A 50,859-nucleotide genomic window follows, 5' to 3' on the forward strand; every position below is an offset into this window, starting at 1 on the left:
AGATGGCACAGATTTTTGCTAGTTCTTCGTAACCCAATCCCCAACGATAGCTAAAGTCTTGGGGGGACATGAACATTTGATTGTGCAGTTCTAGTAACTGCTGATGTTGAGCTTCAGACATGATTGCCCTGAAGCCCTTCCAAGGATGAATTATCTAAAGGTTCGATATCATCCTCAAAAGCGAAGTCGCAGATGCAAATTTGACGAGAGGGACTGCGCTCATCTAAAAGAACCAAGTAATGTAAGCCAGTGGCTATGCAACTGGCTTGTTGAGTGTAGATTACTCCGATGACGCGGCCAAAGTCACCCTTGGGTACTTGAAACCATCGCACCCATTCACCGAGATGAAATCTCTGCTGAGGGAATTCGCTGGGAATAACCTCTGGTAAGGCAACTGGTGGTATTTGGGAAAACAGATCGGGCATAGTAATCTATTTGGTGCAAATTGAGCAACAACGGTAAAAATCAAGAAGAATTCTGATAAATAATATTAAAGTTTTCCCTTGCCACAGTGGCAATAAAAACTTGCCATTTGGCAAGTAACTATTTGGCAGGATTTCTGCGTCGCTTTTGGTGATACACATCCCGTAGCTTTTGCAGGTACTCTGGTTCAGTTTGGATTGCTATCCAGATGTGGTGTGCCAATGCTAGGCGCTGTTTATGTTTCTCACTTGGTATCCTCTGGTCAACGCCTTGGGAAAACCAATGATTAACGGTTGTTAACGAACAGTCACAGATAAAAGCCAGTTCTTCTCGTGACACATCCCAATGTCTCAGAAACTCGTCGAGTTCCATTGGATAATCTTTTAAGGGTTGTAGGTATGAATTCAATACATCCCAGTGTCTCTGAGTTGGAATTTTTAGAGCAATACCCATAACCATCCTGATTGCCAAATGGCAACTGATTAAGGCAATCATACTCCATTTAACATTCATTGCAGAGAATTTTTCATTAGCCCAACAGATTGCCTAGAGCGTGTTTTCAAACTCGTTGTATCCTAAAAAAATAGCGGATCACTGTATTGTCATACGGAAATTTTTAGTTGCTAGTGAGACGCTCATATACTTCTGAAACTAGCCAATCTGACACCATCTTCTGAAAATCACGGTCATTCATGTAACGTGCAAAAATTGCCTCGTTTTGATCTACCCGCTCAACAAACAGAGAATCTAACATTTGATTGAAAAGCAAGGCGAATTTGTCAGCAGAGTTTACCCGTGCTGCCTGTTGTAATTCTTCGTAATTAGCAGCAGTCTCCACAAGTTGATCAAAAAACAATTGATCGGCTTGATTAAAATCAGTACCAAAACGATTGTTGATAATGTCGATTAGCTGTGATAGTTTGACTGTATTTCCACGGACAATGCCTGTGCTGACATCCTTTGGGCCATCTAGGGGACGGGCATTACCTTTGCTTAACTCTATTGAGCCTTCACTAATTTTCTGGAGACGGTAATACTCTAGCTGGATTTCGCTATCAAAATCGTACTGTACTTCATTCGGACGGCGTGGCAGTTTGGATGATAAGTGACGCAAAAAAATGTAGAGGCGTTCTAAATCAGAGTCTTGGTAGGGAATTATCTGGCTCAAAAAAGCGTAAAGGTTACGAAAGGCTGTCAGCTTTTTGCGCCAAATTTTAGCTGCTTCTGGTTGAGCTTTATCCAAAACGCAAAAGCGGTCAACGGCTGGGTCAAGTGCTGCATTCATCGCTTGATGGTCAGATATGCTTTGACGCTGTTTCGGTTTAAAGTAAATTTCACAAAAGCGTTCAACTTCGTCATGGAAATAGATTCCTAAAGCGTCTAGTTCGCTCTGAAGTTGGTAAAGTTTTTGAGGATCTGCTTCTGCTCCTAACTCTGCGCCTTCGTAAAACTGCTGAAATGCTTGGCGAATTTCTTCGCGATCATTAATAAAGTCCAAGACAAATGTATCTTCTTTGAGTAGGTGAATGCGGTTGAGGCGAGAAAGGGTCTGTACTGCTTGAATACCCGCTAATCGCCTGTCAATATACATGGTGTGTAGCAAGGGTTGGTCAAAGCCTGTTTGATATTTTTCAGCTACAAGTAAAACCTGATACTCACTGGTAGCAAATCTTTCTGGCAATTCTTTCTCCCGAATACCGTTATTCATCTCCTGTTCACTGTAAGTTTTATCTTGAATCTTGTCGTCTGTAACTAAACCTGAAAAGGCTACCAGCGTTTTGATGCGATACCCTTTTTCCTGGATGTATTTGTCGAAACTCTGTTTGTAGCGCACTGCATCTATACGGGAGCTAGTTACTACCATTGCTTTGGCTTGACCACCGATTTTGTGCCGGGTAAAGGTGTTGAAGTGTTCCACCATTACTTCTGTCTTCTGGGCAATATTATGCGGGTGTAGGCGCATGAAGCGAGCCAGGGAGCGAGCAGCATTTTTCCGTTCTACGTTGGGGTCGTTTTTACCGGCTTTGATGAGGTTGAAGTAGACTTTATAGGTTGTGTAATTACGCAGGACATCTATGATAAAGCCTTCTTCTATTGCTTGACGCATGGTGTAGCGATGGAAAGGCTCTCCTCGATGACCAAAGAATTTTAGGGTTTCATGTTTTGGTGTGGCGGTAAATGCAAAGAAACTCAGGTTGGACTGATGAGAACGTTTGACTAAATTACGGAAAAGTTCTTCTAGATTTTCTAGTCCTTCTTCCTGAGCGCGGTTACGTGCTTCTGCTTGCAATCCCTCGCCCCCAAGTACACCTTTTAACTCAGTGACTGTTTCGCCTGATTGGGAACTGTGTGCTTCATCAATGATAACGGCACAGCGACGGGTAGGCAGGATACCACTACTTTGCTCGTTACGTTCCTCTGCTAGTTTGATTAACTGGCGAGTCACAAAGGGAAATTTTTGTAGGGTGGTGATGATGATGGGAACTGCATTTTCCAGTGCCTGTGCCAACTGCCGAGAATTATCGTCGATTTTTTCGACAACGCCTTGACGATGTTCAAATTGATAAATTGCGTCTTGTAATTGCTGGTCAAGTACGCGACGATCGCTAATTACAATTACACTATCGAAAACGCGACGGTTTTGATCATTGTATAAAGAGGCAAGCCGATGAGTAAGCCAACCAATGGTGTTACTTTTCCCACTACCTGCCGAATGTTCAATTAGATAGTTTTGTCCTACGCCTTCAATCCTTGCCGCATCTACCAGTAAACGCACAGCTTCAAGTTGATGATAGCGGGGAAATATCATGGTTTCTTTTTTAAACCTGCGACCATCATCGTCTCGCTTTTCTTCTGTTTGGAGATGCAGAAATCGGCACAAGATATCAAGTAGACTGTCGCGTTGTAAGACTTCTTCCCAGAGGTAAGCAGTCCGGTAATTACGTCTCTGGGGGTCTGGTGGATTACCTGCACCGCCATCGTATCCTTTGTTAAAAGGCAAAAAGTGGGTAGCGTCTCCTGCTAGGCGTGTAGTCATCCATACTTCTTCAGTATCTACGGCGAAATGTACTAAAGTGCGGCGTTTAAACTCGAAGATAGTTTCCCTGGAATCACGGTCTTGGCAGTATTGCTGTTTGGCATTTTCCACTGTTTGTCCTGTGAGTGGATTCTTTAGCTCTAGGGTGACAAGTGGGATACCATTGAGACTAAGAGTGATGTCAAGGGATCGCTTTTTGTCTCGTTCACTGTATTGCAGTTGTCGAGTGATACCAACGCAGTTAGCAGCATAGCGGGTTTCTAAGTCTGAGTTTAGTCCGTGGGCAGCTTTGAAATAGGCAATACGCAGAGTTCGACCATAGCATTTGAACCCATGACGCAGAGTGTGTAGTGACCCGTAGGTGTCCATCCATTTACACAGGTCTGTCAGCACTTGCTCACTGGTTTTTTCTTTGTGGAGTGCTTCTAGTTTTTTCCACTCCTTGGGTTGAGTTTGCTGGATAAATGCGATCACTATCTGGGGAAATAGGGCGCGAGTGCGATCAAATTTATCTGTAATTTTCACATAGCCATGACTGAGAAGGTGATTTTCAATGACATTCTCAAATGCAGTTTCACCATATCTAACTATGTTCATTTGCGCCTATTTTGAGGATTTATTTTATTTATTGGCTTATATTTGGCAGTTTTTTTAGCAATTTTTTCTAGTCTTTTTATATGCTTTTCTAATACTTGAATCAATACAAAACAAAAAGGTTCTAACCTACCTTGATTCTGAGATTTTAGCTTTCTAAGTCTAATGCGAGCATCTTTAATAGGAAGATCATTTTTTAAGCCAAGAGTACCTTGAATTCTTCCACGACGCTCTTTTCTAAGGTCTATAGAATTAAGTCCCAGCTTTTCAATAGTAGTCTTTGCTGCTGTGTCCCCATCATTATGTTTAATATTTCCTTGGAAATCAAATACAAAACGAGTTTCGCAGGATGGATCTAAAGGGGAAACAAATAAATTTTGCTCCCCTTTGTTGTAATTAGGCCAATTTCTTTTTTTGTGACCACCATACGGTAGCTCATTTTCATAATTTGGCCCTGGATAGGAGGCAACCATGTTAATATATATAACTGTTTCCTCAGCAGTGCAATAGTCCTGTGCTTTCACATGATCAATATGACAACACCACACATGATATTTTGTTCCATTGTTTTCGATGTCTTGATAGCTCTCAATACGCATACCACTATAGGCACATAACCAACCTTGTTCTTCTACTAAAGATTCAGTTACAACTTTTGTAACATTTTTATCTTGACGCATTAAATCATAGCCAAAGTTATTATCTTTTGCATATCGTATACGCCACTCAGTTAACTCATGGGGTTCATTCTTCTTCTGAATCCATCTCATTTTCTAAATCCACCTCTTCTGCTAAAGCTTCAAGATTATTAATACTTGCTTCCAGACGACTTGCCTCATCGTCATATCCTTTCATCATGGTTATTAGCTCTTCCAATCTGTTACGAGCTAGTTCAAGTTCACCTTCTTCTAGAGCATATTCTACAAGGTTGATTTGAGCTTGTGTAGTTGCATTACGTGATGCAGTTCCCATTAATTGCTCAAGAATTCGATTTGAAGTTAAACCAAATCCTTGAAGTCTCTTTTGAAGTACAACAATTCCGTTATTTTCTTTTGTAATTAAGGTTAAACCTGGTGGCTTAACTTCGCCTATAATTAGCGGTGAATGGGTTGTAGCAATAAACTGACAATTAGGAAATGTTTGGGTTAGCTGTTCTACAATTGTTCGTTGCCATTGCGGGTGTAAGTGCAAGTCAATTTCATCAATTAAAACAACAGCTTTCCCATTCTCTAGTGGATCTTCTAAGTTGGGATTTGCTTGACAAAGCCTTCTTGCTAGGTCTAGTACCAATGCTAATAAACCACGCTCACCGTCTGAAAGTTGTTTAACATCAATAGTTTCTCCATTTTTGTCTAGAAGTAATGTAGTCTTGGGTTTAGCAACTGCACGTAAATTAGTACACCAGTCTAAAAATCTTGTAACAACATTTGCCATTACTTCAAGGCGTTGCTGTGCAAATTTTGCCTCCTCATCCAAAAGAGCCTCCTGCACTAACCACCAATCTGCAAATTCACGGAGACGTAACATTCTATGAGTTAATGCCTCAGCAAAAGCCGCAGACTGATTACCTTCACTACTTTTCTCATTTATTACTTTTTCAATAGGTACAGAACGGCGTGTAGAAAAATAAACTACCAGTGGTTGTTCATCAGCATTTTTCAAAGGGTAGAGAATATTCTCACTATCTGGCTTAAACTCAACTTTATGGCTTTTACCCCTGGTAACATTACAGATAAAAGGAATGTCAAAAGCTTGAAATTTAAGGTCAATAGCAAGTTGATCGCGCCCCATCATAATGTCATCAACTTCAAAGTTGAGGCGTTTATCTTGACAGGCAGTAAAGTTGGGTAACACTCTTGACAGTGCAATCCGCAAGGCATCAAGTACACTAGATTTGCCTACACCGTTGATACCGACGAGTAGATTCATACCTGGTTGGAACTCAAACGTTGCTTGCTCGAAAGAACGAAAATCAGTAAGTGTCAGAGACTTAAGTTGCATTTTAGACTACTGTTACAGTAAACTGTCCAGTAATTGCTGCTATAATTTGTGCAGCAAAATGCTGAAGCTAATAGGTTATAGCTCATGTTTGTATAAGGTATCAATTTTATTATCTCTTTCTTCAAAAATTGATACATTTAGTGAGGTGAAAATAAAAATTTACTTACTAATATGACTAAGTACATTATCCAGTCATTTTAATTTGTCCGGTGACTGCTGCTGTAATCAGTGCGGTGCGACGCTCGTGCAGTAGTTCAATTGTGCTTGTAGCTACAGAACATAATCGCTCTAACTTTGAAGTTGCTTCTTTAAGGTATTCAATAATAGCTTTTCGTTCTTCTGGAGGAGGTACTACAATTGGCAGTTCCTTAATATTTGTTGTTGAAATTGAAGCAAGATTAGTGCTTTGTTTTGACCGAGATTCAAAGTAGGCTTTTGCATAGTGTGAGCCGATTACAGTAGTTAACCAATCAGGTTCAATATTATGACATCGCACCGCAAAAACATGATTTTGATGTAAACAAGGATCAATAGAACCATCCCAAACAGCACCACGTCCTAGCTTGTCAGCATCACCACCTTCATTCATTAAAACATCACCTTTTTCGAGTTTGAATGAGGATATTTCTTCTGGTAAAACTTCAATTTGAGCTATGTCTGATAAATCGAGATACCCATCTTGAACGTTAGCAACACGAAAATATGGTACGAGAACTGTTTCACGATTCCCAAAATTACGCCCCTTGGTTACTCCTGTTCTCACATCACCTAAAAACTTGAGATTGATTACTTCCCAATGCTCAGGTATATACTTGAAAAACTCAAAACTCGAATTTTGTAAAGAGACATCAGGATTTAGCCCACGAGTTACAGCATGAGTAATTAGGGCGCGGCGCTTTTCTGTCAGTAAATCAAGCAAACGCTCTCTAGCTGAGATGAGTGTATCTATTTTGGCAATTTCACTATCCAGGTAATTTGCGATCATACATTGTTCAAAGTAAGGTGGAAGCCAAAGTTCAAAATCTCGCAAATCATCTGCTCCCAACTCTTGGAAAGTTGTACCTGTAGCTAACTGTGACAGTTCTTCTTTCCTTGCCAAAAACTGATAGTAAAAATAATTAGTATTGATATTATGAGACTTTTGAACAAGCGTTTTGCAACCTTGATTTGTACAAAGTTGAACACCAGCCAAAGCTAAATTACCAACAGGTGCGCGAGTGGTTAATATAATACTGCCAATAGGTGCAAGTTTAGTGCCAGAGTTACTATAGCCCTCTTGTGTTATTTTTCGTCTTGTATTTAATATAGTTTTTGCTTCTAAAGCACCAATATCTTCAGGTGTAGCCCAAAAAATATCACCATCCCAATAGGATTGCTCAGAACTCGATGGTGTTGCTCCATTCTGTACTGAGAAAATATGCTTGGTTGGTTTTATTATCCAGCCTGAAATTAAGTGACGAGGTGCATATACGGTCACACTATTACCTCATGCAGCAAACGCATAAACTCTTCCTCCATTCGCTTAATTTCAGCATCAATTTCAGCTAAAGATCGCGGAGGAGTGTACTTGAAAAAATGCCGATTAAAATTAATCTCATAAGCACTGCGAATTTTATCACCGTCTGCCCACGCATCATTTACATGCGGCTCAACCTCACGGTGAAAATAGCCCACAATTTCATCAGTCAAAGGCACATTTTCAAAATCCCGTAGTTGCGTATCTGACTCATACATCCGCTCTACCTTGCCTTTAGCATCCCGGAACCAACCCCAAACACGCGCATTAGGTTCATCAGTAGCTTTACGTTGCTTGAGAATAACCCCGTCGGCTTCTGGATTACGCTCTGTAAAAACATCCCGAAACAGCTTGTTTTCTATCTTTTTCCACTTATTACCACGTTGCTTAATTAAAGCATTCATCAGCTTGTCAAACTCATTCCAATTAGGACGGGGTTCTCTTCCTAATTCTCTATCTATCGCTTGCACATCATCTAATAAGTGAGGCACAGCATCTAAAAATCGGCTTTTGCGTTCTACATCCATTTGGTAGAGCAAACGTAGCGGTCTTTCAATGGGAACGCGATTATAGCCAAAGTCTTCATTATCAAAAATCTTACTTGTTTCACTTTCTACAAACTCACCATAGTCCCGCACCACTGCGGCGATATCTTCTTCACCCATATAACGGCGTTTGTCACCTAAACTACGGCGCATAGGCTGCCAGCGAGTGCGAGAGTCTATTAATTGAATCTTTCCTTTACGGTGTCGTTGTTTGCGATTACTAACAATCCAAACATAAGTACTAATACCAGTGTTATAAAACATTTGCTCTGGCAGAGCTATAATCGCTTCCAACCAGTCATTTTGAATCACCCACTTGCGAATTTCACTTTCACCGCTACCCGCACCACCAGTAAACAAAGGTGAACCATTGAAAACAATTGCCAAACGTGAGCCATTTTTCTCAGCTTCCGGCTGATATGGCTCAAACTTACTAATCATGTGCTGTAAAAATAGCAACGAGCCATCATTAACTCGCGGCATACCTGCGCCAAACCTGCCAGTGAAACCTAACTTTTCGTGTTCGCGTTGCACCTCTTTTTGTTGCCTTTTCCAGTCCACACCAAACGGGGGATTAGCAAGGAAATAATCAAATTTATCACCATAATATTGATCGTTAATCAGCGAATCACCGTAACGAATGTCACTGTTTTCATTACTTTTTAGCAACAAATCTGAGGCAGCCATAGCATAAGCACGGGGGTTAAAATCTTGCCCAAATACCCACAATTTTGCAGTTGAATGGTGTTCGCGTAAATAATTCTGTGCCTCAGCCAGCATTCCACCAGTACCACAGGTAGGGTCAAGCATTTTGCGAATGATCCCCGGTTTAGTCAAAATATCGTCATCGGGAGCAAACAAAATATCTACCATCAAACGGATCACTTCTCGCGGCGTAAAGTGATCGCCAGCTGTTTCATTCGCTGCTTCATTAAATCTGCGGATTAAATCTTCAAACAGCGATCCCATGTCGATGTTATCCAAGTCATCAGGATGCAGGTCAACATCACAAAATTTAGAAACAACAAGGTAGAGAATATTTGCTTCACGCATTTTCTCAATTTCAGCAGTAAACTCAAATCGCTCGAAAATATCGTAAACGTTTTTTGAGAAGCCTTTAATGTAGCTGATGAGATGTTGATCTATATTGTCAGGATCACCTTTAAGCTGCTCAAAATCAAGTTGCGAGCGATTATGAAAACGTTGCCCGGCTACCTTGTTCAGCATTGCATCTAGGGCATCATCCTTAAATGTATCTTTCCTCTTGTAATATTCCTTTAGTACCTGGGGTTTAGTTGGCGCAAGTACACAATCAAAGCGACGCAGCACCGTCATTGGTAACATTACACGCTCGTACTGCGGTGGGCGGTAAGGCCCCCGTAATAAGTCAGCAATTTGCCAAATGAAGTTGGAGAGTTGGTGATGGTCTGCCATGTGTCTCTATATCGATCTGCTTATTATATCTACATTTCGGGGCGCAGAAAGATAGTTTTACAGCAAACCTGGGAGTTTTAGGAAGTATGACTATTCTTCAGGAGAGCAGGAGAGCGATCGCTAAAAACCAAATTTGTGTTTTTTCATCTCTTTTTTCTTCGATATAGTTTTTCACTGCGTTAGTTTTCTGAATTACGGTTCTGTTCTAAGCGACTTGCGATGAGATGTAGTCAAGCAGTTTCTTCATAAAAATTAATCTTGTCTCACGGAAAGCTTATGCTTCCAATTTAGACTTTCGGAAATATTATGCTTCCAATTTTTCAATCAGGGGTGCGATCGCCTTACGGGGAAATAGAGGTTACAGCACTGCTTGTCACTTAAAGGATAAGGTGACCGTTTTGAAAGCAAAAAGTGGCCGCAGAACAGAACCTAAAGCGGAAGGGTATTTGAAAGGATTGAGTGCGATCGCTTGTAAAGTATGGCAACGGGAAAATAAGCATTCCGGCTTGATTGGGGCGGCCACTTTATCCTTTAAGTGACAACTGCGGTCACTTTATCCTTTAAGTTACACGTATCGTGCCGTAAGTATTTTTACTCTGTGACAGTTAGTAAAGGACTTTACGAAGCAGTAAAGAACTTTACGAACCAGTAAAGAACTTTATTGTTTGTGTACAAACCTACAGCTGATAAGAAGCCGTTAAAGCTACTGCCAAAGCATCCGCAGCATCATCCGGCTTAGGAATTTCATCTAAATCCAACTCCCGCGCCACCGCTTCTTGCACTTCTGACTTATCAGCATTGCCATAGCCTGTTAAAGCTTGTTTAATTTGAGCCGGAGTAAACTCTACATAAGGAAGACGACGCTGCCCCAACACTAAAATGACTATACCCCGCGCCTGTGCAACCAGGATAGTACTTGACATACGATAGAAGAAGAGTTTCTCGATCGCCACTAAATCTGGTTGAAATTCCTCGATCAGGGTGTGTAAATCATCAAACAAGGTACATAAGCGCTGTCCCATTTCTACATCTGCTGACGTTTTAATTACTCCAAAATCCAGCATATTTACTGTAGTCTCTTGCACCTTTTTGAGATTTTGTGTGTAGCTAATTGCCCCAAATCCTAAAATTGCCAGTCCTGGATCTAATCCTAAAATTCGTTTTTCCATTAAATTCACTTTTACCAAGCCAGGGTATTGTTTAATTAGAAATCCTGGCAATCTTCACGACTTGCTCTTAGTCTAATAGGATTGATAAATATAATAGTTTCACGCCTGGTCTTTTAAACCAAGCGGTGTAAATTTTCTGTTAATTATTGTTTGTAGCACTGCTCCAAATCAGGTATGTCAATTGGTTTTCTCAGACAAGCCCTCAACGCCCTGCAAAAGCAGTCGCGCTCTCGTACTTATCGGGTTAACCAGTGGTTCAAATGGTTATCCCCTGGACTATCAGTAAAACGTTGGTTGTTAATTAGTGTTGGAGGTGTACTGCTGGCGAGTTTGGGGTTAGCCATTTGGATTAAGCTAACCCCAATTTTTTGGATGATTGAGTTGGTTAGAGGTTTCTTGGGAGTCATCACCAACCTCTTACCGAACTATATCAGTGGGCCTTTGGTACTGCTTGGCGGTTTGCTATTAGTGCTTTGGGGGCAAACTCGCACAGTAGGCTCAATTACTAAGGTACTAAGAGCAGAAGGCGGAGAGGAACTCATTGATGTCTTGCTAGCCCATCGTCGATTGTACCGAGGCCCAAAAATAGTGGTAATTGGTGGTGGTACGGGACTTTCTACGTTGTTGAGAGGACTGAAAACCTACAGCGCTAATATTACTGCAATTGTTACTGTCGCCGATGATGGTGGATCTTCTGGGCGTTTGCGTCAAGAGTTTGGAGTGCTACCACCAGGGGATATTCGCAATTGTTTGGCTGCACTAGCAGATGAAGAAAAGTTATTAACAGAATTGTTTCAATACCGTTTTCGGGCTGGGGATGGGTTAACTGGCCACAGTTTTGGCAATTTGTTTTTAACGGCAATGAGTGATATTACTGGAGATTTAGAACAAGCAGTTGCAGCTAGTTCTAAAGTTCTAGCGGTGCGAGGACAAGTACTACCAGCAACTCTCAGTGATGTTCGCCTCTGGGCAGAATTAGCCGATGGTCGTCGGATTGAGGGGGAGTCTAGTATTCCCAAAGCTGGCGGTAAAATTGTCAAAATTGGCTGCATTCCGGCTAATCCTCCGGCGGTACCAGCAGCTATTAAGGCAATTAAAGAAGCTGACTATATCATTATTGGCCCAGGTAGCCTTTATACAAGCCTAATTCCTAATTTATTAGTACCAGAAATTGCCGATGCGATCGCTCAATCAGATGCCCCCCGTATTTATATCTGCAATATAATGACTCAACCAGGAGAAACTGAAGGCTACACTGTTGCCGATCACATCAGAGCAATTGATGCTGCTTGCGGACAAAGACGACTATTCGATGCTGTATTAATACACAAAAAATCTCCTTCGGAGCAATCACTTATCCGCTACGCCCAACAAAACTCCCATCCCGTTTTCCTCGATAGAGAAGCCGTAACTCAATTAGGGCGACGGATTGTTCCAGCTAATGTTTTGTATGAAGATGAAACAGGTTTTGTACGTCACAATCCGCAGAAACTAGCACAAGTGTTATTGCGGTGGTACGGTAGAAGTCAGTCCCTTCGGGGAATTCAAAATTCAAAATTCAAAATTCAAAATTAAGGAAGATGAAAATTTGTCATTTGTCATTTGTCATTTGTTTAGACTAATTCAGTAATACCCAATACCTCAATCATGAAAATTTTTCTTGCAGATACAGAAGCGACGCTGCGCTTAGGTATTACTCTTGGCGAATCCCTGACATCGGGGAGTGTAATTTTACTAGAAGGTGATTTAGGCACTGGTAAAACTACTTTAGTTCAAGGCATTGGTAAAGGTTTAGGAATTGCTGAACCCATTGTCAGTCCCACTTTCACGCTGATTAATGAGTACACTGAAGGACGCTTTCCTCTTTACCATCTGGATTTATATCGCTTGGAACCGCAAGAAGTCGCAACTCTAAATTTAGAAAGTTACTGGGAAGGTGTTGAAGTGATACCAGGAATTGTGGCAGTTGAATGGGCGGAACGATTGCCCTACAAACCAGATAGTTATCTCAGCGTGAGTTTGACTTATGGACATGAAGGCACTCGTCAAGTCGAACTCACATCATTCAATTGTGCCATTAGCAAAGTCATTGCCGCAATTTAAGCTCATCCCCCGCCTAAAGTACGAGGGATTTCAGTTTTTTGACCCAACACTCAAAAATTCCTGCAAATAATCGAGAGAGAACTTTACACTAGTCCTATCTGCCACTACCACGTTCGCCACCGTCAGTTCCTAACATTGCGATCTCAACCAAAACAAAAATATTTAATCAGCTTTTTTTCAATAGAAAACTGGTAGCCAGCTTTGCTGACACTTGCTCCTATAAATTTAGAAAAGTTGGCAACACACTGGCTTTCTTTAAAAGAGAGAGTATTTTTTCCTTCACTCCCTTAAATCCAGGCGGGGTTATTTTATCCGAATAGTATTGAACCTAAAGTGATTCTTAACTAAACAGGATATATGAATCAAGCAAGTGTAAATAAACTGTTGTTGGGGTCAATGAGAGTTTTGAGAGAACTTAGTCAGCTTCGATTGAACCCGATTAGTTGTCTACTGTAGTTCAAAAAAGGAATCTAAATTATTTAGCAGCGAACGCTAGTAGAAAAAGTTAAGGAATTATAAATTTATGTATAATTTTAACTTTCCTCACACTTAGTATTCCCAAGTTAAGTTCACAATCTATACAAAAAAATAAAGTATTTTATAAATTTACAAAATTAGTTCTAATAATTTTAATTAGCAATAAATTATTATATTCACATCTGTAATTAGCACCGATCTCAATAAAATATTTAACTAAAATATCTCGTATTTATACATATTTTATCTAGAAAGACAAGACACGAAAAAAGCAAACCATCTAAAGATACAGGGTTTTATCTGTGGACTAAACTTTTTGTTACACCTATCACTTCAGAATCAAGTAAAAATGCTTAATCTACGACTAAACGCCGTAGAATTAAGCATTTTTGCAATCGGTAGAGTCTTTTGTCAAACAAGTGGGGGTCATGACGAAGTACAGTTCATATTTGGTTCCATCTGCTGCTGTTGAGCCATCACCCCATAATGGCAAGTTCAAGACATTGACATTGTAGCGGTTAATTATATCGGTCAATGCTGCGTTTAGTTTATCCGCCTTCACATAACGACGATTGACAAACGAAAGCTCTCTCTACTCCTTGCATATGTCGTGCTGCTTGTGTTGGCCCTAAGTTAACGTCAGTTCGACAAGCCCTTTTTTGACCTCTCCCCCAACCCCTCTCCCTGTCGGATAGGGGAGCCAAAACCCTTTAGTATTAAGTAAAAATATCAGCAGTGTAGTCTAACAATTCAATTCCCCAAACTTAGGACTCCACCACCCTTTTTGTGTGCTGAAATAAGCCACATCTTTATGTTTGGTATCCTTACGAAATTGGGCATTAGAACATCGCAACATTGTCTTACTCTGCCCCTCTTTGATATAACTGTACTCCTCTAGAGGTTTTTTACATACTGGGCAGGGATATGCCGTCGTTTTGACAGGAGGCTTTTGTTGATTTTCAGTTTGGACTGTTTTAGCTTGTGGTGGCTGCCAAGTTTTGTTAAAGTCGCTCCAAAATAGCACGACATTTTCACAACCTTTTGTGCATTTGAGGAAATATTTCTTTTTGACCTTACTGCTCGGAATTTTGGCGAGAAAATTTTTGCATTCAGGGCATCGAGTCTTGGAAGTTTCATATTTGCGCTCAGTTATTACATTAGCTTTACCTATTGAGGAACTTGGAACTATAGTTTTAGCTTTGGAGAGTGCTGGTATAAAGTAATGCTGATTCCAACTAGTTAAATAATGCTGCCAAGAATTCTTTCCTTCAGAAATGGCATCAAGGGCATCTTCCATTTTCGCTGTGAATTCTGCCTCTAGTAAATCCGGCAGTGCTTTGAGCAAAAATGCATCAACTTCTAACCCTAACGCTGTCGGTTGCAGATGGTCTTTTTTCAACTCAACATAATTTCGTTTTTTTAAGGTAGCAACAGTAGGAGCATAAGTACTTGGGCGACCAATTCCTTTACGTTCCATCAATTGCACTAATTTTGGTTCGCTATAACGGGGTGGTGGCTGCGTCTGCTTCTTTTCATGTCCAGCATTCTCTAGTTTCAATGCTTGTCTCTGTTGTAGTGAAGGTAAAACACTATCCTTGCTGAGATTGTTCCAGTACCGAGCATAACCATAAAATTCAATCACTTGTCCTCTAGCTGACCACAGTAGGGAACCAGACTGAGTAATCACCAAAGTTTTACGCAATTGAGCAGCACGACACTGAGAAGCAATTGACCGTTTCCAAATCATCACATACAGATTAAACTCATCATCAGGAAGTTCTAAACGCAACTGAACTGAGGGACGAAATACATCGGTTGGACGAATCGCTTCATGTGCTTCTTGAGCCGATTTGCTACTGCGATGCTTGGCGACTTGCTGCGGTACATTCGGCGGATCGTTTTGCTCTAACCATTTACGGGCGCTGGCACAAAATTCTGGACTCAGCATTACTGAGTCTGTTCGCATATATGTGATAAGCCCTGCCTCATAGAGCTTTTGGGCAACAACCATAGTTTTGTCGGGAGCAAACCTCAGCTTTGAACCGGCTGCTTGCTGAAGGCTGGAAGTTGTAAATGGTGGAGGTGGCTGGCGATTAACGATTTTTCCTTCAAAATGAATCACCTGATGAGGATGTCGCTGTGCTTCTTCAACTAAACGTGTCGCCTCTGCTTCGGAAAGAACACGTTTGGATTCTGGTGTTTCTGGACTATTACCTACCTTCGCGTCATCATGAGTTTCAGTTTCTTGTTCTGCTGCATCTTTTGCAGAATCGACCGTCCCTTTGTAAAAAGCCCGAAATCCTTCCGCATAATCTACCCAGACACTCCAGTAATCTTGGGGGACAAAAGTCAGAATTTCGTTTTCTCGCTGACAAATCAGGTGCAATGTCGCGCTTTGAACTCTGCCAACACTCTTAGCACCGTTATTCAATGCCCAAACTAAAGGACTACCTTTATAACCTACCAACTTATCTAGGCAATCTCGGCACAACCCAGCACCGATTAAATTTTGGTCTAGCTTTCTGGGATTAGCGATCGCACTCTGCACCGCCGATGCTGTAATCTCAGTATAAATTACTCGTTTTGGTTCCCTTAAACCCAGCGTTTCTTTAAGATGCCAAGCGATCGTTTCGCCTTCCCGATCTGGGTCAGTTGCTAAGACAACTTCATCAACCTGCTTCACCGCAGACTTGAGCTTCTGGATTGTTTCTTTCGCTCGTTGGTCACGCGGGACGTAATTGCACCGAACATTACTACCATCCATGACGAAGCCCAAGGAATCGTCCCCTTCATTGCTGAGTTCTCGGATATGACCACAACTTGCGAGAACTTTCCAATCTGAACCCAGAATTTGACTGAGTTTTTTAACTTTTCCGGGAGACTCGACCACAAGCAGGCGTTTGATCATAGCAACTGCGTTCTAGATTCTGAGCAATAAACTGGCAATTGCTTTTGAGTGATGGCTGCGCCAACGCCAAAGGCGATCGCCTATTCTCGTGATATGGATTTTCTAAAATACTGTACCAAAAAGCTTGGAAAATTGCTCAACTCAGTTTAGAGGTAATTATCTTAACACGATACCTGTATTGTGCGATCGCTCCTGGAATTGGCTCAAATACTATGATGTTAGCCTCAATAAACTAGTTAAACAGCAGAAAATCTGTATATCCCGCAAGGTGTGCCGGCTACCCTTCGGTAACGCCTAAAAGCGAATCGACGACCAAAACTTTCTAATAAAGAGGACACAAAAAAATGCTACTCTGTGTTTCTTGTACTTTCCAGAGAAAGATAGAAGTTACAATCAAAGTCATGAAGCCAATGCCTATAGGACTAAATGACTATGCGAATTAAGGAAATTTCTGTCAGTGGCTTATTTGGAATTTTTGACCATGTGATTCCATTGAATATAGATGAACGAATCACCATCATTCATGGACCAAATGGTTTTGGAAAAACAGCAATGTTAAGAATTTTGAATAATTTGTTTAACTCTCGATACGCAGAATTGAGAACTATCCCGTTTAGAAAATTTAGAGTTCAATTTGATGATCGTACTAGTGTTGAAATAATCAAAGATTACGAGAATGTAAGAGACTCAAAAACTAAAAATATTGTTTTCAACTTTTATAAACCTGATTCAATACCAGCTTCTTTTTCTTTAAAGCGAGTAAATATTCGTTCTGATAGAAACATTTTCATTAGTCCTGCTTCCGAGGATGTAATACCAGACAAAGAATATATATATCCTCTAAGATTAATGAATCTTTCCTATGGAAGAACTTTTTCTTTAGAAAAATATGAAGAATATCTAGAGGAATTAGATAGTTTATCGTCCTCAAATTTGAAGTTACAAGAAGAGCCTGATTGGCTAAAACAATTAAAAAGCAATATTCATATTCGGCTCATTGAATCACAACGCTTACTTAATTTTGTTCCTAACCGTTCTAGACAGTCTACTGAAACACCTTCAATGTTGTCAACTGTGTCTGCCTATTCTGATGAACTTGCTAAACTGATGCAAGATAAATTTAAGGAATACGGTACAACATCTCAATCTCTTGACAGGACTTTTCCAGTTAGGGTAGTTAAGCAACAGCCATCCACAGATTTAACAGATGAACAACTTCGTCATCAACTAAACGAACTTGAAGCGACTCGCTCTCGTCTGATAGAAGTAGGGCTTTTGGATAAAGATGAAGATACTGAATTTCAAATCCAGCCTCAAGATATAGATGAAAGTACCAAAAATGCTTTGTCAGTATATGTTCAAGATGTGGAAAATAAGCTAAATGTTTTTGCTGAAATTGCAAGTAAAATTGATTTACTAAGGAAAATTATTAATAATAAGTTTGCATATTCATACAAAGAGATAAACTTTAGTAAAGAAAAGGGATTCGTTGTCACAACAAGTTATGACTCACCATTATCTAATTCAAATACTCTTTTACCAACAGATTTATCATCTGGCGAACAACATGAGTTAGTTCTTCTCTATGAACTACTATTTAAAGTCCAACCTAACTCTCTAGTTTTAATTGATGAGCCTGAATTATCTCTTCATGTAGGTTGGCAAGTTCAGTTTTTAAAGGACTTGCAAGACATTACACAGCTTGCAGATTTAAATATACTAATGGCTACTCATTCACCAGATATCATTCAAGATCGCTGGGATTTGACGGTTGAATTGAAAGGGCCACAAAAGTGAGAGATTTTCTAACAGTTGACCGTGTTGCTAACCAAATACGATTACGAAGAAGCACATATACTGGAACTTTTTTATTAGTGGAAGGAAGTTCTGATAAAACTTTCTATAAGCGATTTGTTGACCAATTAGTTTGTGAGTTAGTCGAAACATCGGGAAAACCCTCTAGTAAGCAGCGTGCTATTGAAATTTTAAAAATTTTGGAGCAATCAAATTTTCAGGGAGTTTTAGCGATTGTTGATGCAGATTTTGACCGCCTTGAAACTTTATTAAACACCAGTCATAATCTGCTTTGCACTGATAGCCATGACCTTGAAACAATGCTGATTAACTCACCAGCATTTAACAAAGTACTTGCTGAATTTGGTTCTGAAGAGAAAATTGCTCAGTTTAATCGAGACGTAAAGTTAGTATTAGTTGAAAATGGGATGTCGGTAGGTTATTTGCTTTGGATCTCTAAATATGATGAATTAAATCTAACCTTTGAGGGTATTACATTTAGCAAGTTCATTGATGAGCAAACTCTGCAAATTGATGAACTCAAGCTGATTCAGGAGATTAAGAATAAATCCCAAGCTTTCTCTTTGGACGAAAAAAATTTGCAAAAACGGCTAAAAAGTCTGAAAAGCAAGAATCACGATCCTTGGCAAATCTGCTGTGGTCATCATTTGGTAGAAATTCTATCCTTTGGCTTACGCAAAGCACTTGGCTCTAACAAAGCTGCTGATGTTGAACCGAACAGTCTTGAGCGTAGTTTGCGGCTTGCTTATGAAGAAATCTACTTTCACCAGACACAACTCTACTTGGACATTCGTATATGGGAAAGTAGGAATCAGCCATTTAGAGTTTTGCGGAATGACACAACCGAGATTTTCCGAGATAAATAAGTAATTGTTAATTTATTTCTGAGCAGTACAACAGGGCAATAAAGGCTTGTTTACAACATCTTTTATGTCTACTGAATTCAACAAATCTTCCCAATATTTCTGAACTTCAGGATCGTTAGGACGCTGGCGGCGTAAATTAGCTAAAGTTCTTAGAGAATCTTCCCAAAATCCGGCTGTGGCGAATAAAACTGCCCGATCTAAGTCTGTGTTTGGTTGATTTAGCTGAAGAGACAAGTTTTCATCTTGCGATCGCACAATTGTACCTTCTACATAAGAGTCTTTGTCGCGGTTATTAGGATCGCAAATCATCGAAAAAGTCCAATTATATTCTTTACCTATTTGTAGAGATGGCCGATCGACAGGTACGTTTACACTAACAATACCATTCTGCCCAACAGGTTTGAAAGTTCCTTTATATAACGGGTCAATGCTATCACCATCCCGCAAAACAAATTCTAGTGCTTGCACTGTTGTCGAGGTTTGAGGAACGTAGAAAAAGAATGTCGGACGTTCTGCTGTGGTTCGTTGAGCTTCTTTATCTGTTGGTGTCAAGGGAATAAGATATTGTCCAGTTTGAAAGCAACTTCCCCGTGTTCCTGCTGACCTTACCCTACCAGGTCTACCTGGGACAAAGGCGATACGATTTCTACTGCTACCGCGTTGAATATAACCTGTAACATTTCTAATTGCAGCAGTAGCATATCTATCTCCAGGACGTAGCCGCTCTGCTTGCTGAAAATTCAATAAAGCTTTTCTATAGTTTCTCCGTTTGGTTTCGTTATAACCAAGCTGCATATATTGGGTGTAAGCAGATTTTGCTTGTGCCAGTTGGTAAACTGATGTTGCCAAAACCTGAGTCGTGCTTACAGGCTCGAAGGGCAGAAATGCTAAAGCAGCAAGCAGATAACTTGCGCAAAATTTATATTTCATGATGTTTATGTTTACTTGTAGTACATTATTTGGGTATATATAATACAATAGCCCAAGCTTTACAGTGGCAAGACTTTATGTGTGCTACTTTCAGGGAAGGCTGAGGTAATATTGTAATTTTTTTACAACAAAATTCCCGACTTTTTGAAGAAGTCGGGAATATGAACCTTTGGATTTTCAGTAGTCTAAAGTTAATAGACTATTAGCTTTTGCCTATTCCTTAATAGACATCTGGTGAAATTAAAGATGCGCTATCCAGAACCCTTGTAGAGACGTAGCACTGCTACTTCTCTACATTATTTCTCACTCATATTTTTAATGAGGTACAGCCAATTGTTCATCGGCTACCTGAACATGGTCGGTAACAATTTTGCGGAATACATCACCTTCAATTGTTTCTTGTTCTGCTAGCAAATCTACTAAACGCTCCAAAACTACGCGGTTTTCTTCCAACAGTTCTTTGGCCTTAATGTAGGAATTGCTAACAATTTCGCGCACTTGTGAATCAATTTTGGCAGCAATTTCCTCAGAATAGTCTGATTTATTCATCCAGTCGCGTCCTAGAAACACCTCTCCACTCTGATTTTCCAAGGACAATGGGCCTAATTCTGACATCCCGAAGCGTGTCACCATCTGCCGCGCCATTCCTGTGACGTGTTGCAGGTCATTGCTTGCACCTGTGGTCACTTCTGGCTTCCCAAAAACAATTTCCTCGGCGGCGCGACCACCCAAAGTAGCAGTAATCCGGGATTTGAGTTGGGAACGAGAAATTAATCCCTGTTCTTCGTTGGGAGTAAACCAAGTTAATCCCAGTGCTTGTCCCCGTGGAATCAATGTAACTTTCTGTACCGGGTCATGGTCTTTGAGCAATGTGCCTACTAAAGCGTGTCCAACTTCATGATAGGCAATCAAGCGCTTGCTCTTGCTGTCTACTAAGGCGGTACCTTCCATACCTGCAACAACTCGGTCTACAGCAGCATCAATTTCTAAAAGAGTGACGGCTTCTTTACGTCTTCTAGCGGTGAGAATAGCAGCTTCGTTGAGTAAGTTAGCTAAATCTGCGCCAGTAAAACCAGGGGTGCGGCGAGCGATCGCTTCTAATGATACGCTAGGATCAATTTTCTTATTCCGGGCGTGGACTTGCAAAATTTCTAGTCGCCCTTTGAGATCGGGTGGATCGACCATCACTTGTCTATCAAAGCGTCCCGGTCTGAGTAATGCTGTATCTAAAACATCTGGGCGGTTAGTAGCAGCAATAATAATGATGCCTGTATTACCTTCAAAACCATCCATTTCGGTGAGCAGTTGGTTGAGGGTTTGTTCGCGCTCGTCGTTACCGCCACCGATCCCAGCACCCCGTTGTCTACCTACTGCGTCAATTTCATCGATAAATATTAGACAAGGGGCATTATCTTTGGCTTTCTTGAAGAGGTCGCGCACGCGAGATGCACCCACGCCAACGAACATTTCCACAAATTCTGAACCGGAAATACTGAAGAATGGTACACCGGCTTCACCTGCGATCGCTTTTGCTAGTAAAGTTTTACCAGTACCAGGAGGGCCAATTAACAGCACTCCTTTGGGAATCCGTGCGCCTACAGCAGTAAATCTTTCTGGCTGTTTCAGGAAAGTCACCACTTCTTCGAGTTCTTCTTTCGCTTCTTCAACCCCGGCGACATCTTCAAATTTCACTCCAGTTTTTGCCTCCATTTGGAAGCGAGCTTTGGATTTACCGAAATTCATTGCTTGGCTAGAAGCATTAGTAGAGCGCCGGAGGAACAATAGCATTAAAGCCACCAGTGGCAAAATCCACATCAAATTAATCAACAGTCCAACAGCAGCTCGACTGTTAGCAGAGGAAACTTCGCCAAAATCAACATTCTTGTCTTTGAGAATGTTGACTAACTCTGTGTTTTGTGCCAAAAGTCTCACCTGTTGCGGTGGTGTATTATCTTTTTGTCCCTTGAGATAAACCTTTGCTAGCTGTTCGGTTTCGTCAAGCTCTACTTTCTCGACTTCTCCCGCCTTCACTTTCTTGATCAAGTCACCATAATTTAGAGAAGCGGTTTCTGCCTTTTGTGCCATGACAGGAGTACTTCCGAAAATTCCTGGCAACATAATCAAACTAGCAGCAATTGCACCAACCCAAGCAACGCGCTTTGAGGACTGCCTTTTTATCAATGCTTTTTTTCCCGAATTTGTCATAATAATTACCCTTTGTCTGCTGGCACAAGTTAAGCGCTGGTTTTATGCCTATTCTTCTATCAAAAATTGTAATAACTGGAAATTACACTTTTCTTATCTAGTCTAACTTCCACACAAAAGCATTCCCAAGTTTCTTCAGGCTATTACATAAAGTTGAGCGATCGCTATCTAGATTTATGCAGTTGTTAAGACTAGACATTGGGTACAAGAGGCAAAGGTGCGCAGATAGGGGAAAACTTCCTCCTACTTTTCCCCTGCTCCCCTACTTCCTCAATCTCCAGTAGATATTAATTTGACACATTTCGGCACAAATCGCTAAGATAAACATAGTCATAACGATTCCGCTTTTAAGAAATCTGGTGATAGTAGCTAGTTAATAGTTTGTGGGTTAATTATGGTGAAAATTATTGGCATTGGTGGTAGTTTAAGACCCAACTCTTATACCCAGCTTGCTTTAGAAGTTGCAGCGCAAAGGGTTGAAGCTGTAGGCGCAGAGGTAGAAATTCTCGATTTACGGCAGTTGCAGCTACCATTTTGCACTGGCGCAAAGGAGTATCCAGAGTATCCAGATGTTCAGCGCTTGCAAAATACAGTTAGTCAGGCTGATGGATTAATTTTAGCGACACCTGAGTATCATGGTGGCGTTAGTGGTGTCCTGAAAAATGCCTTAGATTTGATGAGTTTTGACCAACTGTCTGATAAAGTCACAGGATTGATTAGTGTTTTGGGTGGTCAGTCTAATAGCAATGCCCTAAATGACTTACGGTTAATTGTACGATGGGTACATGGTTGGGTGATTCCCGAACAAATTGCGATCGGACAAGCTTGGGGTGCTTTTAGTCCCGAAGGAAAATTAGTAGATGAAAAGCTCTCTCAAAGATTCGATCAATTTGCTCAGAGTTTAGTTGATAACACTCGCAAATTACAGGGCGTAAATTAGTTGTAGGATGGGCAAAGCTTTGCCCACCCTATTAAACTCAAACTTTACTTAATGATGGTGGTGGTGATGATGGTGATCCCCAGCTAGTTGGGGATTAACTGCTAAAGGTTGCTCTGACAACAACTCTGCTATATGAGTATCAGCCCATTGCGCCGCCATTGCCAAAAATTCTGGATGGTCGTTGACGCAAGCCATTTGCACGTAGTTCGTGCCAGGATGCTGTTTCTCTAAAGCATGGATGATATGGTGTACATCCAATAGAGTTTCGTGGTTTTCTGTGGCAAAGCCAATTGGCATAAAAATTACCACTTTCGCACCCAATTGGATCAGGTTATTTGCAGCTTGCTCTGCATTTGGCTGTGTCCAATCAATTAAGGGTGTGTCATGATTGAGCCAACCCACGGAGATTAAGGGATAGCGGTTAATCAACTTTTCCCGAACCAAGTCGTACATTGCTTCACTTTCGGCAATCCCAGAAGTAAAGCCTTTAGCTTTGTGGGGACAGCCGTGATTCATTAAGACAATACCGATTTGAGAAGGTAGATAAGCTCCGGCTAACTCAGCAATTTTCTCCTCAACCAGATGAGCCATCAAATCGATATAAGCTGGTTCGTTGAAGAAAGAAGGAATGTAGCGCTGTGCTTTAACCCAATGTTCTTCACCATCAGCCAACTCAACCAGAGCGTTGTTAACTTGCTCGATCGCAATCCCACTAGTAAAAATAGAATCAACAACCAGCAGTGGGTAAATCAGCAGCTTCTCGAAACCTTGGTTTTTGATTTCTGCCAAAACTTGATTGGGTAGAAAAGGAGCGCAAAAGTTGAAAGCCTTGAAAACTTGAACCTTCTCGCCCCATTTTTCTTGTAAATTCTTCTCAATCCCAGCACGCTGCTGTTCAAAGATGGCATTGTGTGGGGAGATAAAATCGTGATGTGTGTGTCCCCACTCATGGCGGTCAAATAGCGCCAAAAGCTTTGCCAGAGGCGGATAAATCCAGGTTGGCACTGGTGCAAATTTTGCTGTAAGTAGATTTAAAGCCTGTTCGTTATAGTTGGCGAAATCTTCGTAGCTTTCGACTTCGCCGTAGCCCATAAGCAATACGGCTACACGGTCTTTACCTGATAGATGCTCGTGGGTGTGTTGTACTTTTTCCGGCGTGGCAACCACAATTAATTCCTCAATATAACCAGAGTGCAGAGAAATATAAAGTTAGAGAACAGTTTGCACATTTTCCCTACTTATAACTTATTATCCCATCCAGGGGGATAGGATAGGTGGGAAAATCAAAATAATACATCAAAAGACATATAAAACTTATGTAGGGCATTGGGCATTGGGCATTGAACCAATGCGGTATCTGCTATCGTGCTGGAATAGCGAAAGTGCTTAAGATGCCAAAAAGCCACGTTTTCAGTGAAATTAATTTGGTGTAGCTTTTTGCTAAATACGTCTATCAAGATTTAAATCTTCAACAATGCCCAGCATCAAGTTAAGAGTTTCAAAATATTCCCTTAAAGACGCAAAGCTTAACACACTTTTATATAGATTAGGTTCAAATATATTATTTTCTACTGCTTCTTCAATGGCTACGTATATCATGTCATCAACAAAAGAAATATAAATATTTCTATTGGTTTTCTTGCGAAAATTAACTATTTTATCCATTAAACTAGTAGATAAAATATAACGGGCTTCTATTTGATCGTCCCCATAAACAATAAAGAATTTAGCAAATTCTGGATCTTCTAATTTAATTTCATCTTTGTTAGCAATATTAATAGTATTAATATTAGCCTTAATGAATTTTGGCTGAACGATTGTAACAGTCCGCAGATTTGTTTGAAATTTAGCTTGAAAAAATAATCCTTTAAAAACTACACTTGCACGAGTGAAGTTATTTCTAAAAACCTCAGCTTCAAATTTTTTATATTCAATGTTTTTACCTTGCAAAATACTGCCAAGTATATATGGAATTATTTTTAATAACCTTACAAGTAAGAAAAATGTATAAGATATAAATGGTGGAATAATAGTAAGATGATACAAGGCATACCAAGTTGAGTAAGTTGTGTCTTCTTGCAAAATTGTAATTGATGGAATATCTAGAGGATTTGTCCGAGAGTGCTTCAACTCTGATTCTGCGCGAATATTAGAAAAGTGGATATCAATACCATTGATTTTGCCATAAATATAATCATCTTGTATAATATTGTTTGATTTTACAATTCCTTGAAACAATTGGCTGTGGTTGAAGCTATCTGTAATATTTTTGATATCTATAGGTGAAGAATGATTTATATACCTTAATGTTTCTTTTTCATGAATAAAAGTGAATAATTTTTCAGGCATTTTTGATTTATAGGGGCTAAAAAATGTTTCAAATGCTGCACCATAAAAAATTATCCAAGCCCAAAAAAGTAACAAAAAGACTAATAAATAACAGAAAAAGAAAATGATAAATCCAAATGGTATTAATATTATTAATTCAGATCCAACCTTAAAAGACAAACTAGTTTCGCTAGAAACTTTAATAAAAGGAGATATAAATGTAAAAAACCTAATTAGTATAATTGCAAGAGATAAAAAAACTAGATGAGCAGTAACAATAGATAATAAAACTTGTTTTCTATAAGTTTCAAGTGTTTTTAATTCACTCAATAGATTTTTCTGACAAAATACTTTGAATTCTTTTAATGTTTTTGGCGTAAACTTTTCAAGAGCTGGTTCGGGTTCTTCTGGCAAGGTTTCGCTTGGTGTTTGTAGCTTAAGTTCTGATTCGGTAGGGTTTTGTGAAGTCGCAGACACATCAATAATATTATCTGTAAATAAAAGTCGCCTTGCCCATTTTCGTGTTGGTTCGTGTTCATTAATCAGGAGTTGCTGACAAAGAGCGATCGCCTGATTAATTTGCCCATTTTCGTGTTGGTTCGTGTTCATTAATCAGGAGTTGCTGACAAAGAGCGATCGCCTGATTAATTTGCCCATTTTCCTGATATGCTTTTATCAGTAATTTGTGTGCTTTTAAATATTCTTTCGTGGTCGGAGAAGCGGCTTGCCAGAAAATTTTAAATGCTCTAATTGCTTCTTTATAGCGTTTTTTAGTAAGAGCTTCATACCCAGTGTTTATAAGTTCAGTCGCTTGTGCAGGGGTGAGTGAACTTTTAGGTGAATTTAGTGATGATTTTTGTTTTGTAGGTTTAGCTTCTGAAAATACTTCGGCAAGATAGTATTGTGCTAATATCTGAGTTGTTTTATGTTTACTGTTGCTCAATTCTTGGCATAATTTAATTGCTTGATCAAAGTGACTATTATAGAGGTATGCGTCTAAAAGCAATACTCGTGCATATAAATATTCTTTTGTATTGGTTTCTGTATTATCTTGGAAAAAAAATTCCAATCCCTGAAGCGCTAAATTGTATTTTTTATATTGTAATAGTTTAGCTATTCCATTTAATAATTCCTGATTTTGTGCAGAATTAAATTTTGGCATTTTTTTTTAAATTACTTATGGTTTATTTCAATATTTACATTGTTTTTTGCTTGTAGATTAGCTTGAAACTGCAATTTTAGTTTATACTTCATCCACGAAGCTATAATATTTGTTGGAAACATTTCTACGGCGTTATTATATTCAGTTACGGCAGAGTTATAGAATCTTCTGGCGGCGGAAAGTTGTTCTTCTACTTCACTTAAGGAATATTGTAATTGGATAAAATGGTCGTTTGTTTTTAATTCGGGATATGCTTCAACTATTACTATAATTTTACTTAACATTATCGAAATTTGGTCTTCTACAGCAACTCGGCTATTGTCGCTTAAGTTTTTTGAAGTTGCTCTACTTCTGAGCCTACTAATTTCTATCAATGTTTTTTGCTCAAATTGCATATATATTTGAGCTAAGGTAACAAGTCTAGGTATCAAGTCGCTTCTTTTTTGCAGAATTACATCAATAGTAGAAAATGCATTATGAACTTGATTCTTTTTCTTAATTAAACTATTATATAGAATAATAAAAATACTTAAAACTAAAATTAAAAAGCTAATTATAAAAATAAACATTTGACTGATTAGATTAATCTAACATTATTTATAATTCAAATTAATAGTTTTTTAGAATAGTATTCTTTCGGAAAAATATGTAAAGAGGCTATAATTTCCTCAGTAAAAGCAAGGTAATATATATAAACTCCTTGATTTTTGAAAAAAACTCTGTACATCGTAAGACTCAAAAAATCAAAAATAGTGTTATAGATGAGTATAATTATTTGCCCTGGAATTCATGAGCCAGAGTTAACTGAAAGCTTTAGAGTAGAATTGTTAGATGTAGTTGGTAATAGCGCGATCGCACCTAATCCCCCAAATATCCTGGTTTATCCGGGTAAAGATTTTTTAGTTTTATCAGCATTTCATATTTTGCAGTTTTTGCGCGTTAGCCTAGCTCACCGCAGGTATGGCTTGACCGACTCTATAAAATCACCAATTATATTTATTAGCTTTAGTGCTGGGGTAGTTGGGGCAATAGGGGCAGCACATTTGTGGCAACTCTTGGGTGGTCGTGTGAAAGCGTTTATTGCTATAGATGGATGGGGAGTACCACTACAGGGAAATTTCCCGATTCATCGGATAAGTCATGATTATTTCACTCATTGGAGTTCATGTTTACTTGGTAGTGGGCAAAATAACTTTTATGCAGAACCAGGAGTCGATCATTTGTCCATCTGGAAATCTCCCCAAACTGTACAAGGCTGCTGGGTAGATTCATCCATCGAGATTATTCCACCCAAAGGTCGTCTGACAGCAGCTGAATTTTTGCTTATGCTGTTAAAGCACTATGAAGCAAATTAATCCGGACAACAGAATTAGGAGTTAGGAGTTAGGAGTTAGGAGTTTGGTGTTAGGAGTTTGGAGTTTGAAGTTAGGAGTTAAGAGTTTGGAGTTTGGAGTTTGGAATCAACATTTATTCTCCCCTCTGTCTAATGCCCAATGCCCCATACCCCATGCCCCATGCCCCATGCCCCATGCCTCATACCCCATGCCCCATGCCCCATCTACCCAAAGTATCTAATGTTTCCAACTGAACCAGCTGCTGTTAATAACGGGTTTAGCGCACTGCTAAAAAACCGTGGTTTTATGCTCCTGTGGATTGGGCAACTTCTGTCCCAATTAGCAGATAAGGTCTTCTTCGTTTTGCTGATTGCTCTGCTGGAGAACTACCCACCGCTTCCTGGGTTGGCACAAAACTCAATGTACTCAACCTTGATGCTGTCCTTTACAATCCCAGCAATTTTGTTCGGCTCTGCTGGTGGTATCTTTGTTGACCGATTGCCAAAAAAGCTGATAATGGTCGGCTCAGATGTCGTGCGGGGAATATTAACGCTGTGTCTTCCCTTGTTACCACGACAATTCCTGATTTTGTTAATCCTGACTTTTGCTATTTCCACGGTGACGCAGTTTTTTGCACCAGCCGAGCAAGCAGCAATTCCCTTGTTAGTGAAGCGAGAAAATTTGTTGGCAGCTAATGCGCTGTTTAGCAGCACGATGATGGGAGCTTTAATTGTTGGTTTTGCCATTGGAGAGCCGATTTTGAGTTTGTCGAAAAGCTGGATGGGAGAAGAATACGGTCAAGAGCTTGTGGTTGGTGGATTATATATATTATCGGCTGCAATTATGCAGCCAATTAAGTTTAAAGAAGACAAACCTCACCGGGAACATCGGGCATCAAATCACCCTTGGGCTGAATTCACTGAGAGCCTGCGCTATCTCAGGAAAAACCCTTTGATCTTGAACGCTATGCTGCAACTGACAACCTTATATTGTGTGTTTGCAGCCTTAACAGTGCTGACGATTCGATTAGCTGAGGAGTTTGGTCTAAAAGAAAAACAGTTTGGCTTTTTCTTGGCAGCAGCAGGCGTGGGTATGGTCTTTGGTGCGGCAATTTTAGGTCACTGGGGTGATAAATTGCATCGCAAGCCTCTACCTTTAATTGGATTTTTGATGATCGCACTAGTTTTAGGAGTGTTCACTTTTACGCACAACTTGTTGCTGGCGCTAGGACTCTGTGCATTTTTGGGTATAGGTGCTGCTTTAATTGGTGTCCCCATGCAAACTTTAATTCAACAGCAAACACCACCGACCATGCACGGTAAAGTATTTGGCTTTCAAAATCATGCCGTCAACATCGCTCTGGCATTACCTCTGGCGATTACTGGCCCATTAACTGATGCTCTGGGCTTGCGATTTATACTAGTAGGAATGAGTATTGTTGTCGTGGTTGTCGGTGTTTGGGCTTGGAAAAATACCCGCAATGTCTTGCAAGACGTAATTTAATTAATGTAGGCTAATAATCTAGCTTTATATCTAATATATAAAATTCTCAGAATTTAATTGGACTTTTCCATTAAAATGAAATCTTAACTACAGAATTCAGCATTAACTTTAGCTATAGTCTGAGGTTTGACCGTGCGATCGCTTTCCCCAATTAGTCTCCCACAAATCGAGAATCACAAACAGTCTCGTGCTTCTAGTCCGCCAGTCGTGCCCAAACGTGCATCTGGCGGTTTTGCTCTGCTTGACAGCCTTCATCGCCACGGCGTTGATTATATTTTTGGTTATCCTGGTGGGGCAATTCTCCCAATTTACGATGACCTATATAAGGTGGAAGCAACTGGTGCTATGAAGCACATTCTCGTGAGACACGAGCAAGGCGCAGCCCACGCTGCTGATGGTTATGCCCGTGCTACAGGCAAAGTAGGAGTATGCTTTGGTACTTCTGGCCCAGGAGCAACTAACTTGGTGACAGGCATCGCCACCGCCTACATGGATTCAATCCCGATGATTGTAGTCACGGGACAGGTAGCACGTCCGTCGATTGGTACAGATGCGTTTCAAGAAACTGATATTTACGGAATTACCCTCCCAATCGTCAAGCACTCGTATGTGGTGCGCGATCCCAAAGATATGGCGCGAATTGTCGCCGAAGCATTCCACATCGCTAGCACTGGGCGTCCGGGGCCAGTTTTGATTGATGTCCCCAAAGATGTAGCTCTAGAAGAATTTGACTATGTACCTGTAAAACCAGGTTCAGTCAAGTTACGCGGTTATCGTCCCACGGTGAAGGGAAATCCCCGACAAATTCATGCCGCAATTCAGTTGATTACTGAAAGTCGCCGTCCGCTATTGTATGTGGGTGGTGGTGCGATCGCAGCTGGCGCTCATGAAGAAATCAAACAACTAGCTGAATTATTCGATATCCCTGTCACCACAACTTTAATGGGGATCGGTGCCTTTGACGAACATCATCCCCTCGCTTTGGGAATGTTGGGGATGCACGGCACTGCTTACGCTAACTTCGCTGTTAGTGATTGTGACTTGCTGATTTGCGTCGGCGCTAGATTTGACGATCGCGTTACAGGTAAGTTAGACGAATTCGCTTCCCGCGCCAAAGTAATTCACATCGACATCGATCCAGCAGAAGTCGGCAAAAACCGCATTCCCGAAGTGCCCATCGTCGGCGATGTACGGAACGTGTTGATAGACTTGTTGCGTCGCTGCAAAGAAGCAGGGATTAAGGCTACACCAAATCAAAACCAAGAGTGGCTAAATCTAGTTAACCGTTGGCGCGATGAGTATCCTCTCATAGTGCCGCAGCATCCCGACAGCATTTCACCCCAAGAAGTAATTGTAGAAGTCAATAGTCAAGCACCCCACGCTTTCTACACCACAGATGTCGGACAGCATCAAATGTGGGCAGCACAATTCCTGAAGAATGGCCCAAGGCGCTGGATTTCTAGCGCTGGTTTGGGAACTATGGGTTTTGGCTTACCTGCGGCAATTGGCGCGAAAGTGGCGTTTCCTGATGAAGAAGTCATCTGTATTAGCGGTGATGCTAGTTTCCAAATGTGTTTGCAGGAACTAGGAACAGCAGCACAGTATGGAATAAATGTCAAGACAATAATTATCAACAACGGCTGGCAAGGGATGGTGCGCCAGTGGCAGCAAGCCTTCTATGGTGAACGTTACTCATGCTCCGACATGGAAATAGGAATGCCAGACGTAGAGTTATTGGGAAAAGCTTATGGCATTAAAGGCATGATAATCAGCGATCGCAGTCAATTAAAAGATGCGATCGCCGAAATGCTGGCACACAAAGGGCCAGTAATCTTAAATGTCCACGTCACCAGAGACGAAAACTGCTATCCAATGGTAGCCCCTGGTAAGAGCAACGCTCAAATGGTCGGCTTGCAGAAGCAACTGCCCAAAGCCGCAGCCGAGCCAGTGTATTGTAGCCATTGCAATGCCAAAAATGCTCCTACGCACAACTTCTGTGCTGAGTGTGGCACAAAGCTGTAACGGTTTTTGATAATTTCGACTAGAGAGGTAGGGGAGCAAGGATGAAGGGGAGCAGGATGCAGAAATTTCCCTAATTCCTGCCCCCTTTTCTCTTACGTAGGCATCCCTTAATCTTCCTGATGAGGTTGAGGTAAAAAGATATTTCCTAAATAATTCACTAAATCGCTTTGACTGTTGGAATCTAACAGCACCTCAGCTAATTCTTCTAATTGAGTAATCGATAATGTGCAAATCTGCTGTTATATTTCTGTTTTAATTGCAGCAAAGCGTTCTGAAAACTACTTATCAAACTTAGGTTTTATTAAAAATTCATATACTTTTTGCTTTAGTTAGTTAAATATGCGAGTAAGAGTTGATTTTAGATAAATCAGTTTTTTTTAAATTTCAGTAACATTCCTCTTTTATTAAAAAGTTAAATATAAATACAATATTAAAAGTTGTGCTGGCTTAGTTGATTAAAAAACGTCAATTATTCCAGGTGTATCTATTTGCTAACTTTTTTCAGACAGATTCAGTAGTCTTAAAATAACTGCTCTCTTTCTTTTATAAAAGAGAGTTGAGCTTCCTATTGATTAAGAAAAGTAGATTGTTGTTAGCGAATTAATGTACTAAGCATTAATAGTCTGTTCATTTGAAATCGCTGTGTTCAAGTTTATTGGACAACAGCGTTATGACTATATGGAAAAATTGCAGTTTTATTTCTAACTGAGAACAAACACAACTTCTTTAAGCTCTGAATACTTCTGAACGCATATAATCAATTCCAATCCCTATGCAACAATATATTTCTCATTTGCTCGTACTGGTATTAGGAACAAGTTCAACTTTCCTTGTTACTCCATCTCAAGCTCAAACTCCGGTAAAAACCAACAATCAAAATCTTAAGAATGTTACTTCCATATCTTCAAGTTCACCTTCAGCTACCCAATTAAGTGATTTTACCAATTCTACTAATAGCAAACCATCTCTTCTTTCTGAGGTAACTAATAACTCTTCTGCTACTAATACCAATATAACAGCAAATAAACCTCGTCCACGGGTTCCTATATTCAGCAGAATTTTTCCTACACCTTCGATGCAGCAATAATTAGCGATTAAATATTTAGTTTACTTGCTTAGGTCGATCAAAATTTGCATTCATACATTTTGACCTCTCTCCTTTAAGGAGAGAGGCTTTGAGCGTTACTCCCTAATGCTTTTAGGGAAGGGTTGTTTTTGTTAGCTATATATTGGACTCAACTGAGAACCACTATATATATCAGGCATACTCTGATTTGCTTTATGCTTGCAGCTGACAGAGTATTAAGCCAAACCATTGATTTGGATCTCTCCATACATGAAGAGGTAATAAACCTTGTGCAGTTAGTTGCTGTTTGATAAGATCAAGGTCAAATTTGCGGGAAATTTCGGTGAGGATAGTCTCACCTTGTGCAAAATTAACCTTAAGATTAAGAGCGCGTAATTCTACAATTTGCGATCGCAAGCTGCGTAAATGCATTTCTATTTGATGCTCGCTTTCATTGTAAAATGCTCGGTGTTCAAACTGGGTGGTGTCAAAGTTACCCTCAAACCGCTGATTTAAATGTTCCAGCATATTGAGGTTAAATGCAGCTGTTACTCCCTGGCTGTCGTTATAAGCTGGTTCCAAAATCTGTTTTGGCTTTCGTAAATCTATCCCCAATAAAAAATACTCACCTACTTGTAGAGCATTGGTAATTTGAGAAAAGAACACATCACACTCATCAGGGGTAAGATTACCTAAGCTGCTACCAATAAAACAAATCATCCGACTCGGTAATTGCGTTGGTAGGAGTTTTGCAAGGGCTAATTCATAGGTTCCCGCTAGTGCATAAACTTGGAGTAAGGGATAATCTTTTAATAACTGCTTGGCACTATTTTCCAACATACCTGCACTCACATCAATTGGTAGGTAATGCAGAGGATAGCCTAGTTGCTGATAGGCATCTAGTAAAATGCGGGTTTTACTAGAACTACCACTGCCAAGTTCTACCAATTCACAAACGCCAGTTATCTTGGCAATTTCACCAGCATACTGTTGTAAAATCGTTGTTTCTGTGCGTGTAAGATAATATTCTGGTAAATCGCAGATTTGCTCAAACAGATCGGAACCACGGTCATCATAAAAGTAACAAGGGGGTAGAGATTTAGGTGTTTGAGTTAATCCCTTCACTACATCACTCCCAACACTAGGTGCAACTATTTGAGTTGCTCCTACCAAACGTTCTATCTCCAAGCGTTTTTCAACGCTGCTTTGAGAAGTAACCTTGCTGTTAATAGCTTTAGATATCGACATGAAACCTCCGTTTGCTTGGCGTAATAGGTTACTTTGATAGCAGACCTTTACTCCAATCAGTGAAACACATAGCCATAGTTAATAAAATCATGCTTGAGCAATATAGCTCAAGCTTTCAAGCTATTTTTCAGCATTTTCCATTAAAATAGTAGCAAGTAAGTGCCTAAGTGCTATGTTCTCGCAGCGATAAAGATTTGATATAGGCAATATACCCCAAGTACCAGCAAATAGCAGATCGAGTCAACCCCTTCGGGGAATTCAAAATTCAAAATTCAAAATTCAAAATTATTATCCCCATAAATAAATTTAGGGGCTTGTACCATGAGTCTGTTTTGGTCAGAATGAAGTTGACTAAATAATGTGGCTTTGTCATATCTAGGACTTACGCATTGACAGAAAATCCTAAATGATAGATATGCCTTTCAAGGCTTTTAGCTAGATTTTTCAATTATCTTTTTGCGATCGCAATTAACAAAGGATGCTTTGTAAAAGCCTGAAACAACCTATTTACGTTAATACACAAGATGATTCATTTGTACAGTGCGTAACTCCTAATATCCTAAAATAGCGCAAAAGTTTTCGAGCGATATTCATCGTAGACTGGAGCAATAGCCTTTTTCACACTAAATTCACTCAATTTGAATCTCATAGTCTGCTCCCACACTAATGATGCTATTTTCTGGGCAAGCAATCCAATTACCTAGAAATATATGAATATTCCAACTTCTCTTAACACAATTATTAGGCAACAGCCTTACCCCTTTTTATTCGCCATCATCAGCGGTTCTCACTTATATGGCTTTCCCTCACCCGATTCTGATTATGACTTGCGTGGTGTGCATATTTTACCAGTTCAAGAAGTAGTGGGATTACAGACTAGAAATGAAACTATTGAAATTTCAGAAGTTCGCGAATCTTTAGAAATTGATCTAGTAACTCATGATGTCAAAAAATTCTTTTTGATGCTACTTAAAAAGAATGGTTATGTATTAGAACAATTGTATTCTCCTTTAATATTAATAACCTCACCTGAACATGAGGAATTGAAAATCATTGCTAAAAATTATATTACCCGTCATCATAGCTACCATTATTTTGGTTTTGCCGCAACACAATGGAAACTTTTTGAGAAAGAACATACACATCGAATTAAACCATTACTTTATGTTTACCGAGTTCTATTAACTGGTATCTATCTAATGCAAACAGGAGTAGTTGAGTCTAATTTAGTTAAGCTAAATGAGGTTTTTAATTTACCCTATATTTCTGATTTGATCTCCCAAAAATTAACAGATACAGAAAAATCTATTTTGTCAGGTATTAATGTAGCTTTTTATCAAAGAGAATATGAACGTCTGCATAATAAGTTACAAGATGCATATCAATCTAGCTCATTACCAGAAGCACCTTCAGCTAATGCAGATTTGGATAATTTGTTAATACGCCTGAGAACAAAGAGCTATAACTTATAAGCTTTTAACTCCTCATTACTAGCCTTTTTAAACAAGATAAATTTAGAAATTGAAAATTCGGCGTGATTTATAGATAACGGTATTAATTTATTTATATGCACGTTGTTAAAATTATGATTGATGAATTGACTAATATTATTTTTTAGAAAACATTTTTGTTGAAAATATGCTGTAAAGACAAGATAAATGATCCTCTAAAAAATGAAGTTAAGAGTTAAAAACTCCTAACTTCTAACTTTTTTACCACTTCAAATTCCAAGCAGCAAAAGCTAAAGCACCCCAACCTGCAAGAAAGGCTGTGCCGCCTAGTGGTGCGATCGCTCCCAAGGATTTAATACCGGTTAAGCTAAGGGCGTACAAGCTACCTGAGAAAATAGCAATGCCAATAATAAATAGCCATCCACTGGCTACGAGTGTGGGTTGAGGCGACTCGGTACGACTAATTAGTATTGCTACTAGAAAAAGTGCCAGAGCATGATACATTTGGTAACGAGCGCCAGTTTCAAAAATTTCTAGCGATCGCTCACTAATCTTTTCCCGCAGGGCATGGGAAGCAAAAGCACCAGCAGCAACCGACAAACCGCCTAAAATGGCAGCTACGCTCAAAAAAATCTGCGTCATGAGACCTAGCCGTAAGTTTGTAAAGTAGTCATTGGTCATTGGTCATTAGTCATTAGTAATTGGTCATTAGTGAATAACAAATAACAAATGACAAAGGACGAAGGACAAAGGACAAATGACTAATGACAATTAGACATCAAAATGATATGATACAGCCCCTTCTTCGTTCACCTTAAAATTTGCATTGAATTCTTTAGCTTTTTCATCTAAATATTGTCTGGCGTGGGCTGCGGGTAATTGTGACTGGATGGCAAAGCCTAAAACAGTTACGCGCCCGTGATTTTCTTGTAGCATCTCATAAAAAATCGATTGCAGGCGATCGCTAACTTGTTGATTAATTGCCTTTTTCTCCTGCCGACTTTGACGGTACAATCCCAATGCTAACCACGTGCCCAGTGTTAGGGTAGGGACACCAAAAATTAGACCACCAACAGCAGCATTATTATCTTCATAAGTAGCATTCGGTGCGTTAAACTCATACTCACCCGCCGGTATTGAGATGGCTTTAGGTGTAGCGAATTTTTCTAGTGCCGCTGTTGCTGATAGAGTTACAAACATGAATCCGAGTGTCAGTAGCCAACCGGCAGCTAATTTTTCAGCAGTTTTCATAGTTTCACTTCAGATTTACACTTTGCTTGCGATTTTAACCTGACTTTCATAAAGGTTCCAATATCTCAATTAACCTGACTTTTCACGTTATGTGGAAAAGTCTACCAAAAATCCCCTTACCGCGTCAGTAAAGGGGAAAATTCAAAATCTCTCTCCTAAAAGGAGAGATAAATAGAAGTGAGGTTTTTCAGATACTGTGAAAAGTCAAATCAATTAACTCCCAATTACAGTTTTTTAGCTTTTACACAATATTTTTTGCCTACGCAGACTATGCTCACCACTCATGATCGGAATGGAGTGGCGAGGACGGCGTAAGATTTAATAAAAGCTGAGTTCGGGATAAGCTGAAACTCTACATTAAACTGACTTTTCCCGAACTGAGGTCAATATTAAGATGTAATTGGATTGTGGTGCAGTTCGTTAATACGATCCTTCTGGTGGGGAAATATCAGATCCGACAGCCACACCAGTATTATTAATGGATTTAATCCCCGGTTTAACAGTAGGGGATTGTTGTTTTAACGATTGTAAAACCGAAGAAGAGTTATCTTGCTCAGTTGATATATTGGTATTTGCTTGTTGCTGGGACATCAAAGCTAATCCTCCCATTGCACCAGCAAGAAGAGCTGTATAACCTACATATAAATGCGTCGGACGAATTTCTAATCCCATTCCTTTTTTAGATTGGTACGAAAGAGGCTGAGTTACTGGTATAGCTGCTTGTACTGGCAAAGAAGCAGCTAAAGCAACACCATTAAGTCCTAAAGCATCTCCATAACGTCGGATAAATCCACGTACAAAAATGTCATCTGGCAATTCTTTCGAGTTGCCGTTTTCTAATGCCTCTATCAGCTCGGTTCGGATATGAGTGGAAAGCTGGATGTGGTCTAAAGAAAGCCCTTTGGACTGACGGTTTTTCTGGAGTTGTTGCCCGATTTGACGTAGGCACACCATACGTTGTTGGTCTGCTTGCAAGGCAAGTTCTGCTTGAGAAATTCTCTGATGATTCAGAAATTGCAGTGGTTTTTTCCACAGCGAATTTTCTGCTGCATTTTTAGAGGATTGTTCTTGTTGAGTACAATACTCTTGCTGTATCTCTGATGAAGAATTGACTGTTTCTGTAGCTTGCTTCGTATCTGTAGCTGTTTCAACTTTTTGCTCTTGTTGGGCAAATTGTCGAAATGCTAAACCAATCGCTTCTCTACCTACGGCTTTTAATAAATCTTGAGCTTGATCTGTTTCTTCACCTATTAACTTCTGCACAATCGCTAAAGCACGTCGATAAACTCGGCTACGATGCAGTTGTACTTCTATTTCTCCTAAAAGCGATCGCAACTCATCTTGAGAAATTTCAATATTTGGATTGCCCAGAATTTGCAAATAGTGTACAGAAGTAGTAACCATTGTGAAAACCTTTTATATTAACTCAATCAAAGAAATTTACAATCATATCTTCACTATTGTTTCCTAACTTCACCTTGGTTTTCCGGATATTAATTGTATAATTTAAATTTTTCAATCGATCGTCAACACTGGAACAAAGCCATAATAAATGCAGTCACCATCGTAAAAATGATACTGGCATCTCTGTGAGAAAAAACCTTGAGTGCCTACCATTTGCAAGTAACCGAAATCTCAAGGTAGACTGAGCCTGCCCCTGAGTCTAGTCTTATTGAATGCGATCGCGGTAGCTAAGTACTGTAAAAATCATGTAGTGTTTTATGACCGTATGGTATGCTCATGCAGTAAATAATTACTGTTAGCATTAGCCATGAACCCTGAAGCAGTTGACCGCAGCTTTCTCACACCTCTAACTTTTATTCAACGTAATGCTAAAGTCTATAGTCATAAAGTTTCTATTATATATAATCAAAAACGCTTCACTTACAGAGAATTTGCAGAGCGGATCAATTGTCTAGCCTCAGCACTGCATCATGCTGGACTTGAAAAAGGCGATCGCGTCGCTTTTTTTTGTTTCAATACTCCACCCATGCTAGAAGCCCATTTTGCTGTGCCTTTAATAGGTGGGATTCTCGTATCTATTAATACTCGTTTGGCTTCTCAGGAAGTTGCTTATATCTTAAATGATTGCGTTGCTAAATTTCTTTTTATTGATACAGAATTAACAAATATAATTCGACCTATTCAAAATAGTCTCAAAACTGTTAAGTATATAATCAATATCAGCGATAATCAAGGATTTGAACCGATAAATGGAGAGGATTATGAAGCATTTCTCCAAACTGGTAATCCAACTCCTTTGCCTTGGGTAATTACAGATGAAATGGATACGATTTCTATTAATTACACTAGTGGAACCTCTGGTAAACCCAAAGGTGTAATGTATTCTCATCGCGGTGCATATATTAACTCTTTAGGATAAATAATTGAAACAACACTAACACCTAACTCAGTTTATTTATGGACTCTGCCGATATTTCACTGCAATGGTTGGTGTTTTACTTGGGCGGTAACTGCTATCGGTGGTACTCATATTTGTTTGCGTAAGTTTAACCCTGGTAATATCTGGAAGTTAATTCAACAAGAAGGGGTAACTCATTTAAATGCTGCACCTGTAATTTTAATTTCTCTCCTCAATCATCCAGACTGTCCGCAATTATTAGCAAAACCTCTAACTATCACTATAGCAGGCGCACCACCATCACCAATATTAATTGAAAAACTTACTAAAATTGGCGCAAAAATTATTCACGTTTATGGTTTAACAGAAGTTTATGGCCCATATAGTGTTTGTGAATATCAATCAGATTGGAATAATTTAAATATTGAAAAACAAGCAAAACTTATGGCACGTCAAGGCGTACCTTATATCGGTGCAGATGGTTTGCGAGTTATAGATCGAAATATGAATGATGTCCCGGCGGACGGTGAAACAATGGGGGAAGTGGTAATGCGGGGAAATATGGTGATGACAGGCTATTATAATGACCCAGAAGCAACTGAAAGGGTATTTAGAGGAGGATGGTTTCATAGCGGTGATTTAGCAGTAATGCACCCTGACGGTTATATTGAAGTGCGCGATCGCATGAAAGATATCATCATTACAAATGGAGAAAATGTCTCTAGTATTGAAGTTGAACAATGTCTTTACCGCCATGAAGCCGTGTTAGAATGTGCAGTTATTGCTGTACCTCATGCCAAGCGGGGTGAAGTGCCAAAAGCTTTTGTTACCCTCAAAGAAAACGCGCAAGTTACAGAACAAAATTTAATCCAATTCTGCCGCGATCAAATTGCTGCTTTTAAATGCCCTACGACAATTGAATTTACGACTCTGCCAAAAACTAGTACTGGTAAAATTCAAAAGTATCTTTTACGAGAAAAAGAATGGATAGGTTATGAAAAGAGGATTTATGGCAGTTAGTTGCGATATCTAAATTCACTGCCAAGTTTACCTGATATTGTTATTGAAGGATATAAGCGGCTGAAGTTGCGAATCAGGCAAGGACTCCACAGCGCTGGTCTGTTCTACATTGAGATTGAGTCAGTCTCATACTGGGATAGCTGTTGCTAGATGTTTTTTCAGCTTCCCTGTAACCAACACCAATTAGACAGCTAGGGCCTGCAAAGGCGATTTTATAAAGAATTTTTAAGAAATTAATATTTTTCAGAAAAGGAAAGACCTAATGCTGAAGTAATTCTCAAAAGTTCAGAATCATAGATTTTGTAGTTTACACACACTCTAGTGTCTGAAAACCTTACATGGTAAAGTCTCTGATGTACTTCATCCATGTCGAAACCTAATTATTAGTTTTTCAATTTTTTGGAGGAGAGGAAAATGAAGAAGTTCAGCTGTTTGATGATTGTGGGGGCAATATTGTCGATTAGTGCGCCGGCAGTGGCTGAAAGTCGTGCCGTTAATATCAGTATTGGCAGTATTGGTGGTTCCTTAGATAATGCTGCTTTGCGAACAGTTCGCCAGGTTATCGGGTCTGCTGTCGGCACTAGTACCGTCGATAAATTCATTGTATATAGTCCCAGAACTGGATCTATTCCCATCGAAGGAGGTTTATCTGCTTGTGCTGAAGCTGGCTTCGGGATCAGCAATACAACATTTAATGCTTTTGTCCAGCAGTTGCGTTCAATTAATCCCAAACCAGGGACTTTCTACAATCTAGAACTTACCGCAAGCTGCAAACTGAAATAAGACGTTTGCACTCAACCACGGTAGGATGGGCTTCGTACCTCAGCCCATCCATCGAGTTAAACTCTACGCGATCGATGCAAAACTCCATATTTTGAAATTGGAGATGTAACATCAATGTTGATTTAAATCAGCGTCAAGAAGCGACTAGATTAGTTGTATCAGCCTCTAAACTCAATAGTGCAGATACTTCCAGCATAAAACAAAAAAGAATGTAAAAATAGAGCGCATTTTTGGGAGCAGAGAAACAATATGTCTAATGTGAGCATTGCAAAAGGTAGCTGCTTGTGCGGAGTAGTAAACGTTTCTACAACCCGTATGAGCGATCGGGTAGAAGCATGTCATTGTAGTATGTGTCGCAACTGGGGTGGAGGACCTTTGTTAGTAGTTGACTGTGAAAATGAGGTTAGCTTCTCTGGTGAACAATATATCGAAGTTTATCAATCTTCAGAATGGGCAGAGCGTGCATTCTGTAAGAAGTGTGGTAGCCATCTATTTTACAAATTCAAACAAAATAACCAGCATTTCATACCCGTTGGACTATTCGATAGCTGTGAAGGTCTTGTTTTCGAGCGTCAGATATTCATAGATGAAAAGCCCAAATATTACTGTTTTGCCAATGAAACCAAGAACCTAACAGGGGCGGAGGTATTTGCACAGTTTGCACCGCAATCACAGCAGTAAAGATTGGAGTTACTTTTTAGCATATCTGTGATTGTCTGAGCAATTATTGTCAGGAAAGCCTTGGTAAATGCCTTAACTTGTAGAAAATGCTAAACCTCCGGTTAAGGCATATTCCTAGACCTTGATACAGTTGAGATCCCTGTCCTAGAAAGATTGCCAAGGGAACCATGCCTAGAACGCTTGTACCTGCTGACATAATGATAATGATGGCACGGAGGCGATCGCGTATCGCATTGTAGAGCGATTCATCGTTCAGTCGCTTAGATCATTTCGCCTTACACTAAGTAATGTCGTATTTGCGACTAATCTCATACTCTAGCTTGTTCAAAGTTCACCTATTTTTTGTTAACAGCCACTCTATTAATTTATTAAGTGGTGAAACGCCGAGCGCGCCAATACTAATATCGTGTCCGGTTAAAGACTTATCATTAAGACGGCAGGGGAGCAGGGGTCAGGGGGAAAGAGGGTTTCCTGGTTTTTGCACAGATGTGGGAATTATAACTAATTAGGCGGACATAATATAACTCATCAATTACGGCTATTTTCAGGTAAATAGACCACGCGCTAGAGGCGCAAGGCCTTGCGCCCCTACGACAGGTGTGGTTCAAATACATGTACATGAAAACTGCTGTCAAGTCACTTTGACGCAGACATCAGGTCAATTGGAGTACAAAATACTAATAAACTTCTCTGTTTTGCCTTCACGTTTCGGTGTTTCGTGCAGCCTGTAGCAACTTCCGTCTTCCCTGTAAGAGCTTCTGCCTTCGCGTTTCGGTGTTTCGCGCAGCCTGTAAGAGCTTCTGCCTTCGCGTTTCGGTGTTTTGCGCAGTCTGTAAGAGCTTCTGCCTTCGCGTTTCGGTGTTTCGCGCAGCCTGTAAGAGCTTCTGCCTTCGCGTTTCGGTGTTTTGCGCAGTCTGTAGCAACTTCTGCTTTGACATTATCAGAAACAGACTTGCATTATATGACAATACGGTTCGGTTAAGGTTTTTTGATGAAAATTTTAGATTGCAAAGACGCGACAAATTGCATCTCTACATCTGGATTTTGGGCTATTCCTGATACACATTTACTTGCACTGTAAGATTTAATCGGATAATCTGAGCAATCGAGATTGTTTTTCAAGAAAACCAATGAACAAATTCATACTGAGTTTGCTTTCTTCTCCAGTGCTGATTAGCTCTCTTCTCTCTATGGGAGTAATGCTAAATCACGCACAAGCTATGGAGCCAGAACCAGGAGTCAAAAGCACAGATCGTCTATCTTGTATACGCAATAAACATAAAGTGGGTTTAGTATGTGCCAGGGCTTCTGTATTGGCTCAAATTCCTAACTATCAGCGTGAAATAGAGTTTTCTCAAGAAGATGCTCCCATGCTGGAGTTCAATGATGAAGAAAGCAATGTGGCAATCGACTTATTTGGTTGTGATTGTCCTGCTTGTATAAATTCTTTGCGTCAGATGCGCAACGCGACACCCTTGGTATATTAATAAATCATTGATTTTTGAAGACGCGATTTATCGCGTCTCTACATCAGGGTTTTGATTTGATCTGAAATGTATTGATTTATAAGCAACATCCGCAAACTTTTCTAAGGACATAACATTGTTATGTCCCCCTGCGTGTTTTATTCAAAATCAAATTAACCTCAATTGCTAGTTAACGATCCTAACTGAATGATTAGCTCGATTTTTCGACTCGCAAACCAAAGTATGTCAAAACAAGTTCGGTTGAGCCACTATTGACAACTTCGTGTACTTCTCCCGGTTCGATGGCTACGCAGTTTCCCGGAAGCAAGGGGTATTCTGTACCATCAATGTGAATTACTCCCAAACCAGCTTCTACAAAGAATACCTCGCACATATCTTGATGCGCGTGTGCTGGTGCGGTTTGTCCAGGAGCAAAACGTGCTTGAGAAAAGTTAGTTAGGTGAGGTAAATCGCCGAAGCGTAACATCACCTTTTTCTTGATTTCGGCATTGTGAGAAACCGACTCTTCAGGCAAATCTTTCAGGGAAGTGGTAATCATTCGGGTCTTAAATCATTAGATAATTCCACAATACCCCTAGACCCATCAATCCTGACTCGTTGACCATCTTGCAAAAGCCATGTAGCACCGCGAACATCCATCACGGCGGGAATTCCATACTCACGAGCAACGATCGCACCGTGAGAAAGTCTTCCTCCAGCTTCGGCAATTAATCCTCCAGCCCTTAATAATAATGGGGCCCAGCCGGAATCTGTATAAGGCACTACCAGAATCGTATCTCGATCGACTTCTGGAATGTCTTGTAAATTTCGCAACACTTTCACCCTACCTTCGGCTTGCCCATGACTGGCTCCAATACCTTGTAAAATTTGGTCAGAGTAGAGTTCAGAGGGAGCTAAGGGGTGAGGAGGTGTATTGCCGTAGACTAAAACAGGTATTTGAATAATCTCGCTATCTTGCAGAAATTGCGATCGCCTAAATTCCACTAACTTATCTAACTGCTCGATTAAGCTGGAATCTTCATCTCCAATTAGACGCCGCACTTCATCAAAATTGAGAAAAAAGATATCGCCTGTTTGCCTAAGTAAGCCAGACTTTAACCAAATCTTCTCTAAAGCCACAAAACTCCAACGTAATTCAGCTAAAAGCCGGGAATAAACTTCGGTGACTCGTCCTTTGATATCCACGCGCCGTTGCACGAAAGAGCGTTTGCGCTTACTGGCAAAGATACTATTAATCGCATCTTTAGCACCTGCTTGTGGTTCGTTTCCCTGCATTAACTGCACAAACATCTGCTGAATCATTTGGGGATTTTCCCGCCAAGTGGGAACGGAGATATCGGTTCCCACCTCACTTAAGTAGCCGTAATCTTGCAGCAATTCGTTAAATTCTTGGAGGATCTTCTCTCCTTCCGGGGATTGCTTTAATTGTTCAAATACTTGCTGTGGCTCAAACTCAACCAATACCTGCTTGGCATCTGTAGCGATCGCACTGAGCGATCGCAATGCCGCTACCTCTGGGGTGACGCTATGATCGATTTGCCCATCTTTTACTCGAAAAATCGCCTGTCTTAGGGCAGCACTCAAGGGAGCTAAAATGCTGTAATACGTTCCATGACGCAGCAACTCTAGAATAAAATCAATTCTTGCCAACAACGCCGGTGGTTCCAAGCTATCTATATCTGACTGCGCCAACTGCGACAACCCAGGAATGAACCGTTTGTGATAATCTTCCTTGAAGTCCTTTTCTAAATTTAATTCCCGCTTCAGCAACTTCCCTAGTCCTGGCAAATTTTCCCAAGTTGACTGCAAGGACGGTTTACTTAATTTAGCTCCTCTGGTTAAAAATTCCAGACTTTCCGGTGGCAGTCCCATTCTGAGAAAAATATCTCCTAAGAGGGAAGCATTAAAGTAGGCTCTGGAATAATGCAGAGTTGCTGTTTTGGCGAAATCTAACCCCAAAGCGCGATCGCCTAAAACTAAAGTAAAAAATTCTCCCCAAACTCCACAAGTTAAGGGACGATTAATTGACCATGTTAAAGGGTGAATTACTCCGGGAATCACTTCAGCAGCGATTTTGCGCGTCCAGATGGGTAACAGAGTGGCGATCGGTCGAGATTGCAACACCCAAAGCGTTTGCCCATCATAACTCCACTCGATATCTTGAGGAGTGCCATGATAGCGTTTTTCGAGTCGGTAAGCAAGGTAAGCAACTTGCTTAATTAATGATTGTGGGACTCGTCCTTGACCCTCTAATTGTACAGAATAAGAATTTTCTGTTTCAACGACAAAAGCGCGATATTGTTCTGGGGTGACTTTTCCCGAAACAACTTGCGTCGGGCTGCCTGGAAGGGCTTCAATTACGATCGCATCGCCTTGCTGGGTAATGGGATCGCGACTGAAAGCAACACCAGAATACACACTCTGGACTTGTTGCTGAATCAACACAGCCATTGCTGTATCATTTAAGCCGCGATCGCGCCGATATTGGACAGCTGAGGGATGATTGTAGGAAGCTTGAACTTGAGCGATCGCTTCTTGTAATCCCTCTTGGCTAGTAACATTTATAACTGTTTCATACTGTCCAGCAGCAGAAGCGTATTCTGAGTCTTCTCCAATAGCGGAGGAACGCACCACCAAAGGGGATAATTCTGATGGCTGGAGAAATTCTGTTAACCCTTCTGGATTGTCGATAGGTGCTAGTACCCATCCCTTCGGCACTGGATAGCCCCAGCGCTTAATTTGAGATAATGTTGCTGCCTTTTCTCCGACAATGGCAGCATTCAACTCTTCATCTAGAGAAACCATTGTGCGTTCGCCGCGTAAAAACTCCAACATCGCAAGAGATTCAGTTTGTGCCTCTTGGGCTGGCAGTTTCATATCATCAGCAATTTTGGTGTAAATCCAGCCCATTAAACCAGCTAAGGCCACAGCAGCAAGTATTCTGGGAATATCGCTAAAGTGCAGAAGTGCCACAAACAAAGGAAAAAGTAGCAAAACCCCAAATTTGACTAACTTTCTTGATTGCAGAATTGTAAAAGCAATACCTGCAAAGAAAGATACAAATATCGCTACCAGTGGATCGTGTACGACAAATCCCCAGACAACATTTGTCGTACCTGCTCCTCTGCCTATCCAGTATCTACCGATTACCAGAGCGATTAGGGCAAGCAATTCCCAAGACGATCCATCTGGGAAGAAAATGCGGGTGAGTAAGACTGCCGCAACTCCTTTCAAAGCTTCTGACAAGACTGCCAGAATTCCGACAATTTTACCCCCATGATAAAAGGCAGCTGATACACTAATGTTTCCTGTACCAACTTGTGATAACTGCTTCCGCGTCAGGGCGTAAGTTATCCATGCAATCAGGGGTAATCCGCCCAAAAGGGGGCAGATAATTAAAATAGCGAAAACACCCCAAGGTTCAAACATTCTGGAATTTGGATTTTAGATTTAAATTTTCCATCTAAAACCTCAAATCTAAAGTTTTGCTGAAATTTTTGATGGTTATAAAAGGGGCTTTTATCAAAGAGAATTCAGGAGTCAGGAGTCAGGAGGAGCCAGTGCGGTCTTGGGGTTTCCCGAAGTGGAGCAACTGGCGTTCAGAATGATGGCTAGAGGATGAACACGGGGTTTAAAAACAATCCAAATTATAGATTTATAAGTCTACAATCAGCTAGTAGTTTGAATTCCCCAAGGAAAAGCATTCTGGATTCTGGATTCTGGATTCTGGATTCTTTTTTAATTACTAGTTGCTAAATGGACACTTGGCTAAGACGGAAACCGTTTAAGACAAGTGTCCTTCTAGACTACTAATGGTTTTAGTTTAGCGCATAGGCAGCTTGCAGCGCCCAGATTACGAGAGCAGCGATCGATCCCAGAAGCAACACGGTAGAGATAGTGACTACTTTTGGGGAATCTGCACCCTTAAATTTCATAATTCCGCGATTTAAGTCGGACACAGCTTCTAATCCTCTGTTGTTGGAGCATAAAATATTTGTCCGTCTTGATTGTAGTCCCTCTCTTTGCAGATGATGTTAAATTCACTTTAAAAATTTAGAAGTGGGGGGGACTGGGGACTGGGGACTGGGTACTGGGGACTGGGAGACAAGGGAGATAAGGAGATAAATAAAACTCTTAACTCCTAACTCTTTAACTCCTAACTCTTAACTCCTAACTCTTAACTCTTAACTCCTAACGCCCAATGCCCAATCCCCAATCCCCCAGTATCATTGAAAAGCAACTCAGTATAAGAGGGTGTGAGTAGGTGAAAATAGCACTGAGCGTAATTTTGGCGGTGGTTGTGGGATTGTTTCTGGTAATTGAGATTGGACTGCGATCGCTATTTGGTTTTGGTAATCCCCTGATTTATATTGGCGATGAGCAAATTGGTTATTTGTTGGCTCCTAACCAACGTACCCGTCGTTTTGGGAATCGCATTGAAATTAATGAATATTCTATGCGAGGTAGTCCGATCAAAAAGATACCTGCACCTTCTGGGCTGCGAATTCTCCTCTTAGGTGATTCTATTGCTAATGGTGGCTGGTGGACAGATCAGACTAATACAATATCTAGTTTGATGATGCGTTCTTTACCATCATCCACTAATAGTAATTATCAGGAAGTAGAAGTGCTAAATGCTTCAGCTAACTCTTGGGGGCCAAGGAATGAATTAGCTTATTTAGAGAAGTTTGGCAATTTTAACGCGCAAGCAGTGGTGTTATTAATTAATACCGATGATTTGTTTGCTACTCCTCCTACTTCATTACCAGTAGGACGCGATCGCAATTATCCAGATCGTAAACCTCCCCTGGCATTAGTGGAAGTGTGGCAGCGTTATATCGTCAAGCAAAAGCCAATTCCTGAACTACAAGCCGTGCAAAAAGAATCAGGCGATCGCGTGGGGATTAATTTGGAGGCGATCGCTAAAATTCAAGCCTTGACTCGCCAATCCAACAGCAAATTTCTGCTGGTGATGACTCCTTTGCTACGAGAAATTGGTGAACCAGGCCCCCGCGATTACGAAATTAAAGCACGTCAGCGCTTGAGTGATTTTACCAAAGCACAGCAAATTAACTATATAGACTTTTTACCGAATTTCAATTCAACTACCAACCCCCAAGGTTTGTTTCACGACCACATTCACCTCAACTTGCAAGGAAATAAATTTGTCAGTGAAGTTATGGAGCGATCGCTTTTGGAAATACTGGCATATTCGTCACCTCGCCACTAATATTCGTGTTTAATATCAAGTCCGGCTAATTAGTTTTAATTCCCGAATCTATGCAGAAAGCCCCTCTGCTCCTCTGCTCCCCTACTCCCCTGCCCTCTTAGCTCGACTTTATCCATTTTTACGAAACCCAAAACCTGACACTGAAACCTTTGTGGGACGGTAGTTTTACTTTTTAGATTTAACCGATAATCAGTGACATGGAAAAAGTTTTTGCCAAAAAGCTAGGGTTTTTGCCGTATCAAGATAAGCAAGTTCTTAATTTTGGATAAAGTCGAGCTTAGAGGATGTTTGAAAAGTATTTTTGGTAACTTCTAGACCTCTGAAACCTAACCCCCTTAGCCCCCCTTTCCTACAAGGAAATGGGGGTTTTAAAGCCTCTCTCAGTTTCGGGGAGAGGAATGGAAGTGTGGTCTCTGGTATACTTTACGACTTTTCAAACAACCTCTTAATGATCAGTCTTTAACCGGACATGAGATTAGCTAGATTTCTGAGTATCTCTAACCAAATTATTTAACTCTTCTTGCATTTGACTTTGAACTATTTCATAACAAGCATTCACATAGTTACGATCTCTAGCTGCATCTTGACCATATCTTTCAAAAATAATTGGATGACAGATACGAGTATGAATTTGCACAGGTAAAGGAATATTTGGCAAAGGGCCAATAGACAAGCCCCAAGGCAAACCTAAGTAAATTGGGAAAACACCAGGGTCAATTTGATATAACCACGGCAATCCCCACTGATGCAATTGTTTGACTAAATCATAGCAATCACATAAGACTATCAAGCTATCATGAGCGCCTACCGAGATTACAGGAACAATCGGAACTTCTTGTTTTAAAGCCAGTTTGACAAAGCCCTGATGACCGGCAAAATGAATTTTATAGCGTTGGCTATGAGGACGAAACATATCATATTGTCCACCAGGATATACCAGAACGCTAGCACCCCGATCGAAAGCCGCGCTAGCCATTTTGGGATGTGCAACAATTCCTCCGAATTTCTGGGCTAATCCTGCTATTTCTGGACTCACTTTCCAAGCGGAAGGGTGCATTAAACCATACACCAAACGCTCGGTTCCAAATCTCGAAAACCAATCGTACATCATCATGATTAAATCTGGAGAAGCCATGCCCCCATTGTGAGAGCCAACCAGTAGTACTTTCCCTGTTGTTGGGATGTGATGCCATCCATCAGTTTTTACTTGAAAGTAATAACGGTAAAACCATTCCCATACAGGCATCAGTAATTCAATAAACTGAGGATCTCGCTGTGTTAATGACTGATGAATCTTTTTTGAGAATTCTGATGTTAAAGAATTGTCAGCGCTGACAGAAATTTTCTCTACCTGTTTTGGAAATTCCATAAAAATATGTTAAGTCTAAATTGAAAAAACTACATTAGAAATATCAAGAATTACGGCTTCGAAATTATTTTTTTAGTCGTATTTATCCTTTAAATATAGGCTTTAACCCAGTCAAAAAAATTACTTTCTAAACAAAATTGATACAAGTCTGGGTGGTTTATTTTGATCTTTTTCATGCCACCACTCTTTGAAGTCCTCAAGTTGGAAGCCATGAACTTTCGCTGTGTTAAAAAAGTCTGATAAATGATGCACAAATGCCAGAATTTCAATGGACTCTTGCTGTCTTTGAAAATTAGCTTTTGTTCCTTGATATTGCTTGCATAGATGAAGCTCACAGATGAAAAAGTATCCTCCTTTAACTAAGACACGAGATGCTTCTGAAAATATCAAGCTGAGGTCTTCGATGTGTTCTAGAACAAGATTACAAGTGACTAAATCGGCAGACTCATTATGACAAGTCCATTGCTTAGTAATGTCTTCGGTAATAAACACTACATTCGCAGACCTCACTTTCTCTTTTGCCTTTTCGATCATCTGTGCTGAAAAATCAATCGCACAAACTTTCAGAGCAATTTGTGAAAGTAAAAGCGTATTTTTACCTGTGCCACAGCCAATTTCTACGACTGATTTACACCTCAAACCCATCAAGGTTTCTCTGGTGACGATTCGATCGAGATCGCGCGTCAGATTTTCGTCAGCATCGTATGTGGCTGACCAATTATCGTATGCTGCTTGAATACTCATATAGCTTCATTTTACCCAGCAAAGGGTATTATACATATCGATCGTTTCTATTTCACCGTGCGATCGCACAGTCCGAGTATAACTGCTGCCGCAAGTGCTGCTATTGTCCGAACGTGGTTCCAGAACGTCCAATTGGTAAGATATTTAGCCCATAGGTTCGCGCCTTCAGTGCTATCCGGTTTGGCGATCGCTAAGGCATCATTGAGTGGCACATTGAAAGCGATCGTCACTAGAACGGTGCCAATCAGATACAGGAGGCTACCGACAAGCAAATAGGCAGCACCAGGTTGATGCCACTTTAATACCGAGGAAATCGCTAGAAAGATGCAAGCCATAGCCGTTCCAAAGAGTGCCAACATGAACAACGGATTGATCGCAGTGATATTGATCGATTGCATGGCGATAATGCCCTCCTTTGGCTGGAGTCGTGCAAGGGCATTCATCACGAAAGTCGAGAAGGCAAAGAAGACGCCAGCCACAAGCGCACAGCCTAGTGCTGTGAAAAGCGTCAAAGGAAAGCGCAAATTGTCAACAATTACCATTAAAGCCTCCTGTTAATACTGCCCAACGCCTTGTTCACAGTAGATGATTGGTCTTTCAAGACGCGATAAATCGCGTCTCTACAATCTGGGTTTTGGGCTGATCCGATCGCACACGATATTATTTTATTTGCTGTTGCTCCCATCGCTAGTCTTATTACTGTGTTGCGACGCAAGCAGTTTGTTTTACAAGCGATCGCACTGCTTGCGACAATGTATTTATAACCTTTTGACATTAACGACCTACAGACTACATTACTGTGAATCCCCAGAGGGTTACTCATCTTGCTGAGTCGTTTCTTCATACTCGCGAATC

General features: G+C 40.4%; 42 protein-coding genes and 3 pseudogenes. 17 read left to right on the top strand and 28 right to left on the bottom strand.

Annotated features, from left to right (window positions below; all coding sequences use genetic code 11):
- Positions 1-113: 113 nt before the first annotated feature.
- The 7 genes from RMY64_RS29345 to RMY64_RS29375 form a co-directional block, all read right to left on the bottom strand.
- Positions 114-425 (bottom strand): hypothetical protein, encoded by a 312-nt coding sequence (locus RMY64_RS29345; RefSeq protein WP_322701848.1) that lies wholly within the window; start codon positions 423-425, stop codon positions 114-116.
- Between the two features lie 118 nt (positions 426-543).
- Entirely contained in the window at positions 544-936 is a 393-nt protein-coding gene (locus tag RMY64_RS29350) for a hypothetical protein (RefSeq protein WP_322701849.1), read from the bottom strand.
- Between the two features lie 103 nt (positions 937-1,039).
- On the bottom strand, positions 1,040-4,057 hold the full coding sequence (locus RMY64_RS29355; protein WP_322701850.1) for a type I restriction endonuclease subunit R: 3,018 nt from the start codon (positions 4,055-4,057) through the stop codon (positions 1,040-1,042).
- A complete protein-coding gene (locus RMY64_RS29360) occupies positions 4,054-4,824 on the bottom strand; it encodes a hypothetical protein (protein ID WP_322701851.1) in 771 nt (256 codons plus the stop codon). Before RMY64_RS29360 ends, RMY64_RS29355 begins: the two co-directional genes overlap by 4 nt.
- On the bottom strand, positions 4,799-6,055 hold the full coding sequence (locus RMY64_RS29365) for an AAA family ATPase (RefSeq protein ID WP_322701852.1): 1,257 nt from the start codon (positions 6,053-6,055) through the stop codon (positions 4,799-4,801). Before RMY64_RS29365 ends, RMY64_RS29360 begins: the two co-directional genes overlap by 26 nt.
- A 184-nt stretch (positions 6,056-6,239) precedes the next feature.
- Positions 6,240-7,532: a restriction endonuclease subunit S gene (locus tag RMY64_RS29370; RefSeq protein WP_322701853.1), complete on the bottom strand. Its 1,293-nt coding sequence runs from the start codon at positions 7,530-7,532 to the stop codon at positions 6,240-6,242.
- Positions 7,529-9,550, bottom strand: a complete 2,022-nt coding sequence (locus tag RMY64_RS29375) for a class I SAM-dependent DNA methyltransferase (protein WP_322701854.1) — start codon at positions 9,548-9,550, stop codon at positions 7,529-7,531. Before RMY64_RS29375 ends, RMY64_RS29370 begins: the two co-directional genes overlap by 4 nt.
- A 389-nt stretch (positions 9,551-9,939) precedes the next feature.
- Between RMY64_RS29375 and RMY64_RS29380 the strand changes: the two genes are divergently transcribed.
- The gene (locus RMY64_RS29380; protein ID WP_322701855.1) at positions 9,940-10,089 is read left to right on the top strand and encodes a hypothetical protein; all 150 of its coding nucleotides are present in this window, start codon (positions 9,940-9,942) and stop codon (positions 10,087-10,089) included.
- Positions 10,090-10,227: 138 nt separating this feature from the next.
- Here RMY64_RS29380 and ruvC read toward each other — a convergent pair whose 3' ends face one another.
- The gene (ruvC, locus tag RMY64_RS29385; RefSeq protein WP_322673185.1) at positions 10,228-10,719 is read right to left on the bottom strand and encodes a crossover junction endodeoxyribonuclease RuvC; all 492 of its coding nucleotides are present in this window, start codon (positions 10,717-10,719) and stop codon (positions 10,228-10,230) included.
- Positions 10,720-10,893: 174 nt separating this feature from the next.
- Between ruvC and RMY64_RS29390 the strand changes: the two genes are divergently transcribed.
- Positions 10,894-12,294, top strand: coding sequence for a gluconeogenesis factor YvcK family protein (locus RMY64_RS29390; protein WP_322673186.1), 1,401 nt, complete (start codon positions 10,894-10,896; stop codon positions 12,292-12,294).
- A 72-nt stretch (positions 12,295-12,366) separates the two neighbouring features.
- Positions 12,367-12,822: a tRNA (adenosine(37)-N6)-threonylcarbamoyltransferase complex ATPase subunit type 1 TsaE gene (gene tsaE / locus RMY64_RS29395; protein WP_322673187.1), complete on the top strand. Its 456-nt coding sequence runs from the start codon at positions 12,367-12,369 to the stop codon at positions 12,820-12,822.
- A 913-nt stretch (positions 12,823-13,735) separates the two neighbouring features.
- Here tsaE and RMY64_RS29400 read toward each other — a convergent pair.
- Together RMY64_RS29400 and topA are read right to left on the bottom strand one after the other, a co-directional pair.
- Positions 13,736-13,934, bottom strand: a pseudogene (locus RMY64_RS29400) (Tn3 family transposase); the annotation flags it as partial.
- 107 nt (positions 13,935-14,041) lie between these two features.
- The gene (topA, locus tag RMY64_RS29405; RefSeq protein WP_322701856.1) at positions 14,042-16,207 is read right to left on the bottom strand and encodes a type I DNA topoisomerase; all 2,166 of its coding nucleotides are present in this window, start codon (positions 16,205-16,207) and stop codon (positions 14,042-14,044) included.
- 432 nt (positions 16,208-16,639) lie between these two features.
- Between topA and RMY64_RS29410 the strand changes: the two genes are divergently transcribed.
- Both RMY64_RS29410 and RMY64_RS29415 read left to right on the top strand, forming a co-directional pair.
- Positions 16,640-18,004 (top strand): AAA family ATPase, encoded by a 1,365-nt coding sequence (locus RMY64_RS29410; RefSeq protein WP_322701857.1) that lies wholly within the window; start codon positions 16,640-16,642, stop codon positions 18,002-18,004.
- Positions 18,001-18,888, top strand: coding sequence for a DUF4435 domain-containing protein (locus RMY64_RS29415; RefSeq protein WP_322701858.1), 888 nt, complete (start codon positions 18,001-18,003; stop codon positions 18,886-18,888). Before RMY64_RS29410 ends, RMY64_RS29415 begins: the two co-directional genes overlap by 4 nt.
- A gap of 12 nt (positions 18,889-18,900) precedes the next feature.
- Here the strand turns inward: RMY64_RS29415 and RMY64_RS29420 are convergent, their stop codons facing one another.
- Together RMY64_RS29420 and ftsH are read right to left on the bottom strand one after the other, a co-directional pair.
- The gene (locus RMY64_RS29420) at positions 18,901-19,818 is read right to left on the bottom strand and encodes a DUF928 domain-containing protein (protein ID WP_322701859.1); all 918 of its coding nucleotides are present in this window, start codon (positions 19,816-19,818) and stop codon (positions 18,901-18,903) included.
- Positions 19,819-20,133: 315 nt separating this feature from the next.
- Positions 20,134-22,023, bottom strand: coding sequence for an ATP-dependent zinc metalloprotease FtsH (gene ftsH, locus RMY64_RS29425; protein WP_322686543.1), 1,890 nt, complete (start codon positions 22,021-22,023; stop codon positions 20,134-20,136).
- A 394-nt stretch (positions 22,024-22,417) separates the two neighbouring features.
- Here ftsH and RMY64_RS29430 point away from each other — a divergent pair, with 394 nt between their 5' ends.
- Positions 22,418-22,963: an NADPH-dependent FMN reductase gene (locus tag RMY64_RS29430; protein ID WP_322673192.1), complete on the top strand. Its 546-nt coding sequence runs from the start codon at positions 22,418-22,420 to the stop codon at positions 22,961-22,963.
- Between the two features lie 48 nt (positions 22,964-23,011).
- On the opposite strand, the gene RMY64_RS29435 is transcribed toward RMY64_RS29430, so the two are convergent.
- The 4 genes from RMY64_RS29435 to RMY64_RS29450 all read right to left on the bottom strand — a co-directional run bounded on the left by RMY64_RS29435 (position 23,012) and on the right by RMY64_RS29450 (position 27,022).
- The gene (locus RMY64_RS29435) at positions 23,012-24,130 is read right to left on the bottom strand and encodes a ferrochelatase (protein ID WP_322673193.1); all 1,119 of its coding nucleotides are present in this window, start codon (positions 24,128-24,130) and stop codon (positions 23,012-23,014) included.
- Between the two features lie 273 nt (positions 24,131-24,403).
- Complete coding sequence (locus RMY64_RS29440; RefSeq protein ID WP_322701860.1) at positions 24,404-25,900, bottom strand: DUF3137 domain-containing protein; 1,497 nt, start codon at positions 25,898-25,900, stop codon at positions 24,404-24,406.
- The gene (locus tag RMY64_RS29445) at positions 25,866-26,453 is read right to left on the bottom strand and encodes a hypothetical protein (protein ID WP_322673195.1); all 588 of its coding nucleotides are present in this window, start codon (positions 26,451-26,453) and stop codon (positions 25,866-25,868) included. Before RMY64_RS29445 ends, RMY64_RS29440 begins: the two co-directional genes overlap by 35 nt.
- Before the next feature lie 11 nt (positions 26,454-26,464).
- Positions 26,465-27,022 carry a LemA family protein gene (locus RMY64_RS29450; protein ID WP_322673196.1) on the bottom strand — a complete coding sequence of 186 codons (558 nt, stop codon included), beginning with the start codon at positions 27,020-27,022 and terminating at the stop codon, positions 26,465-26,467.
- A gap of 192 nt (positions 27,023-27,214) precedes the next feature.
- On the opposite strand from RMY64_RS29450, the gene RMY64_RS29455 reads away from it, so the two are divergent.
- The 3 genes from RMY64_RS29455 (at position 27,215) to ilvB (ending at position 31,312) form a co-directional block, all read left to right on the top strand.
- On the top strand, positions 27,215-27,808 hold the full coding sequence (locus tag RMY64_RS29455) for a hypothetical protein (protein ID WP_322673197.1): 594 nt from the start codon (positions 27,215-27,217) through the stop codon (positions 27,806-27,808).
- A gap of 219 nt (positions 27,809-28,027) precedes the next feature.
- Complete coding sequence (locus RMY64_RS29460; protein ID WP_322673198.1) at positions 28,028-29,290, top strand: MFS transporter; 1,263 nt, start codon at positions 28,028-28,030, stop codon at positions 29,288-29,290.
- A gap of 126 nt (positions 29,291-29,416) precedes the next feature.
- A complete protein-coding gene (gene ilvB / locus RMY64_RS29465; RefSeq protein WP_322673199.1) occupies positions 29,417-31,312 on the top strand; it encodes a biosynthetic-type acetolactate synthase large subunit in 1,896 nt (631 codons plus the stop codon).
- Positions 31,313-31,419: 107 nt separating this feature from the next.
- Here the strand turns inward: ilvB and RMY64_RS29470 are convergent, their stop codons facing one another.
- On the bottom strand, positions 31,420-31,545 hold the full coding sequence (locus RMY64_RS29470) for a DUF4351 domain-containing protein (protein ID WP_322673229.1): 126 nt from the start codon (positions 31,543-31,545) through the stop codon (positions 31,420-31,422).
- A 539-nt stretch (positions 31,546-32,084) separates the two neighbouring features.
- Here RMY64_RS29470 and RMY64_RS29475 point away from each other — a divergent pair.
- Entirely contained in the window at positions 32,085-32,399 is a 315-nt protein-coding gene (locus tag RMY64_RS29475) for a hypothetical protein (protein WP_322693185.1), read from the top strand.
- A 192-nt stretch (positions 32,400-32,591) separates the two neighbouring features.
- Here RMY64_RS29475 and egtD read toward each other — a convergent pair whose 3' ends face one another.
- The gene (egtD, locus tag RMY64_RS29480) at positions 32,592-33,626 is read right to left on the bottom strand and encodes an L-histidine N(alpha)-methyltransferase (protein WP_322673200.1); all 1,035 of its coding nucleotides are present in this window, start codon (positions 33,624-33,626) and stop codon (positions 32,592-32,594) included.
- Between the two features lie 710 nt (positions 33,627-34,336).
- On the opposite strand from egtD, the gene RMY64_RS29485 reads away from it, so the two are divergent.
- Positions 34,337-35,098, top strand: coding sequence for a DNA polymerase beta superfamily protein (locus RMY64_RS29485; protein WP_322701861.1), 762 nt, complete (start codon positions 34,337-34,339; stop codon positions 35,096-35,098).
- Positions 35,099-35,338: 240 nt separating this feature from the next.
- Here RMY64_RS29485 and RMY64_RS29490 read toward each other — a convergent pair whose 3' ends face one another.
- The 3 genes from RMY64_RS29490 to RMY64_RS29500 form a co-directional block, all read right to left on the bottom strand.
- On the bottom strand, positions 35,339-35,719 hold the full coding sequence (locus RMY64_RS29490) for a DUF423 domain-containing protein (RefSeq protein WP_322673202.1): 381 nt from the start codon (positions 35,717-35,719) through the stop codon (positions 35,339-35,341).
- Positions 35,720-35,848: 129 nt separating this feature from the next.
- Positions 35,849-36,328, bottom strand: coding sequence for a hypothetical protein (locus tag RMY64_RS29495; RefSeq protein ID WP_322673203.1), 480 nt, complete (start codon positions 36,326-36,328; stop codon positions 35,849-35,851).
- A gap of 420 nt (positions 36,329-36,748) precedes the next feature.
- On the bottom strand, positions 36,749-37,732 hold the full coding sequence (locus RMY64_RS29500) for a helix-turn-helix domain-containing protein (protein ID WP_322673204.1): 984 nt from the start codon (positions 37,730-37,732) through the stop codon (positions 36,749-36,751).
- Positions 37,733-38,099: 367 nt separating this feature from the next.
- On the opposite strand from RMY64_RS29500, the pseudogene RMY64_RS29505 reads away from it, so the two are divergent.
- The 4 genes and pseudogenes from RMY64_RS29505 to RMY64_RS29520 form a co-directional block, all read left to right on the top strand.
- Positions 38,100-39,260, top strand: a pseudogene (locus tag RMY64_RS29505) (AMP-binding protein); the annotation flags it as partial.
- Between the two features lie 114 nt (positions 39,261-39,374).
- Positions 39,375-39,710, top strand: a complete 336-nt coding sequence (locus tag RMY64_RS29510; RefSeq protein ID WP_322673230.1) for an AMP-binding enzyme — start codon at positions 39,375-39,377, stop codon at positions 39,708-39,710.
- Between the two features lie 414 nt (positions 39,711-40,124).
- Positions 40,125-40,493, top strand: coding sequence for a hypothetical protein (locus RMY64_RS29515; RefSeq protein WP_322673205.1), 369 nt, complete (start codon positions 40,125-40,127; stop codon positions 40,491-40,493).
- A gap of 249 nt (positions 40,494-40,742) precedes the next feature.
- The gene (locus tag RMY64_RS29520) at positions 40,743-41,174 is read left to right on the top strand and encodes a GFA family protein (RefSeq protein WP_322673206.1); all 432 of its coding nucleotides are present in this window, start codon (positions 40,743-40,745) and stop codon (positions 41,172-41,174) included.
- Between the two features lie 78 nt (positions 41,175-41,252).
- Here RMY64_RS29520 and RMY64_RS36945 read toward each other — a convergent pair.
- Positions 41,253-41,424 (bottom strand): annotated as a pseudogene (locus RMY64_RS36945) (efflux RND transporter permease subunit); the annotation flags it as partial.
- Positions 41,425-42,304: 880 nt separating this feature from the next.
- Here RMY64_RS36945 and RMY64_RS29525 point away from each other — a divergent pair.
- Entirely contained in the window at positions 42,305-42,661 is a 357-nt protein-coding gene (locus RMY64_RS29525; protein ID WP_322673207.1) for a hypothetical protein, read from the top strand.
- A gap of 190 nt (positions 42,662-42,851) precedes the next feature.
- On the opposite strand, the gene RMY64_RS29530 is transcribed toward RMY64_RS29525, so the two are convergent.
- A complete protein-coding gene (locus RMY64_RS29530) occupies positions 42,852-43,199 on the bottom strand; it encodes a cupin domain-containing protein (RefSeq protein WP_322673208.1) in 348 nt (115 codons plus the stop codon).
- Positions 43,196-46,090 carry a glycerol-3-phosphate acyltransferase gene (locus tag RMY64_RS29535; RefSeq protein ID WP_322701862.1) on the bottom strand — a complete coding sequence of 965 codons (2,895 nt, stop codon included), beginning with the start codon at positions 46,088-46,090 and terminating at the stop codon, positions 43,196-43,198. Before RMY64_RS29535 ends, RMY64_RS29530 begins: the two co-directional genes overlap by 4 nt.
- Before the next feature lie 835 nt (positions 46,091-46,925).
- On the opposite strand from RMY64_RS29535, the gene RMY64_RS29540 reads away from it, so the two are divergent.
- Complete coding sequence (locus tag RMY64_RS29540; protein WP_322701863.1) at positions 46,926-47,891, top strand: SGNH/GDSL hydrolase family protein; 966 nt, start codon at positions 46,926-46,928, stop codon at positions 47,889-47,891.
- Between the two features lie 475 nt (positions 47,892-48,366).
- On the opposite strand, the gene RMY64_RS29545 is transcribed toward RMY64_RS29540, so the two are convergent.
- From RMY64_RS29545 to RMY64_RS29560, 4 genes are all read right to left on the bottom strand, one after another.
- Complete coding sequence (locus tag RMY64_RS29545) at positions 48,367-49,260, bottom strand: lysophospholipid acyltransferase family protein (protein ID WP_322701864.1); 894 nt, start codon at positions 49,258-49,260, stop codon at positions 48,367-48,369.
- A 120-nt stretch (positions 49,261-49,380) separates the two neighbouring features.
- Complete coding sequence (locus RMY64_RS29550) at positions 49,381-50,004, bottom strand: class I SAM-dependent methyltransferase (protein ID WP_322701865.1); 624 nt, start codon at positions 50,002-50,004, stop codon at positions 49,381-49,383.
- Between the two features lie 47 nt (positions 50,005-50,051).
- Positions 50,052-50,546: a DUF1772 domain-containing protein gene (locus RMY64_RS29555; protein WP_322673213.1), complete on the bottom strand. Its 495-nt coding sequence runs from the start codon at positions 50,544-50,546 to the stop codon at positions 50,052-50,054.
- Positions 50,546-50,859, bottom strand: a 314-nt coding sequence (locus RMY64_RS29560) for a hypothetical protein (RefSeq protein WP_322701866.1), incomplete at its 5' end; no start/stop codon positions are given. The genes RMY64_RS29555 and RMY64_RS29560, both read right to left, overlap by 1 nt.

The sequence above is a fragment of the Nostoc sp. DedQUE08 genome (genome assembly GCF_034530895.1).
Taxonomy (GTDB): Bacteria; Cyanobacteriota; Cyanobacteriia; order Cyanobacteriales; family Nostocaceae; genus Nostoc.

Coding starts and splice junctions, on each gene's coding strand:
- RMY64_RS29345 (WP_322701848.1), bottom strand. CDS start 425: ATGCCCGATCTGTTTTCCCAAATACCACCAGTTGCCTTACCAGAGGTT.
- RMY64_RS29350 (WP_322701849.1), bottom strand. CDS start 936: ATGAATGTTAAATGGAGTATGATTGCCTTAATCAGTTGCCATTTGGCA.
- RMY64_RS29355 (WP_322701850.1), bottom strand. CDS start 4,057: ATGAACATAGTTAGATATGGTGAAACTGCATTTGAGAATGTCATTGAA.
- RMY64_RS29360 (WP_322701851.1), bottom strand. CDS start 4,824: ATGAGATGGATTCAGAAGAAGAATGAACCCCATGAGTTAACTGAGTGG.
- RMY64_RS29365 (WP_322701852.1), bottom strand. CDS start 6,055: ATGCAACTTAAGTCTCTGACACTTACTGATTTTCGTTCTTTCGAGCAA.
- RMY64_RS29375 (WP_322701854.1), bottom strand. CDS start 9,550: ATGGCAGACCATCACCAACTCTCCAACTTCATTTGGCAAATTGCTGAC.
- ruvC (WP_322673185.1), bottom strand. CDS start 10,719: ATGGAAAAACGAATTTTAGGATTAGATCCAGGACTGGCAATTTTAGGA.
- RMY64_RS29390 (WP_322673186.1), top strand. CDS start 10,894: ATGTCAATTGGTTTTCTCAGACAAGCCCTCAACGCCCTGCAAAAGCAG.
- tsaE (WP_322673187.1), top strand. CDS start 12,367: ATGAAAATTTTTCTTGCAGATACAGAAGCGACGCTGCGCTTAGGTATT.
- topA (WP_322701856.1), bottom strand. CDS start 16,207: ATGATCAAACGCCTGCTTGTGGTCGAGTCTCCCGGAAAAGTTAAAAAA.
- RMY64_RS29410 (WP_322701857.1), top strand. CDS start 16,640: ATGCGAATTAAGGAAATTTCTGTCAGTGGCTTATTTGGAATTTTTGAC.
- RMY64_RS29420 (WP_322701859.1), bottom strand. CDS start 19,818: ATGAAATATAAATTTTGCGCAAGTTATCTGCTTGCTGCTTTAGCATTT.
- ftsH (WP_322686543.1), bottom strand. CDS start 22,023: ATGACAAATTCGGGAAAAAAAGCATTGATAAAAAGGCAGTCCTCAAAG.
- RMY64_RS29430 (WP_322673192.1), top strand. CDS start 22,418: ATGGTGAAAATTATTGGCATTGGTGGTAGTTTAAGACCCAACTCTTAT.
- RMY64_RS29440 (WP_322701860.1), bottom strand. CDS start 25,900: ATGAACACGAACCAACACGAAAATGGGCAAATTAATCAGGCGATCGCT.
- RMY64_RS29445 (WP_322673195.1), bottom strand. CDS start 26,453: ATGCCAAAATTTAATTCTGCACAAAATCAGGAATTATTAAATGGAATA.
- RMY64_RS29450 (WP_322673196.1), bottom strand. CDS start 27,022: ATGTTTATTTTTATAATTAGCTTTTTAATTTTAGTTTTAAGTATTTTT.
- RMY64_RS29455 (WP_322673197.1), top strand. CDS start 27,215: ATGAGTATAATTATTTGCCCTGGAATTCATGAGCCAGAGTTAACTGAA.
- RMY64_RS29460 (WP_322673198.1), top strand. CDS start 28,028: ATGTTTCCAACTGAACCAGCTGCTGTTAATAACGGGTTTAGCGCACTG.
- RMY64_RS29475 (WP_322693185.1), top strand. CDS start 32,085: ATGCAACAATATATTTCTCATTTGCTCGTACTGGTATTAGGAACAAGT.
- egtD (WP_322673200.1), bottom strand. CDS start 33,626: ATGTCGATATCTAAAGCTATTAACAGCAAGGTTACTTCTCAAAGCAGC.
- RMY64_RS29485 (WP_322701861.1), top strand. CDS start 34,337: ATGAATATTCCAACTTCTCTTAACACAATTATTAGGCAACAGCCTTAC.
- RMY64_RS29490 (WP_322673202.1), bottom strand. CDS start 35,719: ATGACGCAGATTTTTTTGAGCGTAGCTGCCATTTTAGGCGGTTTGTCG.
- RMY64_RS29495 (WP_322673203.1), bottom strand. CDS start 36,328: ATGAAAACTGCTGAAAAATTAGCTGCCGGTTGGCTACTGACACTCGGA.
- RMY64_RS29500 (WP_322673204.1), bottom strand. CDS start 37,732: ATGGTTACTACTTCTGTACACTATTTGCAAATTCTGGGCAATCCAAAT.
- RMY64_RS29510 (WP_322673230.1), top strand. CDS start 39,375: ATGAAAGATATCATCATTACAAATGGAGAAAATGTCTCTAGTATTGAA.
- RMY64_RS29515 (WP_322673205.1), top strand. CDS start 40,125: ATGAAGAAGTTCAGCTGTTTGATGATTGTGGGGGCAATATTGTCGATT.
- RMY64_RS29520 (WP_322673206.1), top strand. CDS start 40,743: ATGTCTAATGTGAGCATTGCAAAAGGTAGCTGCTTGTGCGGAGTAGTA.
- RMY64_RS29525 (WP_322673207.1), top strand. CDS start 42,305: ATGAACAAATTCATACTGAGTTTGCTTTCTTCTCCAGTGCTGATTAGC.
- RMY64_RS29530 (WP_322673208.1), bottom strand. CDS start 43,199: ATGATTACCACTTCCCTGAAAGATTTGCCTGAAGAGTCGGTTTCTCAC.
- RMY64_RS29535 (WP_322701862.1), bottom strand. CDS start 46,090: ATGTTTGAACCTTGGGGTGTTTTCGCTATTTTAATTATCTGCCCCCTT.
- RMY64_RS29545 (WP_322701864.1), bottom strand. CDS start 49,260: ATGGAATTTCCAAAACAGGTAGAGAAAATTTCTGTCAGCGCTGACAAT.
- RMY64_RS29550 (WP_322701865.1), bottom strand. CDS start 50,004: ATGAGTATTCAAGCAGCATACGATAATTGGTCAGCCACATACGATGCT.
- RMY64_RS29555 (WP_322673213.1), bottom strand. CDS start 50,546: ATGGTAATTGTTGACAATTTGCGCTTTCCTTTGACGCTTTTCACAGCA.